The following is a 57,671-nucleotide window of genomic DNA, read 5'->3' on the forward strand; positions in this document are numbered from 1 at the left end:
GGCATAACGACCGCGTCGGCGGGCTGGTGTTCGGTGACAACGAGCACTACGAAATCAAACCCCGGCGCAGCAAGCAAAGCCTGCTGCAATTGCTCAACCGCCTGGTGCGGGTCAACCAGAGCCTCAACACCGAGAGCCGCCCCGAAGCCGACGCCCTGGGCATGGCCCTGCGCCGTGGGCGTGAAGTCCTGCGCCCGGGCAGCCTGGTGATCGTGATCTGTGATGAACGCGCCCTCACCGAAGGTGCAGAACAACAACTGAGCCTGCTGTCACGCCATTGCGACTTGCTGCTGATGCCGATCTCCGACCCGCTGGACCATGCCCTGCCCGCCGCCGGGCTGCTGCGTTTCGCGCAAAGAGGCGCACAGTTGGAACTGGACACATTGAATTTCGACTTGCGCCAAGCCTACAAGGCCCAGGCCGAAGCGCGCATCGCCCGCTGGGAATTGCTCGCGCAGAAACTGCGAATACTGTTGATGCCGTTGAGCACCCAGAGTGAAATGGTCGAGCAACTGCGCGAATACCTCAACCCGCAACGCCCGGTTAAAAAGCAATGAGCAGCCTCGACCAACTGCAACCTTTGATCGCCCCGCCGAGCATTGGCTTCTGGCCACCCGCGCCCGGCTGGTGGCTGTTGCTGCTGATCATCCCGCTGCTGGGCTGGGGCCTGTGGTCGTTGCGCCGCTTTGTGCCCGCGCGGCGCCCCTTGGCTCGCGCCGAACAACCGCTCGACCCGCTGCGCATCGCGGCCCTGGCGGAACTCGCACTGATGCCCAAACCCTATGACGGCGCCCCCGCCGGCGCCTGGCTGCAGCAGCTCAATGGCCTGCTCAAGCGCTTGTGCCGCAACGACTATCCCTACAGCCAGAGCCACACCCTCAACGGCCGCAAATGGCTGGCGTTCCTCGATAACCGCTGCCCCGCCGCCGGTCTCACGCGCTGGATGGTGCTGGTGGAAGGCGCCTATAAACCCGAATGCAAACTCGATGACAAAGCCATCGCGGGCCTGACCCAAGCCGTCGACACCTGGATTCGCAAACATGTTTGAGTTCGCCTGGCCGTGGATCTTCGCCCTGTTGCCATTGCCCTGGGTGATGCGGCTTATATTGCCGGCGGCCGACAGCGGCGAGCCGGCGTTGAAAGTCAGCTACCTCAACGACCTCGAAGGCCTCGCCCGCCGCCGCGCGCGGGTCAACCTGCCCGGCTGGCGCCAGCAGGCCCCGTTCGTGCTGCTGTGGCTGCTGCTGCTGACGGCCGCCGCCCGGCCCGAGTGGCTCGGCGAACCGCTGCCGATTGCCGCCAGTGGCCGCGATCTACTGGTGGCGGTGGACGTGTCCGGTTCCATGGACTTTCCCGACATGCACTGGCAGGACGAGGACGTCAGCCGCCTGAGCCTGGTCCAGCACCTGCTCGGCGACTTCCTAGAAGCGCGCGAAGGTGACCGCGTGGGCCTGATCCTGTTCGGCAGCCAAGCCTACCTGCAAGCGCCGCTGACCTTCGACCGCCGCACTGTACGCACCTGGCTGGATGAAGCGCGCATCGGCATCGCCGGCAAGAACACCGCCATCGGCGACGCCATCGGCCTGGCCCTGAAACGCCTGCGCCAGCGTCCAGCGCAAAGCCGCGTGCTGATCCTGGTCACCGACGGCGCCAACAATGCCGGGCAGATCGACCCGCTGACCGCCGCGCGCCTGGCGGCTGAGGAAGGCGTGAAGATCTACCCCATCGGCATCGGTGCCGACCCCGAACAAACCGGCTCCCTGGGGATCCTGGGCGTCAACCCGAGCCTGGACCTCGACGAACCGGCGCTCAAGGCAATCGCCGAGGCCACCGGCGGGCGCTACTTCCGCGCGCGCGACGGCGAGGAACTGCAAGCGATCAAGGACACCCTTGATCAACTCGAACCGGTCGAGCAACAACCCACCCAGGCCCGCCCCGCCCAGGCGCTCTACAGCGCCCCCCTGGCATTGGCGTTGATCCTAAGCCTGTTGCTGGTGATCCAGGAGCGCTGGCCCAACAACGCCTTGCAACGGCTGTTCAACAAACTCTCCACCAAGGGCCATTTCCTGCAACAACACCCTGAATGGCGCCAGCGCCTGAACCGCCTGCGTTTGCGGAGGCGTCGATGATCGACCTGTGGCCGCATTGGTTCCGTCCCTGGTGGCTGTTGCTGCTGCCGCTGCTCGGCTGGTTGCTGTGGCAACTGTGGCATCGGCAAAAACGCGCCGGGCGCTGGCAGATGATCCTGCCACCGGCCTTCCACGCCGTGCTGCTCAGCGGCGGCAACGGGCGCGAAAGCAAATCGCCCTGGGTGATCCTCGGCATCGCCTGGCTGCTCGCGCTTCTCGCCTTGCTCGGCCCGAGCTGGCAACGGGTGGAACAAACCAGTCAGAAACCGTCCGACCCGCTGGTGGTGCTGCTGGAACTGACCCCGGAGATGCTCGCCACCGACAGCCCGCCAAGCCGCCTGGAACAGGCTCGGCGCAAACTGTATGACTTGTTGCAGGCGCGCAGCGACGCGCAAACCGCCATCGTCGTGTATGCCGGCAGTGCGCACATACTGGTGCCGCTGTCGGACGACCTGGCCACCAGCCGCAACCTGCTCGAAGCCCTGCGCCCCTCGCTGATGCCCGAGCCCGGCCATCGCGCCGACCTGGCCGTGGACAAAGCCCTGGGCCTGCTCAAGCAAGGCGGTCTCGGCCAGGGGCGCCTGTTGCTGATTGGCTCCTCGCTGTCCAAACAGGAACGCCAGGGCATTCGCTTGCTGCTGCAAGGCAGCCAGGCGCCCAGCCTGTCGATCCTCGGCGTTGGCAGCCGCGAAGGCACGCCGGTGACCCAGGAAAGCGGCGAGTTCCTCAAGGACGAACAGGGCGCGATCCTGGTGCCGCGCCTCGACAGCCCGACGCTCAAGGCGTTCGCCAGCGAGATGGGCGGCCGTTACCGCGCCGCGCGCCTGGACGACAAGGACCTGCGCCAACTTGGCGTACTCGACACGCCCCAAGCCCTGCGCAACGACGGCCAACTGCTGCACCTCGACACCTGGGCCGACCAGGGCTACTGGCTGCTTCTGCCGCTGTTGCTGCTGGCCGCCTGCGCCGGGCGCCGGGGCTGGCTGTTCTGCCTGCCGTTGCTGCTGTTGGGCGCGCCGCAGCCCAGCTACGCGTTCGAATTCCAGGACCTCTGGCTGCGCCCTGACCAGCAAGGCCAGTACCTGCTGAAGAAAAAGCACCCCGCCGAAGCCGCCGAGCGTTTCGAAGACCCACAATGGCAAGGCGTGGCGCTATACGAGGCCGGTAACTACGCCGAGGCCATCAAGCGTTTCGCCGAGGGCAGCGACGCCTATTCCCACTACAATCGCGGCAATGCCCTGGCCAAGTCCGGCGAACTGGAAGCGGCTATCGACGCCTATGAACAGGCGCTGGAAGCCCAGCCCGACCTGCAACCGGCCCTGAAGAACAAAGCCCTGGTGGAGAGCCTGATCCAGCAACAGGCCCAGCCCGAGCCGACTCAGCCGGCAAAAAACGAGGATGACGAAACCACCCAACCCGGCCAAACTGCGCAACCGGGCGCCACTGGGCAAAGTGCCACAGGAGGCGAGGAGTCATCCCCAGCCCAGGGTGAAACCGGCACCCATGATACCCAGGCCGGCGCCACGCCGCAGGCCGGTGGCAATGACGTGCCGGGCAGCGAGCTGGGGGATGAGCAGACCACCACCCCGCCCTTGCGCCCCACGGACACCAGCCTTGACGGTGAACGCCGCCAGGCCCTGGAACAATGGCTGCAGGAGATCCCGGACAACCCCGGCGAACTGCTGCGGCGCAAATTCTGGTACGAACAGCAACAGCATCAGGACAAGACTCGATGAGCCGCCGCACCACCCTTCTGCTTCTGCTCGCGTTATCGGCAGGCCACGCCCAGGCGGCGAGCCTGGTCGCCAGCGTCGACCGCAGCCGCCTCAACTCCGGGGAAACGGTAGAACTGACGGTGGAATCCAGCGACGTCACCCAGTTCGGCAAGCCGGACCTGTCCCCCCTGGATGCGCAGTTCGAAGTCAGCGGCACCCGGCAGATCAACCAGCTCACCACCTTGGGTGGCGACAATCACGCCACCACGCGCTGGATCATTACCCTGCTGCCCAAGGAAAACGGCAACGTGGTGATTCCACCGTTGCAAGTGGGTGAATACAAGACCCAGCCCATTACCCTGCAAGTCGTGGAAACCAGCAGCCAGGACACCAATGCCGAACTCGCGCCGGTCTTTGTCGAAGCCAACCTCGACCAGTCCACCGTGTACGTCCAGGCCCAGGCCCTGTTAACACTGCGCGTCTACCACTCGGTGTCGCTGTACGACGACAGCAGCCTCACGCCGTTGCAGATCCCCGATGCGCGCATCGAGCAACTGGGCGAGTCACGCACCTACGAAAAGGTCATCAACAGCATTCGCCACGGTGTGATCGAAACCCGCTATGCCATCTACCCGCAGCACAGCGGCAACCTGGCGATACCCACGCAGACCTTCAGCGCCACGTTGGTGGAGTCGCGTCCGCAGAAAGAGAACAGCTTGCAAGGCACCAAGCCCGGCAAGCTGATTCACGTCAGCTCCGCGCCGCTGCAACTGACGGTCAAGCCGAAGCCAGAACTCTACCCGGCCGACGCCCCCTGGTTACCGGCACGCAGCCTGACCTTGAGCGAAAACTGGAACCCCGAGCCGACCCACGTGCAGGTCGGCGACTCCCTGACCCGCAGCCTCACGCTCAAGGCCGAAGGCTTGTCCAGCGCGCAGCTGCCGGCCCTGCCCAGCACCGACATCAACGGCCTGCGCCGCTACCCGGACCAACCGGTGCTCGCCAACCAGAACAACGACCGCGGCCTGATCGGCAGCCGCGAAGACCGCGAAGCGCTGGTGCCCACCCACGTCGGCGCCCTTGAGCTGCCACCGGTGGAAGTGGTGTGGTGGAACACCCACGAAGATCACCTGGAACGCACCAGCCTGCCGGCCCGCACCCTGCAAGTCGCGAACAACCCGAGCCTGGTGGTGGACACCCCCGCCACCCCCACCATCATCACCGCCCCCGACGATAGCCGCCTGTGGCTGTGGCAACTGAGCACCTTGATCCTGGCTTGCACCACCCTGCTCGGCTTCGGCCTGTGGTGGCGGGCACGCTGGCAGCCGGCCGTATTGCGCGCCGCCCAGACCGGCCCGAGCCCGCGCACCCTGCTCGACGACCTCAAGCGCGCCGCCCAGGCCAACGACCCCCAGGCCACCCGCCAGGCGCTGGATGCGTGGGCGCGGCAACAGCCGGAAACCCTGGCCGACATGGCGGCGCGGTTCGTGCCGCTGTCGGATGCGCTGGATGGGTTGAACGGCGCGCTCTACAGCGAGAGCGGCCACTATTGGGTCGGCGAAGACCTGTGGCGTGCGGTGAAAGCCATCCCGATGGCCGAGCGTGAGCAGGACCCCGCGACGGATACCACCAGCTTGCCGCCGCTATATCCCAAATAAGCCCCGCTGCATCCCTGACACTCCACAAATCAAAATATGGGAGGGGCCGTGCGACGATTCGACTTGCCCCTGATTGCGATGGGTTGGCTCGACGCTGAACGCCCGGCAGACAGGGCTGCTGTGGCGAGCAGGCTTGCCCTGCGTTGGGCTGCGAAGCGGCCCCAAAACCAGCCACTGAGGCGCGCCTGACACAGCGCAGGTGTCTTTGTCAGGGGCCGCTTCGCGGCCCAACGCAGGGCAAGCCTGCTCGCCACGGCTGCCCGCTTGTCACAACTGCCTGATTGCCAAAGGGGGTTATGCGTCGTCTGAAGCAGCGTGTTCGCAATACAGGTAAACTCCCCTCCTTTTCATCTTCTCCGCGGAGTTCGCCTTGCGTCTGTTCCACACCTCCGACTGGCACCTTGGGCAAAACCTGCACGGCCAGGAACGCGACTTCGAACATGCCTGTTTCCTTGAGTGGCTGCTGCGCCAGCTCCATGCCCACCAACCTGATGCGCTGTTGATCGCCGGCGACATCTTCGACACGGTCAACCCGCCGCTCAAGGCCCAGGAGCGTCTGTACGACTTCATCATCAGCGCCCACGAACAAAACCCCGACCTCACCATAGTAATGATCGCCGGCAACCACGACTCCGGCTCGCGGATCGAACTGCCCGCCCCTTTGATGCGGCGCTTGCACACCCATGCCCTGGGCCGCGTGCTATGGCTGGACGACGGCCAACTGGACGCCGAACGCCTGCTGATTCCCCTGCCGAATGCCAAGGGCAAGGTTGCCGCGTGGTGCCTGGCGCTGCCGTTCCTGCGCCCGGCGGAAGTCACCGGGGCGCACCTGGGCGACGACTACCTGCACGGCATCGGCCAGGTCCATGAATGGCTGATCGCCGCCGCCAACGCCAAACGCAAAAAAGGCCAGGCGCTGATTGCCATCAGCCATGCGCACATGGCCGGCGGCTCGGTGTCGGAAGACTCCGAGCGCAGCCTGATCATCGGCAATGCCGAGGCGCTACCGGCCAAACTGTTCGATAAAAGTGTCGGCTATGTCGCCCTCGGCCATTTGCACAAGCCGCAAAAGGTGAATGGCGAAGAGCGCATTCGCTACAGCGGCTCGCCGATTCCACTGTCGTTTTCCGAAATTGGCTACAAGCACCAGATTCTCGACGTGACGTTCCAGGGCGAACGACTGGTCAGCGTCGAGCCGCTCCTGATCCCGCGTTCGGTCAACCTGCAACGCCTGGAAGCGGCGCCCCTGGCCGACATCCTCAAGCAACTGGCCGAGCTGCCCGACATCGACCTGTTGGCCGAAACCCAGCGCCATCCCTGGCTGGAGGTGCGGGTACGCCTGGACGAGCCGCAACCCGACCTGCGCCAGCAAATCGAAACCGCCCTGCAAGGCAAGGCCGTGCGCCTGGTGCGCATCGCTGCCGAATACGCCGGCAAACGCGGCAGCGACGACACGGACGATCAACACCTGATCGAACTCGACCAGCTCACTCCCCAGGAGCTGTTCAGTCGCGCCTGGCAGGACAGCTACGGCAGTGAAGTGGATGAACAGACCTTGAAGGATTTCGCCGTGCTGCTCCAGGAAGTACAACAGGAGGGCGAACAGCCATGAAGATCCTCGCCATCCGCCTGAAAAACCTCGCCTCCCTGGCCGGCCCGTTCGAGATCGACTTTACCGCCGAGCCCCTGGCCAGCGCCGGGCTGTTCGCCATCACCGGGCCAACCGGCGCCGGTAAAAGTACCCTGCTCGATGCCCTGTGCCTGGCGCTGTTCGGCGCGGTGCCGCGCCTGGGCGATACCGGCCAGGCCAAGATGCCCGACGCTGATACCGATATCTCCATCGGTGACCCACGTACCCTGATCCGTCGCGGCACCGGCGGCGGTTATGCCGAGGTGGACTTCGTCGGCGTCAACGGCCGTCGCTACCGCGCGCGCTGGGAAGCCAACCGCGCACGTGACAAAGCCAGCGGCAAGCTGCAAAACAGCCGGCAAAGCCTGATCGACCTGGACAGCGACCAACTGCTGGCCAGCCAGAAAACCGAATACAAGACCCAGCTGGAACTGGCCCTGGGCCTGAATTTCGAGCAATTCACCCGCGCGGTGTTGCTGGCGCAAAGCGAGTTCAGTGCGTTCCTCAAGGCCAACGACAACGAGCGCAGCGAACTGCTGGAAAAACTCACCGACACCGCGCTCTACACCCAGTTGGGCCGTCGGGCCTTCGACAAGGCCAAGGACGCCAAGGACGCGCACAAGCAGCTGCAAGACCAGGCCACTGGCGTGGTGCCCCTGGCGCCTGAAGCCCGCGCCGAACTCGACCAGCAACTGGCCGACGCGCAGCAACAGCTCAAAACCCAACAAAACCAGCTCAAACAGCTGGAATTGCAACACACCTGGCTCAAGGAACTGCGCGAATGGCAGGAGCGCCAGCGCAGTGCCACCGAGCAGCTCCAGCGTGCGCAAGCGGAGTGGGACAACCAGGCCACGCAGCGCCAGGACCTGAGCCGCCTCGACCAACTGGCACCGCAACGCCATCAGTTTGCGCGCAGGGCAGAACTCCTCACCTTGCTGACGCCGCTGGCCGCGCAGATTCAGGCGCACATCGAGCAACAGGCCGAGTTGCATACCCGCCAGGCCCAGGCCCAACAACAGCAGGCATCGGCCCAGGCGGCACTGGCCGAAGCCCTCAAGGCCCAGGGCGACGCCGTGCCGTTGCTGCGCCAGGCCTTTGAAGCACAAAGCACCCTCGCCCACTTGACCAGAGACCTGGCCAAGCGCACCGAGGACAAACAGCAACACGAAACCGCCTGCACCGAAGGCCAGGCGCTGCTCAAGGGCTTGCAGGACAAGCACGCCCACGTTGCCGAGCGCTTGCAACGCCTGGCCGCCGAACTTGAACGCAGCAGCGCCCTCGCCCCGCTCAGCGAGGCCTGGGGCGCCTACCGCGACCGCCTGCAACAACTGATGCTGATCGGTAATCGCCTGAAGAAAGGCCAGTCCGAACTGCCGCAACTGGAACAGCGCGCCACGACCGCCGCGGAAAAGTTCGCCCAACAACGTGACGCGCTCGACCTGCTGTACCAAGAAGCCGGTGCCGAGCCGCACGCCGTGGCCGAGCAGATCCAATTGCTGGCCAGCCTGCTGCAAGACAATCGCAAGCAGCAACGCGCCTTCGAAGACCTGACTCGCCTGTGGGACAGCCAACAACAGCTGGACCAGCAAGCCGCAGCCCTGAGGCAAAAACTCGCAGACGCCCAGCAGCAGCGCGAACAACTGAACCAGACCGGCCTGCAAACCAAGGCCGAACTGGCCGTCGCCGAACAAACCCTGACGGTGACCAAGCAACTGCTGGAACGCCAGCGCCTGGCGCGCAGTGCCAGCGTCGAGGAATTGCGCGAGCAATTGCAGGACGGCCAGCCCTGCCCGGTGTGCGGCAGCCATGAGCATCCGTATCACCAGCCCGAGGCCCTGCTGCAAAGCCTGGGTCGCCATGATGAAAGCGAAGAGGCCACGGCGCAGAAAGCCGTCGACACCCTCAAGGAAAAACTCACCGAGCTACGTGGCGAAGTGGGCGGCCTGATCGCCCAGCAAAAAGAATTCCTGCAACAACAGGAACACCTGGCAACCCAACAGCACGCGCTCCAGCCCAGCCTGGACGCGCACCCACTGGCGGCCTCGCTGTTCAATCAGGACGAAGCCAAACGCAGCCATTGGTTGGCCCAGCAACTCAGCCAACTGACCCAAAGCATCACCCAGGACGAACAACGCCAGGGCGCCCTGCTCAACCTGCAGCAAAACGCCGGGCGCTTGCAGCAACAACTGCAAGCCGCCCAGGACGCGAGCCAGCAGGCGCGCCAATTGCTGGTCGACCAGCAGCGCGAGCTGTCCAACGACCGCGAGCGCCTCGACGAAGAACTCAACGCCTTCGCCAGCCTGCTGCCCGCCGACACCCTGGAAGGCTTGCGCAGCGACCCGGCCGCGACCTTCATGCAATTGGACCAGCAGGTCAGCCAGCGCCTTGAGCAGCTTGGCCATCAACATGACGAGCTGGCCGAGCAGCAGGAACGCCAGCAGGCCATCGAGAAAGAACACACGCACCAGCAGCATCGCCAACAGCAGCTCGACGTCTTGCATCAGCAGGTCACCGAGTTGAGCGAGCAACAGCAGGCCGCCCAGGCCACGCTCACCGCGCTGCTGGGCGAGCACACCAGCGCCGAACACTGGCAGCAGCAGTTGGAACAGGTGGTGGTGCAGTCACGCCAGAGCGAGGCCGACGCCAACCAGCAGTTGCAGGACATCCGCAACCAACTGATCCAACTGGCCGCCGACCTCAAGGCCCAGCAGGAGCGCCAGCAATCCTTCGAAGCCGAACAGCACACCCTCGATGCCCGCACCAACGAATGGCGCGCCCTGCACCCCGAACTGGATGACCACGGCCTCGCCCGCCTGCTGGCGTTCGACGACAAGCAGGTCAGCGAACTGCGCCAGCAGGTGCAACACAGCGAAAAAGCCGTCGAACAAGCCAAGGTTTTGCTGCAAGAGCGCGAGCAACGCCTGGCCGAACACCTGGCCTTGCACAACGGCAACCTGGAAGCCGAAGCGCTCGACAGCGCCCTGGCCGCCCTCAACCAGCAATTGGCCGAGGGCGAAAAACAGTGCGCCGAGTTGCGTGCGCGCCAAGCCGACGACCAACGTCGCCAGGACGCCAACCACGCCCTGGCCGAGCAAATCGCCAGAGCCTATGACGAGTGGCAACGCTGGGCGCGCCTGAATGCGCTGATCGGCTCGGCCACCGGTGACACGTTCCGCAAGATCGCCCAGGCCTATAACCTCGACTTGCTCGTGCACCATGCCAACGTGCAATTGCGCCAGCTGGTGCGCCGCTACCGCCTCAAGCGCGGTGGCAGCATGCTCGGGCTACTGGTGATGGACACCGAAATGGGCGACGAACTGCGCTCGGTGCATTCGCTGTCCGGCGGCGAGACATTTCTGGTGTCGCTGGCACTGGCATTGGGCCTGGCGTCGATGGCGTCGAGTACGTTGAAGATCGAATCGCTGTTTATCGACGAAGGCTTCGGCAGCCTCGACCCTGAGTCGCTGCAACTGGCGATGGACGCCCTGGACGGCTTGCAGGCCCAGGGCCGCAAGGTGGCGGTGATCTCCCACGTGCAGGAAATGCACGAACGCATCCCGGTGCAGATCCAGGTCAAGCGACAGGGCAACGGCCTGAGCACCCTGGAGGTCAAGTGAGCGAAGCGCTGCTGTATTCATTCCGGCGCTGCCCGTATGCGATGCGCGCGCGCCTGGCCTTGGGTTATTCCGGCGTGCCCGTACGCATCATCGAAGTCAGCCTGAAAGCCAAGCCCGCTGAAATGCTGGCACTGTCCCCAAAAGGCACGGTGCCAGTGTTGAGTGTGGACGCTCAGGTGATCGATGAAAGCCTGGCGATCATGCAATGGGCGTTGGCGCAGCACGACCCGGAGGACTGGTTGCTGCAGGGTGATCCGGCGGTGCTGGCACTGATTGCCGAGAACGATCAGGTATTCAAGCATCACTTGAATCGATACAAGTACGCCGAGCGCTACCCGGAGCAACCGATGGAAGCGCATCGGGCCGAGGGCGAAGTGTTCTTGCAGAAACTGGAGGGGTTGCTGGCGCATCGCGCCTATTTGCTCGCAGACCATCCGAGCCTGGCGGACATGGCCTTGCTGCCGTTTGTACGGCAATTTGCGCATGTCGATCGAGAATGGTTTGCCGGCACCCCCTACAGCGGGTTGCAGCGCTGGTTGGACACGCTCCTGCAATCGCCGCTGTTTATCGGGGTGATGGCGAAGGCTTAGCCTTCCACCAAGTTCAATAATCGCTCACGGGCGATCTCCGGCTCGTTGTCCACCAGCTGCACGGAGGACAGGATCGGGGCGGAATAGAGGAACAGGATTACTGCTGCCAGTCGGAGTGCCATGCTGTCGATTCCAGGAAGAAAGGAGTCAATATTTCAGCGTCAAATTTAAACACATGTCATTGTGCCATTACCTCTATTTTTTTCCTCCCGACGCACAAACGCCAAACCACTCGAACGCAAGTGGCTACGTTCCAGTGGTTTGGCGTCTGCTTGTGTGCAGGGTCAATCAACGCTCACTGCTGGGTTTTGTGATCCAGGGCGGCATAGAAGTTGGCGCTTTGTTGCAGGTATTTCTGGGTGTAGGCGCTGGTGCTGGATTTTTTGCCGGTCAGTTCCACACTGGCGGCCGCTGGCAGGGCCACGGTGGCGGAAACGGCGGAAGCGGCGATGATCGAGAAGAGATTGAAGTTCATGTCGGTAACCCTTGTGTTCGTTTGGTTGAGTGGCCGGGGAAGGCCTTGGAACCAAACTTACGCCCGAGGGCTAAGCCTTAGAAATGCTTTGAAACAGTAGCCGCTATTAATCGAATTAATACAAAGGGTCAGGCCCCGCGGTGCGGGGCCTGTGGCTTATTGACGCACCAGGAACTTGAGGTCGCTGGGGGCATCGATCGGCAATTTCTGCACGGTTTTACCCAGCAGGCCGGTCTTGGGGTCGCGTTCAACCACCACGATTTCATTGCTTTTCTGGTTGGCGATCAGCAGGAACCTGCCGCTCGGGTCCAGGCTGAACTCACGCGGGTGGTCGCCTTCCACGGAGCGGCGCTGCAATTCCTTGAGGTGCGCGGTGGTCGGGTCGATGCTGAACACCAGCACCTGATTGGCCGTCCCCCGGTTGCTCACGTACAGGAACTTGCCGTCGCTGGACGCGTGCAGCGCGGCACCCGCTTGGTCCGACACCGGTTGCCCGGCGGCGAAATCCACCAGTTGGGTCTGGGTGAGCTTACCGTCGTTGTAATCGAATACCGCGACCTGGGCGCTCATCTCGGTGGTCAGCCAGGCGTGCTTGCCGTCCGCGCTGAACAGCAAGTGTCGCGGGCCGCTGCCGGGTGGCAGTGGCACCGACGCAGGGGTCGCCGGGGTCAATGGCAGTTCGTGGTTGGCCTTGGGGTCATAGTGGTAGGCAAACACCTTGTCGGCGCCCAGGTCCTGGACAAACACATATTTGCCATCCGGCGATGACACCACCGAATGCACATGGTTGGAGGCCTGGCGCTCGGGGTTCACACGGCTGGCCGGGTGCCCGCTCAGTTGCACCGGTGCCGACAGCTTGCCGCCCGCGTCGACCGGCAGGATCGCCAGGCTGCCGCCCGGATCTTCGAGGACCGAATAGTTGGCGACGAACAGGTAGCGGCCATCCACGGCGACGCTGGAATGCGTTGGTTCGTTGCCCAGGCTCTGCACCTGGTTGATCAGGGTCAGCTGATGGCTCTGCGGGTCGATGCTGTAGCTGCTGACGCGGCCAACCGGGTCTTTCTGGCCAGGACCGTTCTCATTGACCACAAACAGGTGCTTCTGGTCTTTGGAGAGCGTCAGCCACGACGGGTTGGCGGCCTTCGCGGCCAGCACCGGCTTGCCATTGAACTGGCCAGTACGGCTATCGAATTGCAGGCGGTAGATCCCTTCGCTGCTGCCCGCCGTGTAGCTGCCCACCAGCAGTTCATAGGTGTCGGCGGGCGCGGCCTGCACCGACATCGCACCGACACTGCCCGCCATCAGCAGGGGCCAGAATTTACGCATCATCATCCGCTTCATCCTCATCGTTATTGTTGCCGGTGACCGCGCTCATGCAGACCAGGCGGTGCTCGCCGGAGTCACCGATCAGGGTCCAGCTTTGCAAGGTCTCATCGAAGGTGGCGGTCGCCACCTGTTGCCGGCTGAAGCTCCAGCGTTTTTCCGCACGCCCGTCCATGGCGATGATCTGCAATGTCTCATCATTGAGTGTGAAGTCGAAGGCGTGCAGCCCGTCGATTTCAAGCATGTCGCTGGTGGCTAGGACGTCGGGCAGTTTTTCGGCAGTCATGGCAGGTCAATCATCTACGGGAAAACGCCAATGATAGCCCAGGGGCCCCAGGACGGTGCCGGTTTCGCTACCGGGCGCGTTACAAATACGTCGAAACAGACGCCTCTGCCCCGCACCGCTCAAGGCGTGGGCCCGAGTTCCCGCGGCACCTGGAAACAGTTCATAACGCATTGCCGAAGCTGGGCGTGCAACGGGCGGGTATTTTTCCCAGCCTGTTTTTGTCTCCCCCAGCCAAGGAAGTGCCTGTATGCAATCGGTCAGAAACAACCCCCGCCTGTTCACGTTTTCGTTGCCGATCGAACCTGAGCCATCGGCCAGCCGTCAACCTGCTACACCGGCGCCCGAGCCCGCGACACCCACAAGAACCGCCCGCTTATTCTCCCCAGGGCGGGGTAAAGTGCCCCTGAGCCTGCAAGGCAAGCTCGCAGCCGCTCATCCAGCCCCCACACCGCCCGACACGCCCGCCAAGGTGGTGGCCAACCAGTTCGCCACGCGCCCCACCGTGCGTTCAGTGGTCGCCAAACTGCTCGACGACGCGCTGAAAATCGACAGCGCCAACACCGCCCTGGCCGGTTCCTCGCCAGACCGGCCGACACCCCTGCTGGACCTTGCCCTTGAGCATCTGGCCAACGGCGCCGAGCTGGACTTTTCCGGCCCGCGCCAGTGGGTCAAGTCCGACACCGGCAGCCCTGCCCCACTGGACAGCCATTCGCTCGAGCTGGCGATCCGCAGCCTGCGCCCCAACCTCAAGCCTGCCTATGCCGAAGCGTTGAGCCAGTACTGGGGCCAGCCGGCCTTTGGCGCCACCAGCCGCTGGCTGTGGCTCAGCGATACATTGAAAAACACCCTGCGCATCGCCGGCCTCCAGCAACCCGGCCTGGACCCGCAGCAACGCGAAACCCTCGACCAGATCACCCGCTACCCCGATGCGGGCGAACGCAACACCCTGTACGGCGCGGGCGCCGCCAAGGTATTCCGGGTGGACACGACCCTGACGCATCAAGGCACTGCATCTACGGTGAGCAGCCCGGACCTTTTGATTACACGCCAGGTGGGCGAACGCACCCTGGTGCTGCACGCGACGGCCCAGGGCGTCGTCACGCCTTATACCTCCCTGGAAGCCTTCGCCACAGCCTGGGAGCGCCAACTCAGCGCAAGGTTCACGTTCGATCACCTGACCTGGAAACGCACCGAGTCGGATGGCACCGTGTTCGATACCCAGGCCGCCATCATGCTCGATCAACAGTTGCAGAACCTGGACGCGATACAGCTGCCGGCCAAAACCAACGTGACCAACCTGGAGCAGGTCTTTACCCAGGCCAGCGACACCTCGCACTGGTTCAGTGACACGGCGTCGGCGGCGCGGCTTGAGCAGATGCAACGCAAGATGCCGCCATGGCTGACCCAGGCCAGCGACGCCGACCGTTTCACCTACCAACGCCAGACCCTGGCGCTGGCCAGCAGTGTGCAGCGCCACCAGGGGCGCTCCTTCCTCACCGACATCCCCGACCTGCGCACCTATGCCGAGCAACAGCTCAACGCACATTTGGCGCCCAAGGGCTATACCGCCAAAGACCTGGAGATCACGTTCAACGTGCCGGTCGGCGACCTCGGCAGCGGTTATATCGAACCGATCAAGATGAACCTGGTGGACATGGCCCTGGAAAATCTTGCTGGCCTGCCCAAGGGCGCCATGGAGATTCGCCTGCGCGGGCAACGGGTGAACGACGTGCAGATGCCGCAGAGGCTCAAGGACCTGATCAGCAGCGTCGATATCGGCCAACACTATCCGGCCCTGCTCAATCAGCAACTACTCAGTGATACCGAGCAGGCGCGGCAGCGTAGCGCCTTGTTTACCGAGCAGGTGCCTGTGCAACTGGCCCTGCAGGCCCTGGAACTCAAGCTCAAGGGCGAAGCCGGCGTAACCGACGGGGGTTACCGGCTGGTCGAAGCGGTGACGCGGCCCGGCAGCGGCCCGCGTACAGTCGACGGGCAGCCCGTCACCGTCCGGCCGCTGGCCTTCCTGCACAAACCCGGAGCGACGCCGGACGTGGTCGCCAATATGTTCCTGCTCGAGCCCAAGGACCCGACACGCGGCCCGCACTTGCTGTATCGCCCGCTGCTGGCACCGCCCTTGCTGGAGTTTGCCAGCCGTGACGCTCTGCTGGCTGCGGTCCAGGCACCTGGCCCGCTGCAACACAGCATCCTGGCCTGGCTGCCCGATGACAAGACCCGTGCGATCTACGCCAACGATGGTTTCAAGACCCCGCACATTACGCACTACAGCCTGTTCAACGAGTTCGATGCGCCCGACACGCCCGCGCCGACGGCGTTGGCCGTCGACGGCTACGCCGCGGCCGAGGCACTGGACAAGGCGTTGCTCGACGGCCAGCTGATGCAACACCTGTTCAGTACCAATGCGCGAAGCCTGGTCACGCTCGCCGAGGGCCAGTCCGTCTCCGACGCCCAGAGCCGCTGGGCGTCCCATAAAGAACTGGGCTGGTTGTTATTCAACACACTGCTCCCGGTGCTGCGCGGCCCAGGCGCCATGGCGGGCTGGTTGGTACAACTGGCCAGCGTTGAAAACGATATCAAGCAAGCCAGCGACCCCAGTCACCCCGACCCGGCACAAGCGCTGGTCGACCTGCTGGTAAATGTCAGCACCTTACTGAGCCACACACACACGGCGCCGGAGCGGCCGGTAGGTCACCTGCCATTTGCGCAGCGACCGGACGTGTCGATTGCCTTGCGCCGTACCGCCGGGGAACCCTCGTCGGCACCGGCAGTGGTCACGCAGGACACCACAATGACAGGCGATGGCCTTGCCGACAGTCACCACCCCTTCGACTTTGCTTTTTCCAGCCCGCGTCAACTGAGCCCCGCCCAACGCGCATTGATCGATTCGTTCAGCGTGCCCGGCCCAACCACGCCGGAGCCCCCCATCAGCAGCGGAGAGACCGAGGGCCTGTACCTCATTGACAACAAATTGCACGCACGTATTGAAAACCGCTGGTTCCGCGTGGCGAGGGACCTGGACGGCGTCTTCGTGATCGATGAACAGGACAAGGCCCGTACCGGCCCGCCGCTGACACGCGATGCCCAGCGGCTATGGCAGTTCGATATACGTCCCAAGCTCAAGGGCGGCATGCCCAAGTCCAGTGCGAGGATGAAAGCCACGCTGGAGCGCAACAACGCACTGAGCGAGGCGAAGCTCGCAACGTACGTGAACGAAGTGTTCCGCATGAAGCCTGCGGTGAGTGCCATGGAAACCGCAGGCAAGCGTGTCAAGGAAACCCAAGAGGCCCTACAAACGTCGGGCAAAACCCTCAAGACCCTATGGAGCCTGGCCAACCACGGTGAGCGCAAAGCTGACTTTACCGCGCGTTACCAGCAGGAACGCATGAAGAACCAGGGCCTGGACGCCTTGTTACGCCTTCGCCTGGAGGACTACCAAAAAAGCGTCGACACCCTGATCGCCCACCGCAAGCATGCGATCCAGGTGCTCACCGCCGAGACCCCGGCCCAGGACTTCAACGTCTTCAAGGAAAAGCGCGCCGAAGAATACCAGGCGATCGCTGAAACACTGCGCGCCAATACTACCGACTACCTGTACGTCGGCGATGAGCTCTCGCACGCCATCAGCGGCGAACCGTTGACCAGCCTGATCGAGCGCACCCGCAACAATGAACCGGGGGCCTACGCGGAGTTCATCGACAGCCTGGCCCACCGGGTTGAGCGCCTGACACGGTTGATCAAGGCCAACGAGGCGTATAACCAGGCACTCGATGAGTGGAAAAACGATTCGCCCGCGAGCAAGAAACAGGCCGAAGCCTTTATCAAGGCTACGCGCCAGCCACCGGCCGGCCAGCCATTCAACGCCAACCTGGAACGCCTCAGCGCGTTGCGCGAATTGAGCATCGACCGCAGCGTCGACACACAGTCTCCCGAGGTTGCCTTCTTCCTGGCGCGCTTCAACCGGGCAGACCTCAATAGCGTGGCGACCTCCCATATCGAACTGCAACAGCACGAAGGCTATACCACTGATGAACGTATCGCGGTCCTCAGCCACCTGATCGATCAATACCGGGCCGAATTGACCAACACCCAGGCACTCCAGGACGTCGACCCCGTCAGCGTGCGGCCGGTGTACGGCAAGTTGTTCGTCGACTACCTGCAAGGGGTGATCGACCAGGCCCAAGCCGAGTTGGCCGATCTGATCCGCGAAGAGCAACACCTGCCGCCCGTGGCGGGGGCGCGCCAGGAACGGCCGCGCAAGTCGAACAACAAAAGGGTATTCAAGACCCGTGACAAGCAGACCCTGGTCGGCACCTTGAGGGCTGCGCAAGCCGGGCAGGACATTCCGATCATCGATGTCCTCGACAGCCGCAACGGCCAGGCGTTGACCAGTTACAGCTGGCACCCGGCCGAGGGCGAGTGGGTGCAGATCGTGCGGGCCGAACCGATAAAACCGGCGCCCGTGCCCTCGCCTAAACCGTTATCAGCCTTGATCGGCAATGCTCGCAAGCTGATGGACGAGCAGGCCGGCATCGAGCGCTCGATCCAGTTCCAGAAAAAGAAACTCGATGACCCGACGCGCCGAGAGTCGGTCAACCCCAGCGACTGGAGCGACATGCTCGAAGCCCAGGCCCAACGCCTGGAACAAGTTGCGCAGGAAGCCCAGGCCGGCCATGGCGCCCGCAGCGAAACCGCGGCGTGGGTGCAGCAATGGCAGGACGCAGCCAAGGAGATGCGCCGGCGTGCCATTGCCCATCGCTGTGACGGCTACCTGCGCCAGGCCCCCCGCGCACAAAACGTCGAGTACCTGTGGACACATGGACGCGTCGATATCGGCCTGGTCAACCGTGGCAAAAAACTCAAGGGCGGTGACTTCCTTACCGAATATGCCGTGCGCGAGAAAAATGGGCCCAAGGTGCTCTGGTATGCGCACTTCCATTACCCCACCCCCACCACGCCACGCGCCGACCACAGCGCGGCGCACCTGAAGATCCCGGAACAGCGCTTCCTGACGCAACAAGACCTCATCAACCAGGCCGGCCAGGACAACAAACGCATCGAGAGCATCGTGCGCAGCCAGATAAAAGCCCCACTGGATGAAAAACTGTTCCTGAAGCTCTAACCCAACCGCGCCAAGGAGCCGGTTTGCCCTGATGCCAGTCAGTTAAACGAATATCGCCTTCTGTAGGAGCGAGGGGGACGCCTAGTTCTTGCTCGCGAAAAACGCACAGGCGCCGCGTTGATTCAGGAAACACGCGTTATCGTTGACGTTTTTCGCGAGCAAGAACTAGGCGTCCCCCTCGCTCCTACAAAGGCATTACGGCTTGCCCGCCAAAACACGTCGCCATCGCAGCCACTCCGGTTGCGCGCGCCACCGTCCCCCCCTTAGCAAGCCGCCTCCCCCCTAACGGGCTACCACCTCCCCCGAACACGGCACATTAACGTGCATGGGCGCGTCTTCATTCAACGGAAAAGGAACTCCCATGCCCGCCCCAAACACCCCACCTGCCGCACAGCCGATCCGACAAGCGGTTGAAGCCCAGTTCCGCACCTGCCCGACATTGCGCTCAGTCACCGCGCAACTGCTCGCCACCAACCTCAAGGAAAAATACCCGCCGCTGACCTACCCACTCGCAGACCTTCGATTAGCCGTGCCCCGTGAAGGTGGCGGTCGCACCCTGCTCCCCTTGCTGGAGGTCACGCTGGGCTACCTGGCTGATGGCAGCTTTCCCGATGTATCGACACGCCTGGGCCTGGACAGCTACTTGAGCGGAGTCACCGGCAACCGCCTGACCTATCCCATCAATGGGCGCAATCGCGACTATGACCTGGAGGTCATCGAAGGGGTCATCAACGAACTGCCCACGCTTCTGTTCATCGATTTTCAACAGGCATTGGCAACCTATTGGAGCCAGGACAGTGACGCCGGCGTTAGTCGCTGGAAATGGCTGGCCGATGTGTTGCAAGGCTCGCTGCTCGAATCCGCCACGCGCCAGGCCGGTGACGCAGCCCAACCACTGAACATCCTCAGCACCTTGAGCCGCTATCCCGACAGAGTCACCCGCGCCGCACGCCCCTGGCCCGAGAACGCGGTGCGCGCCTATACCCTGGAGACGGAGTTGGAACGGGCAGGCGCCCGACTCACGCTGCAAGCCAGCGAGATCCTGATCGTCAGCCGAACGCAGGTGTTGCTGTGCAGCCTCGACGGCAAGATCGACTCATACTCCGACCTGGATGCCTTCGGCCAAGCCTGGGGCGAGCGCATGCAACAACGTTTCCTGGCCGACAAGATCACCTGGCGGCAGTATGAACCCGACGGCAATATCTTCGAGATACAAGCCGCGCTGGTACTGAACCAGCAACTGGATGACCTGGCCACGATTGAACTTCCCGCCAGGTCTACGGTGACCGCCCTCGAGCAGTTGTTCGCCACCACCGTAAACCCCGGCCGATTATTCACCGCCGCCGCCACGCCCCTGGCAACCCTGTCGTCCCTCCAGTCCGCCCTTCCCGTCTGGCTGCAACGCGCCAGCGCCGCCGACCGCCTGGCCTATCGCCAATGCCTGATCGAACAAGCCGGGATCCGGCGCCTGACCTTGGGCGACGCCGACTTCGACGGCCTGGAAACACTGCGCAGCTACGCGACCCAGCACTTGAACCACCAACTGTGCCTGGACCGCGCCGAGGCCCTGGGCGGCGTGCGTACCTGCAGCCAGGAGACATTGTCTGCCGGGTACGCCGCCGATGACGTGGAGCTGACCTTTCATGTCCCGGTGGGCAGCCTGGAGGGCGGTTACATCGAGCCGGTCTCCATGACCCTGGTGGACCTGGCCCTGAAGAACCTCTCGGGAAGACCCAAAGGGCGCATGACCCTAAGCCACCGCCGGGGCCGGGGCCGGGAAGTGGAAGCCTGGCTGACCGCCGACTACATCCTCCAACTGATCCAGCGTGTCGACATTGGTAAGAATTACCCCAACTACCTGCGCCAGGCGCTGATGAGCGACACCGAGGCGGCGCAAAAACGCCAGCGGCTGTTCCAGCAGCAACGGCCCATCCACCTGAAAATCCGGGCGTTGGAGCACAAAATCAAAGGCGAAGCGGGCCTGACCTCCCGAGGCGTCCAATATGTGAACGCGGTGCTCGATCCCGACCCCATGGCGCGTCGCATCGACGGCAACGCCATCGTCATTCGCCCGCTGGCGTTTCTGCGCAGGCCTGGGGCGACGGCGGATGTCGTGCAAAACATGTTCATCATCGAGCCTCTCGACACCCAGTTGGGGCCGCACGTGCTTTATCGTCCAGCCTATCCCGACTCACTGCGCGAATTCGCCCGCCGCGAGCAATTGCTCGCAGCCATCGTGCAGCCCGGCCCCCTGCAGGACAGCGTCCTGGCCTGGTTGCCGGACGCTGCCAGGGCGATCTACAGCCATGGCGGTTTTACGCAACCCCACATCGTGCGTGTCGGCATGGGTTCGGAGTTCGACAGCCTGCCCAGGGTACCCACGCCCGCAGAACTGGCGGGGGCTGGCGACGAAAGCGGTGGCGAACTGCTTCAGTCACTCAACCACGGCAACCTCATGGAGTACCTGTTTGGCAGTGAAACCCGACAGCTGTTGGACCAGGCCGAGCGCGAGTCGACGTCCAACCGCGAAAGCCGCTGGGCGCTGATCCTGGAAGGTATGCAACTGGGGTTCAATACGCTGTTGATGGCCGTGCGCGGGCCTTTGGCGGCAGTCGGTTGGCTCCTGCAACTGGCGCAAGGCCTCACCCAAGACCTGCCGGCGCTGGAAAGTGACAACCCCACCGCGAGGGAGCTGGCGTGGGTCGACCTGTTGCTCAACATCAGCCTGTTGATGATCCATCACGGCACCCCGGCTCCCGTTGCCGACACCCCACCGTTCGATGCACAAGCCCTGACCCTCGAGCCCTTCAGGCACCCGCTGCCCGGCCCGGCAACAACGCGAACAGCAGTGGTTGCGCGCGGCATTGTCGGCCTGCCCGCGGAACCACCGGGGGGTGGCCGCACGCTGATGGATTTTGACCATTCCCTGGCCAGCGACAGCGCCTCGGCCAGGCTGTTGGACAAACTGCGATCCGTCAACATCGCCTGGCCCACGCCCGCACCAGAGCCGGTCAAGATCGGCCCCCACGCGGGGTTGTACAGCATTGACGGCCGATGGCATGCCTCCGTCGGCGGCTTGTTGTTCAGGGTCAGTATTGTTCCGGGCTTTGGCGAGGTGTTCATCATTCACCCTGAGCATCCAGACCACCCCGGTATCAAGCTCAAGACCGACGGGAGGGGCCGCTGGACCCTCGACCCTGGGCTGAAGCTGTTGGGCGGCGGCAGAAAGGACGAACTGCAAGCGCAAAACCGGCGCAAGAAAGAGCAGGTGCTCGCGCGCGTACAGGCACTCAGCCAAGAAATCCCGCAACTGCTGGAGCCATTCGATGCATCGCTTAAACCCACACAAAACGCATTGGATGCCCTGAAGCATCAACGCAAGATCGTCCAACTGACGGCAGAGCTGCTGAAAAAGGCGACTGATGCACAAAGGCCGGGGCTGGAAGCACGCCACCTGCAGGAAACCCTCAGGCACCAGACGCTGCGTAGCGAATTCGAGATTCTGCTGCAAAACCTGGAAGTCTTGTTTGCCCAGTCGCTCCCCCCGCGCCTGGAAATGGTCACGCTGGGCCAGGAACTGGAAAAAGTCGGTGGGGCGGGTGCGCACGTGCGCGACCGCGAGAAAATCCTCAACACCATCTGGGATCAACAGCTGTTCATTCACACCTTGCTATTGGGCCGGCTCAACGCCATGCGCTTCTCCCGCGCGGGGGAGCCGATGGCAGAGATGGCGCGCAGGATGTTTATCGACAATTTGCTGGGCGACCGCACCGTCTACAACGAATACATCAGCAACGCCATTGAGTCGGCCAACGTCCGCCAGCACATGGGCGAGGTCTCGGCAGCCATGGAGAACACCCTTCAACGGCTGGAACAGGACTCGCGGGCCGGGCGCGTGGTACGTCAAAAACTGCTGGATGAGATCGCCTTCCCACAGCATTTTTTTTCCGACAACCTGAAACTCAATGCGCTGAACTATCTCGCCGCTGCCAGCGTGGAAATGACCGATACCGTGCCGCCGCCCGAAGAAGACCTCTACATCAGGCGCCTTGAGCACATCGACCTGTTCGAGGTGCTGCTGTCTCACGTTGAAGTGCGCAGCAGCGCCGAATACCCGCTGGCCGAACAACGGGATGTCTACGAGACGGTCCTCAAGCAGTACAACCGCTATGAAGAGGCCATCCGCGCGCTCAAGGTCATCAACCCGCGTCGACTGCGCCCGGAGTCCGAGCGCCTGCTCAAAGGTCTCGAATATGCCAAGGCGCTTGCACAAAACGAGCTGGAAGCCGTGGTGCGCAAGCAGGAAGCGCTGGACGTGGAGCTGCCCCTGTCGAAAAACCTGCGCCCCAAACTGCCGACAAAACGTGTCTTCAAAACCCGTAGGAAGCAATACCTCATCGGCGAACTCAAGCCTGCCGGTGCACAAGGCGCCGAGGAACGTTTCACCATCACCGATACGCTGACCGGTGAAACCGTCAGCGCCTTCAGCCGACACGAAGACGGCTGGGCAGCCACCGAAGACGAACCTGCCGCCCCGATGCCAACCGAACCACAGAGCCGCTCACTCGCTACCCTCAAAAGCCTTGGCCAGGCGCTGATCGAACAGCGCAAAGGCATTGATCACACGATTGCGACCGACCAGCAAAAACTCGACTCGCCCCTCACCCGTCAGCAGGTCAATCCGGGCGACTGGGATGAACTGCTCACCGGCCATGCGAGAAAACTCACGGCACTGGCCGAGGAAATACAGCGCGATCACCTCGACAAGCTATCGGCCCAGGACCTGGTCGACGAATACCTCGCGCAGGCCCGGGATATGAACCGGCAGGCTCAACGCGTGTGCAGTGAAGCCTACAAGCGCCAATGGCCGACACCGGAGAGCCTCAACTACCTGTGGGAGCATCAAGAAATCGACATCAACCTGACGAGCCTGGCCGACCCGCAACGTCCGACCCTCAGCGGCGACTTCTTCACCGAATACGCGGTTTACGACAAGGCGAAAAAACCGCCGGCGGTGTTGTGGTACGCGCACTTCCACTACGCCACGGCCGACGCCCCGCCCGCCCGTTACACCCGGGCGCATTTGAAGCTGCCCGAACAGCGCAAATTCACCCAGAAGGATTTGCTCAAGGAACACGTCCAAACCTACTTGCGCAACCTCCGGGACCCCGGCAGCGAACCGGTCACCAACATTGTCTATGTACTGATCACGCCTCCCGTCGACCAGATTTTCCTGGCGATCGCGCCGCTACCGCGAGCGAACCCGTGATACCGGCCTGAAGGTCCACCTTGGGGTGAGGGCCAGACGCCCTCACCCCTCAGTGGGCAAACAGCGAATTGCCCTTCTGCCCCGCCAGTTTCTCGGGCTTGATCAGGAAGCGGGCCAGCGCCGGCAGCAGCCACAGCGCGCCAAACATGTTCCACAGCAGCATGAAGGTCAGCATCAGGCCCATGTCGGCCTGGAACTTGATCGCCGAGAAGATCCAGGTGCACACGCCGATCGCCAGGCACAGGCCAGTAAACAGCACGGCCTTGCCGGTGGACTTGAGCGTCTGGTAGTAGGCCTCTTGCAGTGGCAGGCCGGCGCGCAGGAAGCTTTCCAGGCGACTGTAGATGTAGATGCCGTAGTCCACGCCAATCCCCACGCCCAGGGCCACCACCGGCAAGGTCGCGACCTTGACGCCGATCCCCATGAACGCCATCAGCGCGTTGCCCAGTACCGAGGTCAGCACCAACGGCAGCACGATGCACAGGGTCGCCGCCCAGGAACGGAAGGTGATCATGCACATGGTGGCCACGCACAGGTACACCAGGATCAGGATGGTCAACTCCGACGCCTTGATCACTTCGTTGGTGGCCGCTTCGATCCCGGCGTTACCGGCGGCGAGGATGAATTCCAGGCCGTCCTTGTTGTTCTCCTTGGCGAACGCCTGCACCGCATGCACCGCGCGGTCGAGGGTTTCGGCCTTGTGGTCGTTGAGGAACACCAGCACCGGCGCCAGCGAGCAATTGTTGTTGTACAGGCCATCGGCGCGGGCGATGGAGTTGTTCAGGACATCCGGGTTACGCGACAGGGTTTCCCATTTCAGGTTGCCCTCGTTCATGCCCTTGATCATCTGCTTGGACACGGTCACCAGCGAGATCGCCGACTGCACGCCCTCGGTGTTCTGCATCTTCCACATCAACTGGTCGATCGGCGCCATGGCTTCATAGCGCGAGCAACCTTCGGCCTTGGTCTTGACCATCACCACCAGCACGTCGGAACTGGTCGAGTAGTTGCTGATGATGAAGTTGTTGTCCTTGTTGTAGCGCGAGTCCGGGCGCAGCTCCGGCGCGCCTTGGTCCAAGTCGCCGATCTTCAGGTTCTGGCTGTACCAGAGGCCGCCGCCGAAGGCGACCAGCGCGAGCAGGATCGAGACCGGCGCCACTTTGGCACTGGCAAATTTCGACAGCAGGCGCCAGAACGGGTGGTCGCGGTGTGCGTCCTTCTTGCTGCGGGCGATGGCGCGCTGGCTGATGCCGGCATAGGAAATCGCCACCGGCAGCAGGATCAGGTTGGTGAACACGATCACCGCCACACCGATGGATGCGCCGATGGCCAGTTCACGGATCACCCCGATATCGATGATCAACAGCGTGATAAAGCCCACGGCATCCGCGAGGATCGCGATCATCCCCGGCAGGAACAGTTGCCGGAAGGTACGCCGCGCGGCGGTCAGCGCGTTGTCGGCCTCACTGGATTGCAGGGCGATACCGTTGATCTTCTGCACGCCGTGGGAAATACCGATGGCGAAGATCAGGAACGGCACCAGCATCGAATACGGGTCCAGCCCGAAGCCGAAGAAGTGCATCAAGCCCAGTTGCCAGACCACCGCCACCAGCGTGGTACTCAATACCGCGACCGTGCTGCGCAGGCAGTTGGTGAACCACAGCAATAGAACCAGGGTGATGACGAACGCAACGCCGAAGAACAGCACCACCATCACCAGGCCGTCGATCAGGTCGCCGACCTTCTTGGCAAAGCCGACGATATGGATCTTGACGTTGGGGTTCTGCGCTTCGAACTTGTTGCGGATCTTATCTTCCAGTTCATGGGAGAACTTGCGGTAATCCAGGGCCAGTAGCTTGCCCTGGTCCTGCGGGTCCGGGTAGGACTCCAGCAGCGGGATATCGACAATGCTCGACTTGAAATCGTTGGACACCAGGCGCCCGACCTGGCCTGACTTGAGCACGTTGTTGCGCAGTTGGTCGAGGCTTTGCGGCGAGCCGTTGTAGCTCTGCGGGATCACTTCACCACCGGCAAAACCTTCTTCGGTCACTTCGGTCCAGCGCACGCTGGGGCTCCACAGCGACTTGAGGCCCGAGCGGTCGACGCCGGAGATGTAGAACACCTCGTCGTTGATCTGGCGCAGGGTCTCCATGTACTCCTTCGTGAAGATGTCACCGTCCTTGGCCTCCACCGAGATGCGCACCGTGTTGCCCAGGTTGGCCAGGTCGTTGCGGTGTTCCATCATCTTCTCGATGAAGGGGTGCTTGAGCGGGATCATTTTTTCAAAGCTGGTGGACGGGCGAATCAACGTCGCCTGCCAGAACAGGAACACACTCACCAGCAGGCAAATGACGATAACCGCCGGGCGGTTGTTGAAGATCAGGCGCTCAAGAAAGGTCGCTTTATCGTTGTGATGACTGCTCATTCTTTCCCCGCCTTCTTATTGTTTTGTCGGTTCGGCGCCGGTGGGCGTGGCGACGCGAACACCACCCTGCCCGACCAGAATCAAGTTGCCGTTGCCTGCCGCCGTGACGGCCGACAACGAAATGCGGTCCGGGCGGTTGAATACGCTGAAGGTCTGGCCGTCGTCATGGCTGACCACCACGCTGCCGCCGTTGCCGACCACCACCAATGAGCCGTCATCGAGCAAGGTCGCCCCCGACAAGCCGAACTCCAGGGCGCCGCGCGCGGCATTCAATTCGACCTGCTCCCAGGTGCTGCCGAAATCCGTGGAGCGGTACAGGTTGCCGCGCAAACCATAGGCCAGCAGGGTCTGCGGTTGAGCGGTGCTGATCACGCCAAACAGCGAGCCCTCGTAGGGGCCTTCGAGTTTTTCCCAGGTCTGGCCGTCGTCGCTGGAGCGGAACATGCTGCCCTGCTCGCCCACGATAAACAGGCCGGCGTCCTTGATAGAAGCAATGGCGTTGAGGTGAAACTGGTCTTCGTTATCGAGGCGGTCGCTGACGTCGTTCCAGGTCTTGCCGCCGTCGGTGGTTTCGATCAGCGCACCGTAGGCACCGACGGCCAGGCCGTGGCTGGCGTCTTTGAACCATACGTCGAGCAACGGCGCTTCGCGCTTGAGGTCCTGGTATTGCTGGCTCCAGGTGGCACCGCCGTCGGTGCTGGCGAGGACTTGCGCATCATGGCCGACCGCCCAGCCGTGCTGGTCATCGACGAAATACACCGCCGTCAGCAGTTGCCGGGTGGGAACTTTGGCTTGGGTCCAGGTAGTGCCCTGGTCATCGGAATAGAGGATATGCCCGCGATCACCGACCGCCACCAGGCGCTTGCCGGCATGGACCACGTCGATCATCAGGCCCTTGGCGGCCTTGGGGGATTCAATCGCAAACACCGCGGCGGCGGGGGTATCGCTGGCGGCCTGGACGGCGGTCGGCAACGCGACGGCTCCAAACAGCGAGAGCGCTGTGGCCAGCAACGCAACCCTGCGTGCGGCACGTGGGCGGCAAACAACCCAACCCATGACAGGCTCACTCATAGACCTTTCTCCCATTATTATTGTTAGGTCGTGCTGCCTTCCTGGGCTCTGAAACCTGCAATCTAGAGCGCCTGGAGGCAGCAGGGGCCATCCTATCGGGCTTTCGAATCGTCTGACAATCGGCGCTACGTTATCTTTTGTTAACTGACGGCGTTTGGCCACGTGCTGAATATAGCCACATCAGCCGGAATGATAGCGCGCGCCTAATGAATTAATTTTTCCATATCTTGAATTTTGGGAATTTTTATTCCATTAATAGTATTCCTGAAAACAATAATCCAAAGGACCACGGCGATGCGCGAACTCGGAATCGGCTTGATTGGCACAGGCTTCATGGGACGTGCCCATGCCCTGGCCTTCAACAACGCCCGCGCGGTATTTGAACTGCCCGTCACCCTGAAACTGGCCGCCCTGGCCGATGCCGACACCGAACGCGCCCAACGTTGCGCCAGCGCCTGGGGCTTTGCCCGGGCCCATGGCGATTGGCAAACGCTGGTCAACGACCCGTCGGTGGACGTCGTGGCCATCACCACCCCCAACCACCTGCACTACCCCATGGCCATGGCCGCGATTGCCGCAGGCAAGGCGGTGTACTGCGAAAAACCCCTGGCCGTCAGCCTGCAACAGGCCGATGCCATGCGCCGTGCGGCAAGCGCGGCCGGGGTGGTGACGCGGGTCGGCTACAACTATCAGCACAACCCGATGATCGGCCTGGCGCGGCAGTTGATCGCCAATGGCGACCTTGGCGAGATCATCAGTTTCCAGGGCGAGTTCAGCGAAGACTTCATGGCGGACCCGGCGTCACCCTGGTCATGGCGCTGCGAAGTGGAACACGCCGGTGGCGCCCTGGCGGACCTGGGTAGCCACTTGTTGTCGATGGCGCGCTATCTGGTCGGCGATGTGCTCAGCGTGTGCGCCGATACGCAGACGGTTCATACCCGGCGCCCCGCGATCAAAGGCAGTACCGAATTGAAAGCCATCGCAGTGGATGACCAGATTCACGCCCTGCTGCGTTTCGCCAACGGCGCACGCGGCACGGTGAGCAGCAGTTGGCTCAAGCATGGCTACAAGAACCACCTGAGTTTCGAGATCAGCGGCACGAAGGGCACCCTGGCGTTCGATCAGGAGCGCTTGAATGAACTGCGCCTGTGCCGTGCCGGCCAGGACGGTTTCCAGCGCTTGCTGGCAGGCCCTGCCCTGCCGGGTTATGCGGCGTTCAGCCCGGCTGCCGGGCATCAGTTGGGCTACAACGAACTGAAGACGCTGGAGGTACAGGAGTTGATGATGGCGCTGGCCGGCCAGGGGGCGGACGGCACTGACTTTGAGGCGGCGTGGGAAGTGGAGCGGTTGGCGACGGCGATTCGCGTGGCGGCCCAGGAAGAACGCTGGGTAACAGTGGGCACGGTTTGAGCAGGTGGGAGGGGCGGTGCGACGATTCGACATTGCCCCCCGATGGCGGTGCATCAGTTAAAACTGTACGGGCTGACACTCCGCCATCGGGGCATAAGTATCTACACAACTTTTTTCAGCGGTCTGTGGCGAGGGAGCTTGCTTCCGTGGCGGCCTTTGGGCCGACCATGTCGTTGGGTTTGACCGAGTACATATCCGTTGCTGCGGTAACGGCTGCTTAGGGTTCCGCTCTTACAGCGGGTCACTTTTGGAAAAGAGCCCCAAAAGTAACCAAAAGGGCTCTTGCCCCACCACTCGGTACCTCGCTTAGGCTCGGTATGCCCGAACGCAGGCTTGAATCCGTGGGCCGCCGTCATGGGCCATCCCTGGCCCAGGACGGCTAACCCGGCGTCCTGCCGGGTTACCCACGGATTCAAGCCTGCGTTCGGCCAGCGTGGTTAACGGGGCGCCTGAGATCAAGATCAAAAGCCAGAGCCAGAGCCAGAGCCAGAGCCAGAGCCAGAGCAGATCAAAAGATTGCTGACTTCGTCAGCGTTTAAGGAAATAGAAGCCACACCGCGTACGCTTCAATGATCAGGTCGGCTTTAAGGCCGCCTCGCTTTTGTTTTTGATCTGGGATCGCCCCGTCAAACACGCTGGCCGAACGCAGGCTTTGGAGCGTGGGTAACCCGGCAGGACGCCGGGTTAGCCGTCCTGGGCCAGGGATGGCCCATGACGGCGGCCCACGCTCCAAAGCCTGCGTTCGGGCACACCGAGCCTAGGCGAGGTGCCGAGTGTTGGGGCGAAGCGTTTTTGGTTACTTTTGGCGCTCTTCCAAAAGTGACCCGCCGTAAGGGCGGAACCCTAAGTGGCCGTTACCGCAGCAACGGATATGTACTCACCCAAACCCCAAAAAGCAGTCGGCCCGAAGGCCGCCACGGGACCAAGCTCCCTCGCCACAGACCACTGGAAATTGTGTAGATACCCATGGCCATCAGGGGCAAGCCCCCTCCCACATTTAGATCACCTGCATCCTGTTAGATCACCTACACATTTCTAGATCACGTACACACATTTGAATCAGCGTAACGCTCGGCGCAGTACTTTACCCACCGTGGTCTTGGGCAACTCGGTGCTGCGAAACTCCACATACCTGGGCACCTTGTAGCCCGTCAGGTATTCCCGGCAATGGGCCAGGAGCTGTTCCTGGGTCAGGTTCGGGTCCTTGCGTACCACGATGATCTTGACCCTCTCGCCGGTCACGCCGTCCTCCACGCCGATCGCCGCGACTTCGCCGACGCCGGGGTGCAACGCCACCACATCCTCGATTTCATTGGGGTACACGTTGAAGCCCGAGACCAGGATCATGTCTTTCTTGCGGTCCACCAGGCGGATATAGCCGCGCTCATCCATCACGCCGATATCACCGGTCGACAACCACCCCTCGGCGTCCAGCACTTCGGCGGTTTCGTTCGGCCGTTTCCAGTAGCCCTGCATCACCTGCGGACCGCGCACTTGCAGTTCGCCTTGTTCGCCGATATCGGCCAGTTCGCCGTCTTCCCGCATGAAGCGTACCCAGGTCGACGGCAGCGGCACGCCGATGCTGCCGGTGAACTCCATCTCGCGCATGCGTGAGATGTCGATGGGGCTGATGCTCACCACCGGCGAGCATTCGGTCAGGCCATAGCCTTCGATGATCGGCAGGCCGGTGACTTCCTTCCAGCGCTTGGCCACCGCCGTGTGCGTGGCCATGCCGCCCGCGATCACCATGCGCAGGTCGGAAAAGTCCCGCGCGCAGAACTCCTTATTCTCCAGCAGGCCGTTGAACAACGTATTGACCCCGGCGATGCCATTGAAACGCTCCTTGCGCAGGATCATCTGCACCCGCTTCACATCACGGGGGTTGGCAATGAGGATGTTGCGCCCGCCCAGGCACATGAACATCAGGCAGTTCACCGTCAGGGAAAAGATGTGGTACAGCGGCAGCAGGGTGACGTTGGTTTCCTGCTTGTCCTGGTCGAGTTGATCACCGACCCAGGCCTTGGCTTGCAGCAGGTTGGCGATGATATTGCGGTGGCTGAGCATCACGCCCTTGGCATCCCCCGTGGTGCCGCCGGTGTATTGCAGGAAGGCCAGGTCGTCGAGCGCCATGGCGACCGGGAAGTGGTTGAGCGCCCGCCCCTGTTTAAGTACCTGGTTGAAACGCACCGAGCCACGCAGGTTGAACGCCGGCACCTGCTTTTGCACGCGGCGCAGGATGAAGTTCATCGCCGCGCCCTTGAAGGTGCCGAGCAAGTCGCCGATGGCCGCCACCACCACGCGCTTGACGCTGCTGCCGGCGATGACTTTTTCCAGGGTGTGGGCGAAGTTTTCGAAGATCACCACGGTTTCGGCGCCGCTGTCCTTGAGCAAATGCTTGAGCTCATGGGCGGTGTACAACGGGTTGACGTTGACCACCACCGCGCCGGCCAGGAGGGTGCCCAGCAGGCAGATCGGGTACTGCAAGCAGTTGGGCATCATCAACGCCACGCGGTCGCCCTTCTTGACGCCCTGGCCTTGCAGCCAGGCGGCAAACGCAACGCCCTGCACGTGCCAGTCGGCGTAGGTCATTTCCGTGCCGATACTGACGTAGGCGACCCGCTCGCGGAATTTTTCCAGGTGCTCCAGGAACACCTCGCGCAACGATGGGTAGTCTTCGATACCGGCATCGATGTCCGCCGGGACGCCGGGCAGGTAAGCGTTCAACCAGACCCGTTCGGTCTGTTCCAGGCTGATAGCGTTCATGGCAGTCTCCTTGTTGTTGTTTTTGATAGAGCTACTTTTCGACGATGGCGGTAATGCCCAGCCCGCCCGCCGCGCAGATGGAAATCAGGCCGCGTCCACCCCCGCGTTCATGGATGGCCTTGGCCAAGGTCGCCAATTGCCGGCCTCCGGTGGCGGCAAACGGGTGGCCGCAGCCCAGGGAGCCACCGTTGACGTTCATTTTGGCGCGGTCGATGGTACCCATTGGCGCCTCCAAGCCTAGACGCTCGCGGCAATACTCGGCGTCCTCCCAGGCCTTGAGCGTACACAGCACCTGGGCGGCAAAGGCTTCGTGGATCTCGAAGAAATCGAAGTCGGCGAAGCTCAGGCCTTCGCGCTTGAGCATGCGTGGCACCGCATAGGCCGGCGCCATCAACAAGCCTTCGGTGCCGTCGACAAAATTCACCGCCGCCGTCTCGCCCGTGCGCAGGTAGGCCAACACCGGCCAGCCATTGGCCGCCGCCCATTCTTCGCTGGCCAACAGCACCACCGAGGCGCCATCCGTCAGTGGCGTGGAGTTGCCCGCCGTGAGAGTGCCGTTCTGGCGGTCGTAGGCCGGGGACAGCCCGGCGAGTTTCTCCAGGCTGGCGTCGGCGCGCAGGTTGTTGTCCCGCGCCAGGCCGCGATGGGGGCTGATCAGGTCGTCGAAGAAACCGCGTTTGTACGCGGCATCCAGGCGTTGGTGACTGGTGAGGGTCAGCTCATCCTGGGCCAGGCGCTTGATCTGCCAGCGCTTGGCCATTTCTTCGCAATGCTCGCCCATGGACAAGCCGGTGCGCGGCTCGCCATTGCGCGGCAGCAGCGGCTTGAAAAACATCGACGGGCGCACCTTCAGCAGCGCCTTCAGCTTGTCGCCCATGCCCTTGGCACGGTTGGCCGCGAGCAAGGTGTGGCGCAGGGACTCATTGATGCCGATGGGCGCGTCGGAAGTGGTATCGGCGCCGCCGGCAATGCCGACTTCGATCTGGCCGAGGGCGATTTTATTCGCCACCAGCAAGGCCGCTTCCAGACCGGTACCGCAGGCTTGTTGCACGTCGTAGGCCGGGGTCTGCGGGGACAAGGTGGTCGACAGCAGCGACTCACGCGCGAGGTTGAAATCCCGCGAATGCTTGATCACCGCGCCGGCAGCGAACTCGCCCAGGCGCTGGCCGTGGAGGTTGTAGCGGTCGACCAGGCCTTGCAGCGCAGCCACCAGCAGATCCTGGTTGCTGTCGTGGGCGTATACCGTGTTGGAACGGGCAAACGGGATGCGGTTGCCGCCGATGATCGCCACGCGGCGGGTCGGGGCCGGGTTGAAGCTGTAGTCACTCATGTAGGGTTCTCATTCCAGACAAATAGCCCGCGCATATGCGGTTTGTCGCCGGCGAAATTGCGCACTTCGAATTCGCGGCGCGGGCCGCTCACGGGGTGTTGCCATAGGGCGACCTGGCCGGGCAGAAAGATCGGCAGCTTGAAGTCGCAATGGGCCTGGGCCTGATCCAGACCACCGGGCGGTTGTTGAGCGGCCAATGCACGGCCGAGGGTCCACATGCCATGGGCGATGGCGCGACGAAAGCCGAAGAGCCTGGCGCCGATCAGTGAGGTGTGGATCGGGTTGAAGTCCCCCGAGACCCTGGCAAACCGCCGCCCCAGGTCGGCGGGCAGCATCCAGCGCTGGGTGCGCAGCAGGCCCTCTTCCTGCAACGGCAGGGCGTCACCCCACGGCTCGCCCACCGGGTCTTTGACCTCGCGGCGCAGGTACAGGCTGTCGCTTTCCCACGCCAGGGCGCCGTTGCTGTAGGCGCGGGTGGCGATGCTCAGCGCCTGGCCCTTGGCATGGGCCACCCAGCGTTCGCAAAAGACTTCCAGGCGCAGCGCCTGGCCTTCATGCAGGCGCTGGTGCTGCCGGATGCGGTTGGCCAGGTGCACCATGCCGCTGGCCGGGTACGGGAAACTCGGACGGGTCAACACCATTAGGTGCAGGGGGAACGCCAGCACATGGGGGTACGACAGCAGCACCCCCTGCTCGCGCCGGAACCCACAAGCACGCCCATAAGCGTCGATGTCGGCGCCAGACAATACCACCGCCGAACGCACCAGACGCTCGTTGGGCAACAGCGGCGCACCGTCGAGCTTGGGCTTGCGCAAGGCGCGTACGCCGTCGAGCAACAGCTGGGTGCGCGAGGGCGGTGGGTCAATGATCTGTGTGATGTAGTCCATGGACTCAGGCTCCCAGCAGGCTTTGGCCGCACACTCGGACGACCTGGCCATTGACCCCACCCGAGGCAGGATGGGCCAGCCAGGCGATGGTTTCGGCCACATCGACCGGCTGCCCACCCTGAGACAGGGAATTCATGCGCCGCCCGGCTTCGCGGATCATCAGCGGGATCTTCGCGGTCATCTGTGTTTCGATAAAACCGGGCGCCACCGCATTGACCGTGATCTGCTGCGCTGCCGCTCTCGGGGCCAGGCCCTGTACCAGGCCGATCACGCCGGCCTTGGAGGTGGCGTAATTGCTTTGCCCGAGATTGCCGGCAATGCCGGAGATCGACGACACACACACGATGCGCCCACCGGGGTTCAGCCCCTGGTTTTCCAACAAGGCGTTGCTCAGGTTCAGCGGCGCTTCCAGGTTGACCGCCAGCACGCTGCGCCAGGCCGCTTCGGTCATCTTGGCGATGGTCTTGTCGCGGGTGATCCCAGCGTTATGGACGACCACGTCGAAGGCGCCGAACTGACTGACATGGGCCTGCAACAACGCCCCTGCATCCGCACTGGTGATGTCCAACGGCAACGCCGAACCGCCGACGCTGGCGGCCGCTTGCTGCAACGACTCCTGTGCCTGGGGCACGTCCACGCAGACCACGTGGGCGCCGTCGCGGGCCAGTACCTGGGCAATCGCCAGGCCGATGCCACGGGAAGCCCCGGTAACCAGCGCGCGTCGGCCGGCAAAGGGTTTATCCCAGTTGACGCTGGGGTGGCCGTCCACCGGTTTTTCCAGGCGCACCACCTGCCCGGAGACGTAGGCCGAGCGGCGCGACAGGAAGAAACGCAGGCTGCTGTCCAGTGCGTCCTCCGCACCTGGCGCCACATAGAGCAATTGCACCGTGATCGCGCGGCGCAGCTCCTTGGCCAGCGACCGCACCAGCCCTTCGAGGGCACGCTGGGCGATGGCCTGGGGCAGGTTCGCGCAGTGTTCGGGCGCCGTGCCCAACACCACCACCCGACCGTGCTGGCCGAGGCGTTTGGCGTTGGCGTGGAAGAATTCGTACAGCTCATCCAACTGTTTCAGGTCGACCACAGCGCTGGCATCGAACACTGCGCCCTGCACCTTGACCGTGGACGGCGCCTTGAGCGTCGCCGGCGCGGCGGTGACCGTGTCGGTGGCGCTGAAAACCTGTTGCACTCGCGTGGAAAGCCGCCCTGCCCCGGCGACGATCACCGGGTTGGCCAGGCCTGGCTGGCCGCTGCGATGGCGCTGCAACGGCACGGGCTGAGGCAAGCCCACCGCCTGGGCCAGGCGCCGGCCCCAGGGGGAATTGACGAACGATAGGTAGCTGTCACTCATATCCGCATTCACTCACAACACATTCTGACCTTGTAAACCCGATCCAATGTGGGAGGGGGCAAGCCCTAATGCCAGTCATGTAGGAGCGAGCTTGCTCGCGAAGAACTCAGGACCACCACGTTTATCCAGAATGAACGCGTTGCTTAGACGTTCTTCGCGAGCAAGCTCGCTCCTACAAAAAACCTTAACTGACTGGCATTGGACCCAGCCCCCACCCACATTGACCGGGTTTGCCCTAATTGACCGAGGCGTTTTCGCTTTGGCTGCTGCGCCGCTTGGGCGCCGGCTCCAACGCCTGCCTGCGCTGCTGCAACGCCTCCAGCAAACCGAAGTCCTGGGGGAAGTCATCCACCTGGATCGCGTGGTCGGCATATTCCACATAGCGCGCCAGCAAGGCGTCTTCGTCAGCGCTGATCAGGTCCAGCGCCCGCGCCTTGACGCGCCAGGCGGTAAAGGCCGTGGCGGAAATCGGCATCGGTTCGAGCAGGCCTTGCTTGATCGCCGGCTTGAGTCGGGCGTCGATCAATTCCACCTGCGGCAACAGGCGGAAGCCGAGTTCGCCGTAGGCCAGCTTGTCGATTTCCGGACGTGGGATGTAGGAATTGGCCAACAAACGGTCGCGGGTCTCCCCAGGGGCCTGCACCACATCGGCAACCTGGGCCAGCAGGTGATCCGAGGGTTTGCGCAGCGGGATGCCGAAGGGGAACGTCAAGCCTCGCAGCACCGCCGCCGCCGCTGTGGAGGGGTAATTATCCAGCACTTCGGCCAGGGCTTCATGGGCGCGCAACAAGGCGTCCTGGGCCGACCAATGCACCAGCGGCAGGTCCGCCTGGGGCCGTCCATCGTCCTCAAAACGCTTGAGCACGCAGGACAGGATGTACAACTGCGACAGGATATCGCCCAGGCGCCCGGTGATACTTTCCTTGCGCTTGAGCGCCCCGCCCAGCACGCCCATGGAAATATCCGAAATCAATGCCAGCACCACCGACAGCCGATTAGCCTGGCGGTAATAGGACGCCAGCGCCGGGTCGGTCTTGGCTGGCACGGAAATCAGCCGGCCACCCGTCAGCGCATTCACCGCCGCGCGCACCGTGTTAGCCAGCACGAAACTCATATGGCCAAACATCGCGCGATCGAAGTCTTCCAACGCCTTGCGCCGATCCGGGTTGCGCGCCGCTTCCATCTCGCGGAACACGTAGGGATGGCAACGGATCAAGCCCTGGCCAAAGATGATCAGGCACCGCGTCATGATGTTCGCGCCCTCCACCGTGATGGCGATGGGGCTTTGCTGGTAGGCGCGCGCCAGGAAATTATTCGGGCCCATGCAAATGCCTTTGCCAGCGACGATATCCATGCCGTCGTTGACGATCATCCGCGCGCGCTCGGTGACGTGGTACTTGGCGATGGCCGAGATCACCGAGGGTTTCTCGCCCGCGTCCAGAGAGGCCACCGAGACCTTGCGCACCGCATCGCAGGCATACAAATGCCCGGCCATGCGCGCCAGCGGCGCCTGCACGCCTTCGAACTTGCCGATGGGCAGGCCGAACTGTTTACGCATCGCCGCATACGCGGTGGTACCGCGCACCGCGACCTTGCCCAGGCCGACGTTGGCCGATGGCAGCGAAATCGCCCGGCCGGCGGCCAGGCACTCCATCAACATGCGCCAGCCGTTGCCGACCTGTTCGCGGCCGCCGATGACCCACTCCAAAGGAATGAAAACATCCTTGCCGGTGGTAGGACCGTTCTGGAACACCGCATTCAACGGCCAGTGACGGCGCCCACTGTTGACGCCGGGATGGGAGGTCGGGATCAACGCGCAGGTGATGCCGAGTGAACCGGGCGCGCCGAGCAAACCGTCCGGGTCCTCGGCGCGAAACGCCAGGCCGAGCACAGTGGCGATGGGCCCCAGGGTGATGTAGCGCTTGTCCCAGGTCACGTTGAAACCCAGTACTTCTTCCCCCTCATGCAGGCCCTTGCAGACAATGCCCAGGTCCGGGATCGCCCCCGCGTCGGAACCGGCATAGGGGCTGGTGAGCGCGAAGCACGGGATATCTTCACCCCGGGCCAGGCGCGGCAGGTAGTAATTGCGTTGGGCATCGGTGCCGTAGTGCAGCAGCAACTCCGCCGGGCCCAGGGAGTTGGGCACCATCACCGAAATCGCCGCCGCCGAGCAGCGCGTCGACAGCTTCATCACCACTTGCGAGTGCGCATAGTGAGAGAAACCTTTGCCGCCGTACTGCTTGGGAATGATCATGCCGAGGAAGCCGGCGTCCTTGGTGTACTGCCAGCCTTCGGGGGACATGTCCTGCCAGACCTGGGTGGTTTCCCAGTCGTTGGCGATGTCGCAAAGGGTTTCGACTTCATTGTCGAGGAAGGCTTGCTCCTCGGCACTCAAGCTGGCTGGCGCGGCTTGCAACAGGCGCTGCCAGTTGGGCTTGCCGCTGAACAGCTCGGCGTCCCACCACACGGTGCCGGACTCGATCGCCGCGCGTTCAGTGTCGGACATCGCCGGCATGATCGTACGAAACAGGCCCAGGGCCTTGCTGGTCAACAGGGTACGGCGCAGGGGTTTGATCGTCATCAGGAATGCCGGCACCACCACCAGCACCGCCGCGACGGTGGTGCCGAAAGCGGCGACCACATTGAACAGGTAACCCGCCGCCAGCCAGACCAGGCCAGCGCCCAACCACAGGGTGGCGGCGGCTTGTCGATACGCCAGGGCAATCGCGGCTGCGAAACCCACCAATAACCAGATAACCATGGAGATACCTCGACTCGATTCAGGGCGTGGCAAACGTGGGTGCAGATCGAAATGAGCTGCGGCGTAACGCCACACTACAAACTCGGAAAGATAAATTCAAATTTTGTTTTGAAATTTTTATTTAATGTACGGGCAAAAAAAATGGCGGATGAATGGATCAGCCTCTCAGGTTTGTTCATCAGGAAATCGCAACGGGTCGCATGGGCGACCCGTCGATAAGTGACAACATGAAGAGGCAGCCGGATGCGCCAACTACCTCATGACGCCGTCACACCGTTTAGGTCAGAACCGATAGGTCGCTGACACACTGACCACTTCGCCCTTGCCCTCGGATTTTCCATCAAGTCGCGAGCCACCCAGGCGGTCTTGATTGTGTGTCTTCAGGTTGACCTCCTGTACAAACTGCCGCGAGTAGGCCGCGTCAACACTTAAACCAGGAATGGCTCTTACGTTGTAGCCGAACCCAAGCGAAGCGAAGATCCGGTCACCGTCGGGGATACGCGGATCACGTGTTGAGTTGCGTGTGGGGGTCTGGTCAAACGACACACCGCTGCGCAAGGTCAGGTCGTCAGTGAGCTTGTAATCGCCGCCGAAAGAGTACTGCCAGGCATCGCGATACTTGTAGGGAATCGATACGATCAGGTTACCGTCCGATGTCAGCGTAAGAGCCTTGAAGGATGACCATTGGGTCCAGGTCGCACTGACGCCCAGGGTCAACCGTTCATTGACTTCATGCACCCAGTCAAAGGAAGCATTCGCCGGGATATCCAGCCGAGTCTCGGCGTTGGCGCCGTCCGGTTGCAATCTCAAGCCGGGGTACAAGACCCCCACCAGTGTCGTGCCATCGGGCAACGCAGGATCAGTCATCAGGCTTTTCAACGCAGCATCAGCCCGAATGTTGTATTTGCCCTCCATCTTGTTCTTGATTTTCGCGTGGTAGTTCAAACCCAGAGTGTCACGTTCGGTGGGTTTCCAGACGACGCCTGTGAACCAGCCCACGGACGTGTTATCGACCTTGACTCGCATCAATGCGTTGCCCACGCCTGACGGGAAAGGAATGCCCGCTGGCGAGGCGGCCGCCGCCCCCAGCAGGTCAATGTTCTGGCTGACGAAGCCTTTAGTGTGCTGGACGATTGCCCCTGCACCAATAGAGAACCGATCGGTGACCTTGAACGATAGAGAGCCCGTGAGCCCTACCGTTTCGATCTTGGTGTCGACGGCAAAATCACGCCCCTTCCAGTCCTCGTCCCAGGTACTGCGCATACCCTGAGGCACCACTTGGCTCAGGCCGAAAGCAAAGCGATCATTGATCGGTATAACCATGAAACCGGTAGGCAGCCAGGCGGTAAAACCACCCTCACCGCCGTCACCTTGGGAATAAGGCGTACCAAAAGACCCGTCCGGGTTCAAAGGTGTTTTTTCCAGAGGGTTACCATTGAGGTCGTAGGCCTGACCTTTGTATTTGATATTGATGCGAGCGTAGTCAATGGTGAACTGCGCAACGCTTTGATCGATAAACGCCATTGCCGCAGGGTTGTTGTAAGCCGCACTTGGATCACCCTTGAACAGCGATCCCCCACCGAACCCACGCCCCCAACCAGCGGCACCTACAGTCGGAGTAGCAAAACCACCGGCCTGAACCGGCACCGTTACCGCTATTCCACCCAACAACGCCAGCCCCAGTGCGACCTGCACTTGTAGTTTCTTATTGTTCATGCGGCACTCCTTATTATTATCAACGGCCGACTCTGCGGAAGCGTCTTAAAAAACCCAAGCACTCGCGGAAGCACCTGCGCGTCATATCGCTGATACGTTTTTAAGATGCTACGGGTGTCGCCTTATTTACTTCAAACAGGTGCCCCTTTCGAGGCACCTGCCTACAGCGGGTGATCAGCCCCTGGTTCTAACCCAACGAGTTATTGAACGGTCAGGCCTGGTGCGTTAACAGTCAGCGATTGAATAGTGCAGTTGCCGGTTCCCTGACCAAGCAGGGTTTGATTGGTTGCGCCAAGAACGTGGGTGGATTGATTCCAGGTCACAGCAATGCTGGTAGGGCCGCAGTCCGACCGAGGAATCAGCGGAGGAGCACCATTGATCACGTAGCCCACATTGGACAGGGTACCGGCGCTGAGGCTAGTAGCGGTCAACACCCAACCTGGGGTAGGGAGACTTTTCAGTTGCGCCAGTGGACACAGAATGCCGCCAGTGAAACTAGCGCTTGAAATAGTCGCCACACCACCTGCAACAGTGCCGCTCGCAGTAAGGGTGCAAGTAACAGGGGCGGACGAAGAAGGCGAAAGTACGGTAATGGTGCCGGTCAAGTTGGTGAACGGTCCATTCGGAACGATCGATGCCGCACTGGCCATCGATGCTGCACCGAAACTGAGAGCAAAAGACGTTACACAAACGAGGGTTTTCAAGCTTTTCATTGTTTTTCCTCACATGTTATGGCGAATTCATTTCGCCCGGGGTAATGGCCATGAACGAGAGGTCACGGTGAAACTGCAGAACTTCCCTTTCCAGCCAAATCTCAATTCAATTACCGCTACAACATCCAACCACTACTCAACCACTTTGAAGTTCGGTGGCATCTTGATCGACACCGTCTTGATCTTGCAGTCTTCGCCAATCGGAACATTGGCTGCTTCCAACTTTCCGGTGGCGTTATCCCAGGTGCCGTCGGCCGTGGAAGGGCCGCACTTGCCGCCCAGGCCGAAGGCGTGCACATCTACGCTGATCTTCGACATCGAGCCACTTTTTGTGTCCTTGGCAATTAATACCCACGGCAAGTTGATGGCTTCGACCCGGCTGCACTTGAGGCCGCCATCGAATTCAACTTTATCGACATTCACCGACGTCCCATCGGCGGCAACCTTACCGGCGACTTTGATGGTGCAGTCGGCGCTGATCAGCGCGCCCTTGGAAAAGCTGATGGGGCCCTGGGCAGTAAAGGCACTGCCGGCCGGTTCGATACGTGCGGCCTGGGCCTGTTGATAGACAATCAAACCCAACGCAGCCAATACGATATGCGTGGTGAACTTGGCAGGTGCTTGCATGGTGTACGTCCTTCCCTTGAAATTATTTTTGTTCGGGTCAAACAACTTGCTTGCCATAAAATCGGTAACACCAGGGCGACAGCAACCTGCGCAATACACAGATCACGAACGCCGCAAATAACGTACTACTTCAGATCAAAATGGCTGGATCGTGCCGCTGTACTTTTCCAAGTACTTCAAACGCTGTGAAGGTTGAAGATTGGTCAGCGTGATATCACCGCCATAATGATTCAGCACACGATGATCCATCCGTCGTCGCCATAAGTAAGGCACATAGGCCCAGACAATCATGCTCGCGTAACCGTAGGGTAGTTGCGGAGATTCATCGAAGTGACGCAACGACTGATAACTACGCGTGGGGTTGGCATGGTGATCGGAATGCCGTTGCAACTGGAACAAAAAGATATTGGTGACAATTCGATTACTGTTCCAGGAATGCCGTGGCGAGCAACGCTCATAACGACCGTTGGGCAACTTCTGGCGTTTAAGGCCGTAGTGTTCGACATAGTTCACCACTTCCAGCAACGAGAAGCCGTAGATGCCCTGGATGATCAGGAATGGCACCACTGCCCAACCCAACCAGGCGATCATCGCACCCCACAGCACCACGCTGTACATCCAGGCACTGAGCACACCATTTTTCCAATGCCAGGCCGGCAGGCCGAGTTTGCGCAGGCGCTCGCGCTCCAGGTTCCACGCCGAGCGGGCGCTGAACCACACCGAGCGCGGCAGAAAGGCCCAGAAGCTCTCACCCAGGCGGGAGCTGGCGGGGTCTTCCGGGGTAGCGACACGTACGTGATGGCCGCGGTTGTGTTCGGTGTAGAAGTGCCCATAGAACGTAGGGGCCAGCGTGACCTTGGCCAGGAACACTTCCAACGGCTTGGGCTTGTGCCCCAGTTCATGCGCGGTGTTGATCGCAATGCCGGTGGCAGCCCCCGTGGACATGGCCATGCCCAGGTAAGTGAATACGCTGATCTGACCGTGAAGCTGGGTGCGCTCGGTGACATACGCAGCGGCCTGTGCCATCCAGCTCGAAGGGTCCAGCGTGGCGGTGGCGTGCAGCAGGCCGCCGTTGATGATCCAGTCGATACCGCCAGCGGCCAGCCAGCCGGTGATGACCACCGAAGCGATGACAAACAGCACACCGGTGTAGACGATCCAGCGGTAGTAGCCTTGGGATTCAAGGTGGCTGACGGCGGACTCGGGCGGGTTGCTGACGTCTTCACCGAGCAGGCCGTCGATCAACGGGATCAGGCCAAAAATCACCAGTACGCCGACCCACCACAATTGTTGTACGCCGGTGGTGATGGCGAGAGCGCCGGAGAGCAAGGGGGTTGCCAGCGGCATGATGCCGAGCCACCACAGGTGGCGCTTGCCGTCGGTCCAGACGCTTGGAGCTGCCAGGGCCTGGTTCATGGCAGCCTCCGAATGCAGTCGGTGGGCAGGCAAACGAATGGGGCGACAAACAGGTTCACGGAGCGCTGACTGCCCCGAGAAACCAACCATGCGATAAAAGACGTTTTTTTCATTATTTTATTCGCTCTTAGGCATTTCAAAAATTATTTCAAATTAGACATTGAAATAATTTTTTTAAATAAATAGCGCGGAATCGTTAGGTCGTCAACTAGTTTCTCGAGCGCTTTTTTCCGTGACCGATCAGTCTCTTTTTCAGCTGTTTAGTCAGGTGTCTAGGCCAGGCAATTGACGCCGTTGAACCGCAAGTCGGGTAACCCATTATTTACTCGCCAGGGCAAATGGCGGATGCAACAGCGTGGCGTTTTGCGCCGGTCGCACGCGCTTGGCAACCTGCTCCACCAGCACGGCCACACGCTCGGTGGCCGTGATTGGCAACATGTGTCCGCGCCCCTCCACCACTTGCAGCTTAAGCCCCGGCACCTTGCTGGCCAGGGCCTGGCCGTGTTTTTGAAAGTCCAGCACCTTGTCCTGTGCGCCGTAGATCAGGCCGATGGGCAGGGTCAGTTGCGGGTAGCGCTTGACCATGTCCGGCAAGTGCTGGTTGACCAGGTTGATCTCGGTGGAGGCGGCATAGAAGTTGTCAGGGCGCATGCCGAGCAAGCCGCCACCGCGCGTGGCGAAATCGTCTGGAGCGGCATCAGGGGCGAACACGCCTTTGACCACCGAGCCTTTGGTCAGCAGGCCGACGGGCATGGTCAGGGTATGCGCCATCCAGCGTCGCAACCACGCCGGGCGCACCGCCAATGACAGGAACACCAGTGGCAACAAACGTTGGGGATGGGTCAGCGGTGCCACCAGAATCAACCCCGATACCGCATGGGGGTGGTCAAGGGCCAGCGCCAGGGCAATCGCACCGCCGAGGGAATGCCCCAGCACCAGCGGTTTGTGCAGGCCCAGCGTATTGATAAAGGCGGCGATTTGCCGGGCCTGGGCCGGCAGGTCGGCGGGCGTACCGGTGTGACGGGTGGAATAACCCGACCCCGGGCGGTCGAGGGTGATCACCCTGAAGTGCTCACGCAATCGGCCGGACAAGGCATAGGTCAGGTTGCGACTGCTGCCCATCAGCCCGTGAATCATGACCAGCGGTGGGCCTTCGCCCTCCTCGTAATAGTGAAAGCGCTCGCCCTCGACATCGACGAAACGCCCATTGCCTGGAACAGCTGCTTCGATGCGCCGTGTCATCCAGGTACTGAACCCCCATAACACCGCGCTCGCACCGACCAGCACACCCGCAGCGATAACCCATTCAACAGCCATAGCTCGGTCCTCTGCTTCCCTGCTGCCGACCGCCCGACCGGTATTGATCAAGGCCTCAGCCATCGTCCACACCCGGGACCTAAACTTCGTGCATACCCTCGCGTCCGTCGGACAGGTCGCACATAAGGAGCCAGGGACTAGCGTAGGCGATATTTTCAGGTAGATTATTTAAAATCTTTTTTAAAATAAATAATTCAATTTTCCTTTGCAATGGTGTTCTATCTAAAAGACAAAACAAAAAACAGGAGCACATTCGATGCCCATGAAGGACTGCCTATGAATGCCCACAGCGAATCCATCGACATCGCCATCATCGGTTCAGGCTTCGCCGGCCTGTGCATGGCCATCCAGCTCAAGGAGGCCGGCCTGACCGACTTCTTTATCGCCGAGCAGGCCGAGACGCTCGGCGGCACGTGGCGCGACAACCACTACCCAGGGTGCGCCTGCGATGTGCAGTCCCATGTCTATTCGTTTTCGTTTGCGCCCAACCCTGACTGGACGCGCCAATTCGCGCCGCAAACGGAAATCCGCGCTTACCTGGAGCAATGCGCCCGGCGATTCGAGCTGATGCCGTACCTGCGCTTCAACATGGGCCTGCAACGCGCCGTGTTCGATGAGCAGCAGCAACGCTGGCAACTGCGTTTCAGTGACGGGCGCCAGGTCAGCGCGCGGGTGCTGATATCGGGCATGGGGGCGCTGTCGCGCCCGGCGCTGCCGGATATTCCGGGGCTGGAGAGTTTCAAGGGCAAGCGCTTCCACTCCCAGCAGTGGGACCACGACTACCTCTTGAAGGGCAAGCGCGTGGCGGTGATCGGCACGGGCGCCAGTGCCATTCAGTTCGTGCCGCAGATCGCGCCACAGGTGGCCCATCTGGACCTGTTCCAACGCACCCCGCCGTGGATCATGCCCAAGCCCGACCGACCGATTTCTCGCGCCGAACGCTGGGCCTTCAAGCACCTGCCTTTCACCCAGCGCCTGGTACGCGGTGCTTTTTACTGGGCGCTGGAAGGTCGCGTGGTGGGCTTTGCCCTGCACCCACGGCTGATGAAGATGGTGCAGAAAATCGCCCTGCGCCACCTGCACAAACAAGTGGCCCGCCCTTCCCTGCGCAAGGCCCTCACCCCGGACTACACCATCGGCTGCAAGCGCGTGCTGATCTCCAACGACTATTACCCGGCGCTGTCACGCAGCAATGTCGAGGTGGTGACCGAGAGTGTGCTGCGCATCGAAGCCGATGGCGTGATCACCGCCGACGGTAAAAAACACCACGCCGATTGCCTGATCTTCGGCACTGGCTTCCAGGCCACCGACCCGCTGCCCCGCGATTGCATCATCGGCCGCGACGGCGTCGACCTGATGGATGCCTGGCGCGATGGCGCACATGCCTATAAAGGCACCACGGTGCCGGGCTATCCGAACCTGTTCCTGATCATCGGGCCCAACACCGGGCTGGGGCATAACTCGATGATTCTGATGATCGAGGCCCAGGTCGCCTACATCCTCGATGCGCTCAAGCACATGCAGCGACACCGCATCGCCACGGTCGACGTCAAACCCGCCGTGGAGCACACCTACAACCAGCAACTGCAGGCCAGGCTCAAGCGCACCATCTGGAATACCGGCGGTTGCCGCAGCTGGTATCTCGATCCCCGTACCGGCAAGAACACCACGCTGTGGCCCGGTTCGACCTGGCGCTTCAAGCAGGTCACCCGGCACTTTGCGCTCAAGGACTATGTCGTCGGCCTGGCGCCGGTCAACGCACCACCGCGCGCGATAGCCGCACCCAATGCCGGTGTCGAAAGGAGCCTGTCATGAAGTCATTCAACGGCCGCGTAGCGGCGATTACCGGCGCGGCGTCGGGCATGGGCCGCGCATTGGCCCTGGCCCTGGCCAGGGAAGGCTGTCACCTGGCGCTGGCGGACAAGAATAGCCAGGGACTGGAGCAGACCCTGGCCTTGATCAAGACCTCGACCCTGTCGCCGGTGACCGTCACCACCCAGGTGCTGGATGTGTCCGACCGCCAGGCCATGGAAGACTGGGCCGCGCGCTGTGCGGCCAACCATGACCAGGTCAACCTGATCTTCAATAATGCCGGCGTGGCGCTGTCGAGCACCGTCGAAGGCGTGGACTATGCCGACCTGGAATGGATCGTCGGCATCAACTTCTGGGGCGTGGTGCATGGCACCAAGGCATTTTTGCCCTACCTCAAGGCCAGCGGCGACGGCCATGTGATCAACACCTCCAGCGTCTTCGGCCTGTTTGCCCAGCCCGGCATGAGCGGCTACAACGCGACCAAATTCGCCGTGCGCGGCTTTACCGAAGCCCTGCGCCAGGAGCTCGATTTGCAACGGTGCGGCGTCTCGGCCACCTGTGTACACCCAGGCGGCATTCGCACCGATATCTGCCGCAGCAGCCGTATCGACGCGAACATGACCGGCTTTTTGATCCACAGCGAACAGCAGGCCCGTGCCGACTTCGAGAAGCTGTTCATTACCGACGCCGATCAGGCCGCCAAGGTGATCCTGCAAGGTGTGCGCAAGAACAAGCGCCGCGTGCTGATCGGCCGCGACGCGTATTGCCTCGACCTGCTCGCGCGCTGCCTGCCGGCGGCCTATCAGGCCTTGGTAGTGCTCGCCAGCAGACGCATGGCGCCCAAACCACGCAGGCCGATGCTTGAAACCAACGACGAATCCCGTCTCTGAACAGGAGGACGCACCATGCTGCCTATCCGTCGCGATATCCGCTTTGCCTTACCGGCTGAACGCATCAAGAACTGGCATGAGCAAGGCCCGTTCATCACGCACTTCTTCAATGCCCTGTCGCTGCTGTTTCCCCAAGGAGAGCTGTTTTTCATGGACAGCGTGCGCCACTACCGCGCGCACATCCATGACCCGCAGTTGAAGAAAGAGATCCAGGGTTTTATCGGCCAGGAAGCCATGCACAGCCGCGAACACGTGGCCTATAACGATTTGCTGCAAGCGGCGGGGCTGCCGGCGCACACCCTGGACCGACGTCTGAAATTCATCCTCGACCTGCAGAAAAAACACCTGCCGCCGTCTTTCAACCTGGCGGTAACCATCGCCCTGGAGCACTACACCGCGATGCTCGCGGAAATACTGCTCAGCGACCCGTCGCGCTTTGGCGACTCACACAAGGGCTACCAGCAGATGTGGTACTGGCACGCCCTGGAAGAAACCGAGCACAAGGCCGTGGCGTTCGATGTGTGGAACACCGTGGTCAAGCCCGGGCCACTGCGCTATCTGTTGCGCACCGGGACCATGCTCACCACCACCCTGCTCTTCTGGCTGGTGGTGTTTGATTTCCACGTACGCTTGCTGATTGCCGACCGCAAGGCCGGAGGGCATTTAAAGGGGTTCTGGCGCATGCTCAAGTTTCTCTACGGTCCCAAGGGGGTGTTCCCAAGGATGCTGCGACCGTGGCTGCATTACTTCAAACCCGGCTTTCACCCCTGGGACCACGACAACCGCGCACGCCTGGCGGGCATAGACGGGTTGCTCGAAGAGATCGCCCGGACCGGTGGTGGCTACGAGTCGGCCTAGGCCTCGGCCAGGCTGGCGCGATTGCGCACAAAGCCTTGCAATTGATCGCCTGGCAGCGCCTTGCTGAAATACCAGCCCTGGATAATCAGCTCATTGCCTGAGTTCAGGAAGGCCAACTGCTCGGCGGTCTCCACGCCTTCGACCACCACTCCGAGGTTCAACGCCTCGCAAAAGCGCAACAGGCCGGTCAGCACCTGGGCGCCCTTGGGCTCGTGCTGGGCGACCACAAAACTGCGGTCGATCTTGATGAAGTCCACCGGAAACTGGTGCAGGTAACTCAAGGCGGAATACCCGGTGCCAAAGTCATCGATATAGATCTTGGCGCCGATGGCTTGCAGTTTCTGGAGGGTCTGGCGCGTGACCTGGATATCACTGACCAACGCGTCTTCGGTGATTTCCACCGACACCTGCCCGTGGGCCTGGGCCAGGATTTCCACCAGGCGTTCGCCATAGGCAGCATCCGTCAGGGTGGCGCTGGAAATATTGATCGTCATCGGCAAGGCAAAACCGATTTTCTGCCACTTCTGGTACTCACGCACGGCCTGGGACGCCACCCACACATCCACATCCGGCATCAGTCGCGCCTGGGCCAGCCATTGCAGAAATTCCCAGGGCGAATGCACGGTACCCTGGGCATCCCGGGCGCGCATCAAGGCTTCACAGCCGGTACACAGGCCGGTGCGGGTCGAGACCTGGGGCTGGAACTCGAGGTAGAACTCATAATCGCTGATCTGCTGGATGCGGCTCAGTTCGTTGGCCTGGCGCGCCAGCAGCTTGTGGGACGCGAGCACCGGGTCCAACTCCAGCAGGCGGCCTTTTTCTTCGAGGCCGCGAAAGGTCATGTCCAACGACTTGAGGTACACCGTACCGCCTTCGGTGGGCTGACGATGGATCGCGCGCACATAGGGCGCGTAGATCAGGGTGCCGATCACCAGCAGGGCGACTTGCAGCACCACCGCGGCCAGATCGCCGTGGGTGCTGAGGTAGGCATTGAACAACACCGGCGCGGTAAATGGCACGCTGACCACGGCGGGCGACACCCAGCCGAGCTGCACCACGGTCAGCGCCACCATCGCATTGAAAGCCGGCACCAGCAGGAACGGAATGAACAAGCGCGGGTTGAGGATAATCGGCAAACCAAACAGCAGCACTTCGCTGACGTTGAACAACGACAACGGCAAGCTGGCTATCGCCAACAGGCGCATGGACTGGCTCCGGGAAAACAGCAGGATCGCCACCAACAGGCACAGCGCCCCGCCCGAGCCACCGATAAAGGCGAAACTGCCCAGCAGGCCACTGTTGAGCAGGTACTTGATCGGCTCTCCGGCGGCCAAGGCGGCATGGTTCAGCACCACCGCCTGGTCCAGCACATCGAACAACGGCTGCATCGCGTACACACCGTGAATGCCGAAAAACCACAACAGCGAATTCATCAGGGTCACGAACAAACCGCTGCCGTAGGGTGATTCCAGCGCATCGATCACCTGCGGCCCCTGAAGCTCTGCCACATAGGGAATCTGCAACAGCATCGACAGCACCACCACCAAGGCCAGTGAGGTGATTGCGCCCGGCATCACCATATTGATGGTGCCCCTGAGGTTGTGGGTCACCAGGTCCTCGTTGACCAGGCGGGTCCAGCGATAGCGATGCAGCCAGGCGATCGCGGGCACATTGAGCAGCGGCGAAGCAATCGCGATAAACAGTACGAAGGTGGCCGAGGTGCGCGGGTAATCACGCAGGATAAAGGTCGCCACCACCACGTGGGCCAGGCACAGGAAGGCGACGGGCAACTGTGGCAGCCGATATTGAATGGCAAGCATGTAACCGATGGAGGCCGCCACCAATAGCGGGATCACCGAGCTGATCTGGTTATGCAGCCCCGCCAGGAAGGTCACCAACGACGGGGCGAACCCCAGCACGCGAGCGCATTCGGACAGGATCAGAAAGGCGGCCGACACCAGCAGGCACGGCAGGATCCACAACAGCCCCTCGCGGATCGCACGCAATGACTCGGTACTGGCCAGGGCGGCCAGACGCTGGGTAAAGAACAGTTTGAACAGCGTTTGCGCCATGACCCATCCCTCTGTCCGTCGCTTACCGTCCCTGGGAGGCAGGGCCGAAAACACCGGCTAACGCTACACGTCCTGATAGCGGGAGCGAAAGGCTTTTGCAGCGCCACCCGGTTTTTTTCGGCATTCATTTCGGGGCGTTATGCTTGTCGAACTTCCTGGGTTGGCCCATCCTTGGCCCTCGACGCGCAGATCGACGATCCGCCCGTTCTGCCAGCCGGCACCCGCCATCCGTTAACGTGGCGCCGGACACTGGACGCGACTGCACCTCGACCCTGCCCCCTTTATCAACCTGGAGCACAGCCTTGTCACAACCCGGCGATAACCACCAGCTCGCCCTGGACCGATTCCTGGCAGAACATCCCGACATCGTCACGCAGTTGGATACCCTGAACCCGCTGGCGGCCCAGGCCAAAGGCGAAACCCTGGCGCAATACCGCGCCGAGCACCTGCACGAAGCCTTCGAGGCTGAAGCCGAGCGCCAGGGGCTGTTTGCCTGGGAGCTGACACTCAAGCTGACAGCGGAGTCAGCCCAGGCGTTCGAAGCCCAACGCCTCGAAGTCCACAAGGAAGTGGCGCAGATGGCCGGCATGAGCTGGGCTGACTACTGCCGGTTGCACGACGTGAACAGCTGACACCGCGCTACACAAACCAACGGCGCCACGGGCAGCCCATCATCTCACGCAACTCAGCGACGCTGATGGTGCGACGCTCGGGGTCCAGGGCCAGCGCCGTGCGTAACGCCGGCCAATAATGCCGAGGCCATTGCCGTGGCCGCGGCAGTGACTCAGCGGATGAGCGCTCCCCCGGCCGCCGTCCTTGCGCCATCTCGTAAAGCACGCACGCCACGCCGTACAGGTCGGCGGCCATTGACAGCGCATCGCCGGCCAGCAGCTCCGGCGCGGCATAAGCGGGTGTCCAGGCACCGATATGGCCGCGGCTCAGGCCCGGCAACCCGGTCGTGAGCAGCGACTGCCCCAGGCCGAAATCGAACAACCGCAGGCCCTCCTCGCTGACCATGACGTTGCCCGGCTTCAGATCGCCGTGCAGCACACCCAGGCGATGGGTATACGCCACGGCGTCGAGCAACTGCACCGCCATCGGTTGCAGTTCTCGCCAAGGCATGCCACCGGGGTATTCGAGCAGCAGTCGGTCCAGGGTCATGCCGTGCATCAACTCCATGGTAAAGAACGCGATATGCCGGTTGATATCGACGTCGAATCCATACATGCGCACCACCCGCTCATGTCGCAGGCCGCGGGCCAGGGCAAACTCGCTGTACAACAGCACATGGGCGTCCGGGCACTCGGCAAAGGTTTCGCCGAGGACCTTCAAGGCCACACTGGAACACGGTTCGCCGAATTGTTCGTGCAGCAAGTCACGGGCGCGGTAGACCACACCCATGCCTCCGCTGCCGAGTATCCGCTCCAGCTGATAACGCCCGGCGAGCAGGCTGGGTGGGGCCACGGTCGCGCTCATGACTGCACCACCACAGCAGTCAGGTCGTCCCGCGCCGTGCCGCGCATGACGGCGGCGAACAACCGGTCCACCATCTGTTGCGGCGTGCCCATGCTCAAGGCACGTCCCAGCTCGCCATGACTGAGTGACTGGTACAGACCGTCGCTGCACAACAGGAACACATCGCCTGGCCGAGTGCTGAGCTCCAGCACTTCCAGGTTCAAGGGCTCACGGGCGCCGATGGCCCGCGTCAAGGCCCGCGCATCCGGGTGGGCTCGGGCCTGCTCCAGGCTCAACTGTTGTTCATCCATCAATTGTCGAAGCAGGGAGTGGTCGCGGGACAGTTGATACAGGTTCTGCCCGCGCCACAGGTAGCAACGGCTGTCTCCCGCCCACACACAGGCAGCACGACTGCCCTCCAACAGTAGCGTGACGACGGTGCTGCCCATGGTGCCGTCGAGATCACCTGCGGGGCGTCTCAGCCCATGGCCCAGTTGCCAATTGAGCGATTGCAGGCATCGGCGAACGGCTTCCACGCGCTGATCGAGGCTACCCTGCCCCGACAAGGACGCCAGGCTGCTGGCCACCCATTGGCTGGCCACATCCCCGGCCCGGTGCCCGCCCATGCCGTCCGCCACCGCCCAACAGCCGCGTTGAGGGCAATCGAGGAACGCGTCCTCGTTACGCGCCCTGACCTTGCCGCGCTGCGTACGCCCCGCACTGCGCCAAGGGATGCCATGGCGGCTCACAGTCGCTCCGGCAAGCGGAACGTGCGCCAGGCCGCGATTTGAAATGGGTTGGGCATGCGCTGGCTGGTCAACAGGTAATTGGCGCGCAAACCCGAGAGGTCAGACTTGAGTATCTGCGCGTTCCGGCCATTGGCGGGCTCGCTCTGCATCAAATCGAAGAAGCGGAACAATGACCAATCTCCGCTGTTTTTCTCGATCCCCAGGGGTCGATGCGCGCCCCGCTCCAGGACCAGGCTGCTGCGACCGTTGTCGGCCTCGGTGGGCCAATGAAACGCCATGGGCACGATGGGGCCGTGGCGATATTCCAGTTGTTGATCGCCAATACGCAGGATGGCGCGACTGACCGCCTGGTCCAGGCTGTAGGGGGCCAGGGTAAAGCGCACGGACAAGCCTCCTTGCTCCTCGGAAAAAAAACCGCGCCGGATCACTTGCGCCTTCGCCAGTTGGTCCAGGAAAGCACGTGATGTCGGAAAGCTGCGCCCGTCCAGGCCGCGCAAGCGGTAGCGGCTGCCCTCGGTGCTGACAAACGGGCGCAGGTAACTGTCATAGAACCGCGCCATCACACCTCGAGGCTTGAAAAAATCGGTGAAATCACTGAGCGCCACATCGCTGGTACCGTGGGCATTGAACGGGTACCGCTGGCGAATGGCCTTGGCATACACACCGTATACCTCGCTTTGATAGCGCTGGTTCACATACACATAGGCCTCATCCAACCAGTGGCGCCAGACATCATCGGCAATGGCCTCGAACCAGGCAGACAGCGGCAGTGGCAGACGCGCAGCAGCATCACGCAAATTGCCCAGCACATCCTGCTGGCCCTCCATGCGCCGTATAGCCTTTTGGAAGGCCGCCTGCTCCGGCGCACTCTCACGGTTCAGGGCCGTCAGTTGCAGGTGCAACTCGTCGGCCAGACGCAGGGCCTGGCTTAACTCGGCACCGGGGTTTTGCCGCTCGTCCAGCATCTGGTGCAACGGTTCGAAGCGGCGCTGCAACGCACGCCGGGCCGAGTCCGGCGGCAACTGCTCCATTAGCGCGTCGCTTGCCAACTGCGCCACCGCGCCCACCTCACCGATCTGGCGCGTCACCTCATCCAGTCGCTCGCTGACAGGGAGCAAGCGGGTATTTTCCCTGACCAACTGCAACAGCTGGATCAGGGGCGACTGGGCGGACGTCAAGCTGGCAAGTTGCTCGGCACCTTGCCTGAGGCCGTCAGTCGCCTGCAGGCTGACCTGGCCCAATGCATCACTCCAGGCGTCGGCGTACTCGCTGAAGTAACGCTGCTCGAGCTCAAGCATCAGCCGGCGTAAATCCATGGCACTCAAGTCCGTCCCTTCACCCAGCACCCAATTGTCCTGGGCAATGGCATTCACCAATCGCGGCCCCTGCGTCTCGAAATACTGCAAATACCGTTTTGTGTAGAACCCGGGGATCGGATGATCGATGGCGGCAAATACCTTGCCCTCGGCAAAGCGCAAGGGTTCCAGGTTACGCGACTGCTCGCGCAGCACCCGGTAGATCACATCGGCCAACGACTCACCGCGCAATGCCTGGCGCGCCAGGGCAACCAGTTGATCATCTACCGGTGCCACGAACGATTGCCCAAGCAACTGCGCCAGATGCACATTCAGGCGGTGCTGTGTCGACGTATCGCCCGCATAACGTGCCGACCAATGGCCAGCCACTCGCTGCGCCAGCCAAGCCGTATCACGGCGCTCGCGCAAGGTGAGCATCAGGTAGGCACGCAGGTTGTCCAACAGCCGCTCGCGATCATCCAGGCTGGAACGCACCTGCTCTTCGAGCAACTCGGTCACCCGTGGCAATAACTGCTGTTGCAGGGCCTGCTCATAAGCGCTGTCCAGCACCGGCTGACTCGCTTCTCCCTGATACAAGCCTGCACGTTCCACCAGTGGCACGTCCTGCACTGCGGGGAAAACCTGGATCGCCGCCCGCCGTGCATCCAGCAGCGGCAACACGGCCAGCGTCGCGTCCGTACCAAGTGGCAAGGCAACTGGCGTCGCCAGGTTGGCCAGTTGCTGCAAGCGATGATGGTTGACCGAATAACTGTGCATCCACAGCCAACCCGCCGCACCGATGATCAGGGTTGCGGCCACGGCCACGCCGATTTGCCGGCGACGTATGCGCTGCTGTTCCTGGCCCTGCAGACCGGCGAGGCCGGCCTCGGCAAATATCACCCGGTTGAACAAGCCCTGGATGAAGTGCGAGCCGCGCTCACCGGCGCAGGTCAAATAGAACCCGCGCAGTCCGTTGATACGTTGATAACGATGCGCGGAAAAAGCCAGCTCGATAAATGCGCACAGGCGTTCGCCGACTCGCGCCATCTGTTGCGGAAAGTCGAGTGTCAGCCCGCGCTGCTCGACACTGCGCTGCGCGTGCAAGCGCTGAATCAACTCCCCCCCCAGGCGTTGCAGCAGCGTCTCGAACGCCTGGCGCACCTGGGTGACTTCAGTGCCGGCCTTGCCGGTGATCAGCTGTTGACCCAGTACGCCTTCGGCGGCGTCGGCCTGGGGTGAGTCGAAGTATTCGGCAAACCCCGTCAACCGATCGGCCTGGGTCAGGACCAGGTAGATCGGCACATCGACATGCAACGTCTGCTGGATTTCCTGCAAGCGCGTGTGAATGTGACGGGCGTGATGGTCCAGATCCAGCGGGTGGCTGCCAACCAGCGTTTCCATCGACAAGGTCACCACGACACCATTGAGCGGGCGGACCTGGCGTCGCGCCCTGAGCAGCCTGAGCAAGGTCAACCAGCCCGCGGCATCCACGGCACCGTCCGGTTGCGTCAGGTAGCGTCCGGCGGTATCGACCAGCACCGCGTCGTCGGCAAAGTACCAATCACAGTAGCGGGTCTGGCCCGTCGAACTCGGCTCGACACGGTCCAGCGGAAACGGCAACCCACTGGCCGCCAGCAAGCGCGTCTTGCCACTGCCCGCCTCGCCGATCAACAGGTACCAGGGCAGCTCATCACGCCAACGCTCGCTGCGTTCAGCATACCGGCCAGAGGTTTTCAGGGTATGCAGCGCCTCCCTGAAGCGGCCACGCACTTGTTTCTGCTCGTCCTCAATGCGCCCCTGTTGCTCATGATGCGCCTGGTGTCCGGGCTTTTTCAGCCGCACGGCGCGGCGCCCGCCGGCCAGGACCATCGCCAGCCCCCACAACAGAAACACCACGCAGACGGTCAACAGGCGCGATGTCGGTGCGGCCCAGAACCGATACCCGTCCACCGCGAGCAAGGGTCCGAAAAACCATACCAACAGCGCGACTGAAAGCACCAGCAACAAGCTCCAGACCCAAATCGTAGCCAGCACGGTGCCCGCGCCCTTGAAGAATGCGTTCATTCATTGCTCCCAGCGTTACAGGGGCGTCCGAGTCAGATCCGGCGCCGAAATTTGAAAAGGTTGCAGCACCTGTGTGCGCTCTTTGCCCAATACCCAGGCAAACCCCGAATAGATCGCCAGCATGCAGCCCAGGCAAAGGATTCCAACCCAAAGGGTCGGCAGCTTGCGCGGGGCTTTATGGCGTACGGGCTCCACCCGTGGCGGTAATACAGAGACAGGCAGCGGCGTGCCCCGGACATGCCTGACCTGGCGATACAAGGCATCGCGCACCGCTTCAAGTTGCAGCACGCCACGCTCCATGACCCGATATTTACCCTCAAACCCCATCGCCAGGCACAGGTACATCAATTCCAGCAGCGCAATGTGCTTGACCGGGTCTCGGGACAGTCGCTCCAGCAGCTGGAAAAACTTTTCGCCGCCGAACGTTTCGTTATGGAAGCGGCTCAGCAGGCTGACCTTCGACCAGTCGCTGCGACTGCCCCAGGCGGTGGTCACCACCGCTTCGTCGATCACGCTGCACAACACATAACGCGCCGACATGACCTGGCCGTTTTCGCTCCCCTCATGTAAGGCACGGGTCTCGAATTGGGTGACCCCTTCCGACAGCCGATCATTCAGTGTTTGCAAGCTTTCCCGACCGCAATGGCTCCTGAGCCGGGCCACCTCCGCCAGTAATTCCCAAGCGACCGCAACCAGCGGGTTAAGCCCCATATTGAAGGTCTGCGCGCCCTGCAAGCGGGCCGCGTAGATCATTCGGTCTTCCAATTGCTCGAAGCGCGGTGGCGTGGGGAAATCGGTGATCGCGCCCTGCGCCGGCCCCCGTCCTTCACGATCAAGCAGGACAGTTTTTTCGTCCTGTGGGTATTCACGGTCCGTGGTCATAGTGTTCAGTTCCTAATGGCCCAGAAGGTGAGTTCAAGCTCGGCAAACTCGCCGCCGACATGGAAGGCAAACCCACCCGAATGCTCCAGTTGCGTGATGTCCCGGGCGCTGAGTTCGAGCATGAAATAGGTTTTGCCGGCATGGAACGGCAACTGGCGCGGCGCCACCGGCAGCGGCTTGACCTTGATGCCCGCCAGATGCAGGTTGACCAGTTCGCGTATACGCTCCACCGGGCCGATCTTCAGATGCGCCGGCAAACGGTGACGAAGCTCATCCGAATCACACTGCGCGCTGGCCGTCAGGATGAAGGTCGCGCTGCCGAGCAGCTTGAGGTCGCTCACCGGGCATACCAGCACGCCGTATTGACGCTGTTGCAGCGCGAGCTCCATGGCATGCTGCTCCAGCACCATCGACAGCATGGAGCGAATGCCCTCCATCAGCCCACGAAAGCTGGCGCCCTGGTCGTTATGCCGATACCGCACGTCCAACTGGGCACGCTTGCTGTCATGGGCGAACGTCGATAACTCACCGAGCATCGACAGGCACTCGCGGAACACCGTTTCCGGACGAACCTGAACCTGGCCCAGATAGTGACGCAGGACCCACTCGCAACGATTGACCAGTTGCAGCATCAGAAAGTCGCCGATCTGCGAACCGGCGGCGGCACCGTTGCCCTGGATACGCTCTGCAATGGCGTCGCCTCGGCAGGCCAGCAGGCTGATCACCTCCTTGAGGCACGACGATACATAAGCCGATCCCTGGACATACATGAAGGTCGGGCTGAACTCCGGGTCCAGGCTCACGCCCTCTTCATCCGTGCAATCCACAACCTGGGCGACCTTGAGCATCACACACGCCTGGTCACTGTGATGCTCCCCCAGCAGCAGGCGCAGGTCCGGACGGCCGCAGTGAATCTGACAACGTAAATCGACACCGGCATTGGAGTCGCCAACGTCCATCGGCCAGGTGATATAGCGTGCCCAGACATCGGCCTGGTCCTGCTTGCGCGCCTCGATCTGGTTGTGGGTCGTCAACGGCAACGCAAGATGGATCCCTTGCCTGCCCGCGTTGGCAGGTACCTGCAGGACCAGCGGCTCCATGGCGGCACTCAACTCGAAGAGGCTGCCGTCGGGTAATACACCACTGGCTTGGTTGACGACGATCTTGCCCAGGCGCAGGTACTGCAGGTCGATTTCAAGGGTGATGAAACCCCAGGTGTCGCAGCCCAGCAGGCGGGTGCGGTTGAGTTGCTGGTTGTAGTAACGATCGTTGTGTTGCAGGTGCTGGGGCCGCAACAACATGCCTTCCTGCCAAATGACTTTATGAACGAGCATATCAATCCTGCCTCGCACCAGAAATCGGGTTGGCGACCCGGATGCCAGCCTTGTCAAGCACCAGGCTGGCCCGGGTCAGTTTCTGCGGGTTAAGCGACACCACCATTCGCCACTGCACATGGGGCAGGTCTCGATAGGCGGCCAGCACCCCCACATAACGGCTCTGCGGTTCAACCTTGAGCTTGAGCTCCAGCCGTTCGCCGGGGCGCATTTCCAGCTCCTCGCTGCTTACCCAGTCCTTGGGCATGGCTTGCTCGGCACGCCCGTAAAGGCTGAAAAAATCGGCGTTCTCGAAGGCCACGGGATGGCGCAGCTCGAGCAAGTGCACCACGATCGGCGAGGGACGCCCGTGCAGGTCGGGGTTGACCTGATCACTGGCGACCAGCTTCAGGTCCAGCTTGGTCACGGTAGAAAAAGGCGACAGGGTGCTGCACCCGGTCAACAGGCTGAATACCACCAGCATGGATGCAACGGCGGCTCGATACATGATCATCATCCCGGGTAGTCCACATGAAGGGTGGAGATCAGGCGGACCTGCTCGTCATAGGCTCTGGCGAAGTCCTTGCCCAACAGGTGTCCCGTGAGCGGTTCAGCCTCGACCAGGCGCTGGTAGTGACGTTGATAGGCGCGCCATTGGGCACCGTCGG

Annotated in this window: 39 protein-coding genes (2 of these 39 running past the window's edge); 15 read left to right on the forward strand and 24 right to left on the reverse strand. The window is 62.2% G+C overall.

Going from position 1 to position 57,671, the window contains the following annotated elements; translation table 11 throughout:
• From AB7933_RS19760 to AB7933_RS19795, 8 genes are all read left to right on the forward strand, one after another.
• On the forward strand, positions 1-557 hold the 3' portion of the coding sequence (locus AB7933_RS19760; RefSeq protein ID WP_024075909.1) for a DUF58 domain-containing protein. The gene continues 376 nt to the left of window position 1, outside the view; 557 of the gene's 933 nt are visible here — the last part of the coding sequence; its start codon lies off the left edge, out of view; it ends in the stop codon at positions 555-557.
• Complete coding sequence (locus AB7933_RS19765; protein WP_024075910.1) at positions 554-1,048, forward strand: DUF4381 domain-containing protein; 495 nt, start codon at positions 554-556, stop codon at positions 1,046-1,048. Before AB7933_RS19760 ends, AB7933_RS19765 begins: the two co-directional genes overlap by 4 nt.
• Positions 1,041-2,129, forward strand: a complete 1,089-nt coding sequence (locus tag AB7933_RS19770) for a vWA domain-containing protein (RefSeq protein ID WP_024075911.1) — start codon at positions 1,041-1,043, stop codon at positions 2,127-2,129. Before AB7933_RS19765 ends, AB7933_RS19770 begins: the two co-directional genes overlap by 8 nt.
• Complete coding sequence (locus tag AB7933_RS19775) at positions 2,126-3,865, forward strand: tetratricopeptide repeat protein (protein ID WP_024075912.1); 1,740 nt, start codon at positions 2,126-2,128, stop codon at positions 3,863-3,865. Before AB7933_RS19770 ends, AB7933_RS19775 begins: the two co-directional genes overlap by 4 nt.
• On the forward strand, positions 3,862-5,502 hold the full coding sequence (locus AB7933_RS19780; protein WP_305452078.1) for a BatD family protein: 1,641 nt from the start codon (positions 3,862-3,864) through the stop codon (positions 5,500-5,502). The genes AB7933_RS19775 and AB7933_RS19780 overlap by 4 nt, the downstream gene beginning before the upstream one ends.
• 370 nt (positions 5,503-5,872) lie before the next feature.
• Complete coding sequence (locus AB7933_RS19785; protein ID WP_024075914.1) at positions 5,873-7,114, forward strand: exonuclease SbcCD subunit D C-terminal domain-containing protein; 1,242 nt, start codon at positions 5,873-5,875, stop codon at positions 7,112-7,114.
• Positions 7,111-10,749, forward strand: a complete 3,639-nt coding sequence (locus tag AB7933_RS19790) for an AAA family ATPase (protein ID WP_024075915.1) — start codon at positions 7,111-7,113, stop codon at positions 10,747-10,749. Before AB7933_RS19785 ends, AB7933_RS19790 begins: the two co-directional genes overlap by 4 nt.
• Positions 10,746-11,339: a glutathione S-transferase gene (locus AB7933_RS19795; RefSeq protein ID WP_024075916.1), complete on the forward strand. Its 594-nt coding sequence runs from the start codon at positions 10,746-10,748 to the stop codon at positions 11,337-11,339. Before AB7933_RS19790 ends, AB7933_RS19795 begins: the two co-directional genes overlap by 4 nt.
• Here AB7933_RS19795 and AB7933_RS19800 read toward each other — a convergent pair.
• From AB7933_RS19800 to AB7933_RS19815, 4 genes are all read right to left on the reverse strand, one after another.
• On the reverse strand, positions 11,336-11,461 hold the full coding sequence (locus AB7933_RS19800; RefSeq protein ID WP_024075917.1) for a hypothetical protein: 126 nt from the start codon (positions 11,459-11,461) through the stop codon (positions 11,336-11,338). The genes AB7933_RS19795 and AB7933_RS19800 overlap by 4 nt on opposite strands.
• 173 nt (positions 11,462-11,634) lie before the next feature.
• Entirely contained in the window at positions 11,635-11,814 is a 180-nt protein-coding gene (locus tag AB7933_RS19805; protein ID WP_024075918.1) for a hypothetical protein, read from the reverse strand.
• A 156-nt stretch (positions 11,815-11,970) separates the two neighbouring features.
• Positions 11,971-13,146 (reverse strand): lactonase family protein, encoded by a 1,176-nt coding sequence (locus AB7933_RS19810; RefSeq protein WP_024075919.1) that lies wholly within the window; start codon positions 13,144-13,146, stop codon positions 11,971-11,973.
• A complete protein-coding gene (locus tag AB7933_RS19815; RefSeq protein ID WP_024075920.1) occupies positions 13,133-13,423 on the reverse strand; it encodes a DUF5629 family protein in 291 nt (96 codons plus the stop codon). Before AB7933_RS19815 ends, AB7933_RS19810 begins: the two co-directional genes overlap by 14 nt.
• Positions 13,424-13,670: 247 nt before the next feature.
• On the opposite strand from AB7933_RS19815, the gene AB7933_RS19820 reads away from it, so the two are divergent.
• Positions 13,671-18,560: a hypothetical protein gene (locus tag AB7933_RS19820; protein ID WP_024075921.1), complete on the forward strand. Its 4,890-nt coding sequence runs from the start codon at positions 13,671-13,673 to the stop codon at positions 18,558-18,560.
• A 361-nt stretch (positions 18,561-18,921) separates the two neighbouring features.
• Positions 18,922-23,829, forward strand: a complete 4,908-nt coding sequence (locus AB7933_RS19825; protein WP_024075922.1) for a dermonecrotic toxin domain-containing protein — start codon at positions 18,922-18,924, stop codon at positions 23,827-23,829.
• Between the two features lie 49 nt (positions 23,830-23,878).
• Here AB7933_RS19825 and AB7933_RS19830 read toward each other — a convergent pair whose 3' ends face one another.
• Entirely contained in the window at positions 23,879-26,254 is a 2,376-nt protein-coding gene (locus tag AB7933_RS19830; protein WP_024075923.1) for an efflux RND transporter permease subunit, read from the reverse strand.
• Between the two features lie 15 nt (positions 26,255-26,269).
• Positions 26,270-27,310, reverse strand: coding sequence for a WD40/YVTN/BNR-like repeat-containing protein (locus AB7933_RS19835; RefSeq protein ID WP_069081340.1), 1,041 nt, complete (start codon positions 27,308-27,310; stop codon positions 26,270-26,272).
• Positions 27,311-27,619: 309 nt separating this feature from the next.
• Between AB7933_RS19835 and AB7933_RS19840 the strand changes: the two genes are divergently transcribed.
• Positions 27,620-28,735 (forward strand): Gfo/Idh/MocA family protein, encoded by a 1,116-nt coding sequence (locus AB7933_RS19840; RefSeq protein WP_024075925.1) that lies wholly within the window; start codon positions 27,620-27,622, stop codon positions 28,733-28,735.
• Positions 28,736-29,794: 1,059 nt separating this feature from the next.
• On the opposite strand, the gene AB7933_RS19845 is transcribed toward AB7933_RS19840, so the two are convergent.
• From AB7933_RS19845 to AB7933_RS19890, 10 genes are all read right to left on the reverse strand, one after another.
• Positions 29,795-31,498 carry an AMP-binding protein gene (locus AB7933_RS19845; protein WP_024075926.1) on the reverse strand — a complete coding sequence of 568 codons (1,704 nt, stop codon included), beginning with the start codon at positions 31,496-31,498 and terminating at the stop codon, positions 29,795-29,797.
• A gap of 31 nt (positions 31,499-31,529) precedes the next feature.
• Positions 31,530-32,828, reverse strand: coding sequence for an acetyl-CoA C-acetyltransferase (locus AB7933_RS19850; RefSeq protein WP_024075927.1), 1,299 nt, complete (start codon positions 32,826-32,828; stop codon positions 31,530-31,532).
• Positions 32,825-33,715, reverse strand: coding sequence for a MaoC/PaaZ C-terminal domain-containing protein (locus tag AB7933_RS19855; RefSeq protein ID WP_024075928.1), 891 nt, complete (start codon positions 33,713-33,715; stop codon positions 32,825-32,827). Before AB7933_RS19855 ends, AB7933_RS19850 begins: the two co-directional genes overlap by 4 nt.
• A gap of 4 nt (positions 33,716-33,719) precedes the next feature.
• Entirely contained in the window at positions 33,720-35,063 is a 1,344-nt protein-coding gene (locus AB7933_RS19860; protein ID WP_024075929.1) for a 3-oxoacyl-ACP reductase, read from the reverse strand.
• A 235-nt stretch (positions 35,064-35,298) separates the two neighbouring features.
• Complete coding sequence (locus AB7933_RS19865; RefSeq protein ID WP_024075930.1) at positions 35,299-37,824, reverse strand: acyl-CoA dehydrogenase; 2,526 nt, start codon at positions 37,822-37,824, stop codon at positions 35,299-35,301.
• A 282-nt stretch (positions 37,825-38,106) separates the two neighbouring features.
• Entirely contained in the window at positions 38,107-39,540 is a 1,434-nt protein-coding gene (locus tag AB7933_RS19870) for an outer membrane protein transport protein (RefSeq protein WP_024075931.1), read from the reverse strand.
• 200 nt (positions 39,541-39,740) lie between these two features.
• The gene (praB, locus tag AB7933_RS19875) at positions 39,741-40,253 is read right to left on the reverse strand and encodes an alkane oxidation protein activator PraB (RefSeq protein WP_024075932.1); all 513 of its coding nucleotides are present in this window, start codon (positions 40,251-40,253) and stop codon (positions 39,741-39,743) included.
• 132 nt (positions 40,254-40,385) lie between these two features.
• Entirely contained in the window at positions 40,386-40,880 is a 495-nt protein-coding gene (praA, locus tag AB7933_RS19880; protein WP_024075933.1) for an alkane oxidation protein activator PraA, read from the reverse strand.
• A gap of 135 nt (positions 40,881-41,015) precedes the next feature.
• Positions 41,016-42,296 (reverse strand): alkane 1-monooxygenase, encoded by a 1,281-nt coding sequence (locus tag AB7933_RS19885; protein WP_024075934.1) that lies wholly within the window; start codon positions 42,294-42,296, stop codon positions 41,016-41,018.
• Between the two features lie 318 nt (positions 42,297-42,614).
• A complete protein-coding gene (locus AB7933_RS19890; RefSeq protein ID WP_024075935.1) occupies positions 42,615-43,613 on the reverse strand; it encodes an alpha/beta fold hydrolase in 999 nt (332 codons plus the stop codon).
• Between the two features lie 276 nt (positions 43,614-43,889).
• Between AB7933_RS19890 and AB7933_RS19895 the strand changes: the two genes are divergently transcribed.
• Genes AB7933_RS19895 through AB7933_RS19905 form a run of 3 tightly spaced genes read left to right on the forward strand, consistent with a single transcriptional unit; the run spans position 43,890 to position 47,173 of the window.
• Positions 43,890-45,428, forward strand: coding sequence for a flavin-containing monooxygenase (locus tag AB7933_RS19895; protein ID WP_024075936.1), 1,539 nt, complete (start codon positions 43,890-43,892; stop codon positions 45,426-45,428).
• On the forward strand, positions 45,425-46,315 hold the full coding sequence (locus tag AB7933_RS19900) for an SDR family NAD(P)-dependent oxidoreductase (protein WP_024075937.1): 891 nt from the start codon (positions 45,425-45,427) through the stop codon (positions 46,313-46,315). The genes AB7933_RS19895 and AB7933_RS19900 overlap by 4 nt, the downstream gene beginning before the upstream one ends.
• Positions 46,316-46,330: 15 nt before the next feature.
• A complete protein-coding gene (locus tag AB7933_RS19905; RefSeq protein ID WP_024075938.1) occupies positions 46,331-47,173 on the forward strand; it encodes a metal-dependent hydrolase in 843 nt (280 codons plus the stop codon).
• On the opposite strand, the gene AB7933_RS19910 is transcribed toward AB7933_RS19905, so the two are convergent.
• Positions 47,170-49,245: a PTS sugar transporter subunit IIC/EAL domain-containing protein gene (locus tag AB7933_RS19910; RefSeq protein ID WP_024075939.1), complete on the reverse strand. Its 2,076-nt coding sequence runs from the start codon at positions 49,243-49,245 to the stop codon at positions 47,170-47,172. The two genes, AB7933_RS19905 and AB7933_RS19910, sit on opposite strands and share 4 nt — an antisense overlap.
• A 302-nt stretch (positions 49,246-49,547) precedes the next feature.
• On the opposite strand from AB7933_RS19910, the gene AB7933_RS19915 reads away from it, so the two are divergent.
• Positions 49,548-49,877, forward strand: a complete 330-nt coding sequence (locus AB7933_RS19915) for a DUF6388 family protein (RefSeq protein ID WP_024075940.1) — start codon at positions 49,548-49,550, stop codon at positions 49,875-49,877.
• Positions 49,878-49,884: 7 nt separating this feature from the next.
• Here AB7933_RS19915 and AB7933_RS19920 read toward each other — a convergent pair whose 3' ends face one another.
• The 7 genes in view from AB7933_RS19920 to tagH are tightly spaced (at most 15 nt apart) and all read right to left on the reverse strand, a layout consistent with a single transcriptional unit that may run on beyond the window.
• On the reverse strand, positions 49,885-50,721 hold the full coding sequence (locus AB7933_RS19920; RefSeq protein WP_024075941.1) for a serine/threonine-protein kinase: 837 nt from the start codon (positions 50,719-50,721) through the stop codon (positions 49,885-49,887).
• A complete protein-coding gene (locus AB7933_RS19925; protein WP_024075942.1) occupies positions 50,718-51,449 on the reverse strand; it encodes a PP2C family protein-serine/threonine phosphatase in 732 nt (243 codons plus the stop codon). The genes AB7933_RS19920 and AB7933_RS19925 overlap by 4 nt, the downstream gene beginning before the upstream one ends.
• A complete protein-coding gene (tssM, locus tag AB7933_RS19930; protein ID WP_024075943.1) occupies positions 51,446-54,808 on the reverse strand; it encodes a type VI secretion system membrane subunit TssM in 3,363 nt (1,120 codons plus the stop codon). Before tssM ends, AB7933_RS19925 begins: the two co-directional genes overlap by 4 nt.
• A 15-nt stretch (positions 54,809-54,823) precedes the next feature.
• Positions 54,824-55,690: a type IVB secretion system protein IcmH/DotU gene (gene icmH, locus AB7933_RS19935; RefSeq protein ID WP_024075944.1), complete on the reverse strand. Its 867-nt coding sequence runs from the start codon at positions 55,688-55,690 to the stop codon at positions 54,824-54,826.
• A gap of 5 nt (positions 55,691-55,695) precedes the next feature.
• Positions 55,696-57,024 (reverse strand): type VI secretion system baseplate subunit TssK, encoded by a 1,329-nt coding sequence (gene tssK / locus AB7933_RS19940; RefSeq protein ID WP_024075945.1) that lies wholly within the window; start codon positions 57,022-57,024, stop codon positions 55,696-55,698.
• Position 57,025: 1 nt separating this feature from the next.
• Positions 57,026-57,511, reverse strand: coding sequence for a type VI secretion system lipoprotein TssJ (gene tssJ, locus AB7933_RS19945; protein ID WP_041161236.1), 486 nt, complete (start codon positions 57,509-57,511; stop codon positions 57,026-57,028).
• A gap of 5 nt (positions 57,512-57,516) precedes the next feature.
• On the reverse strand, positions 57,517-57,671 hold the 3' end of the coding sequence (gene tagH / locus AB7933_RS19950; protein ID WP_024075947.1) for a type VI secretion system-associated FHA domain protein TagH. It continues 1,036 nt past the right edge of the window; the window shows 155 of its 1,191 coding nt (coding positions 1,037-1,191); its start codon lies off the right edge, out of view — the gene reads right to left on this strand; its stop codon occupies positions 57,517-57,519.

Source organism: Pseudomonas gorinensis, assembly GCF_042015035.1.
Lineage (GTDB): Bacteria > Pseudomonadota > Gammaproteobacteria > Pseudomonadales > Pseudomonadaceae > Aquipseudomonas > Aquipseudomonas gorinensis.

Coding starts and splice junctions, on each gene's coding strand:
- AB7933_RS19765 (WP_024075910.1), top strand. CDS start 554: ATGAGCAGCCTCGACCAACTGCAACCTTTGATCGCCCCGCCGAGCATT.
- AB7933_RS19770 (WP_024075911.1), top strand. CDS start 1,041: ATGTTTGAGTTCGCCTGGCCGTGGATCTTCGCCCTGTTGCCATTGCCC.
- AB7933_RS19775 (WP_024075912.1), top strand. CDS start 2,126: ATGATCGACCTGTGGCCGCATTGGTTCCGTCCCTGGTGGCTGTTGCTG.
- AB7933_RS19780 (WP_305452078.1), top strand. CDS start 3,862: ATGAGCCGCCGCACCACCCTTCTGCTTCTGCTCGCGTTATCGGCAGGC.
- AB7933_RS19790 (WP_024075915.1), top strand. CDS start 7,111: ATGAAGATCCTCGCCATCCGCCTGAAAAACCTCGCCTCCCTGGCCGGC.
- AB7933_RS19800 (WP_024075917.1), bottom strand. CDS start 11,461: ATGGCACTCCGACTGGCAGCAGTAATCCTGTTCCTCTATTCCGCCCCG.
- AB7933_RS19805 (WP_024075918.1), bottom strand. CDS start 11,814: ATGAACTTCAATCTCTTCTCGATCATCGCCGCTTCCGCCGTTTCCGCC.
- AB7933_RS19810 (WP_024075919.1), bottom strand. CDS start 13,146: ATGATGATGCGTAAATTCTGGCCCCTGCTGATGGCGGGCAGTGTCGGT.
- AB7933_RS19815 (WP_024075920.1), bottom strand. CDS start 13,423: ATGACTGCCGAAAAACTGCCCGACGTCCTAGCCACCAGCGACATGCTT.
- AB7933_RS19820 (WP_024075921.1), top strand. CDS start 13,671: ATGCAATCGGTCAGAAACAACCCCCGCCTGTTCACGTTTTCGTTGCCG.
- AB7933_RS19825 (WP_024075922.1), top strand. CDS start 18,922: ATGCCCGCCCCAAACACCCCACCTGCCGCACAGCCGATCCGACAAGCG.
- AB7933_RS19830 (WP_024075923.1), bottom strand. CDS start 26,254: ATGAGCAGTCATCACAACGATAAAGCGACCTTTCTTGAGCGCCTGATC.
- AB7933_RS19835 (WP_069081340.1), bottom strand. CDS start 27,310: ATGGGTTGGGTTGTTTGCCGCCCACGTGCCGCACGCAGGGTTGCGTTG.
- AB7933_RS19840 (WP_024075925.1), top strand. CDS start 27,620: ATGCGCGAACTCGGAATCGGCTTGATTGGCACAGGCTTCATGGGACGT.
- AB7933_RS19845 (WP_024075926.1), bottom strand. CDS start 31,498: ATGAACGCTATCAGCCTGGAACAGACCGAACGGGTCTGGTTGAACGCT.
- AB7933_RS19850 (WP_024075927.1), bottom strand. CDS start 32,828: ATGAGTGACTACAGCTTCAACCCGGCCCCGACCCGCCGCGTGGCGATC.
- AB7933_RS19855 (WP_024075928.1), bottom strand. CDS start 33,715: ATGGACTACATCACACAGATCATTGACCCACCGCCCTCGCGCACCCAG.
- AB7933_RS19860 (WP_024075929.1), bottom strand. CDS start 35,063: ATGAGTGACAGCTACCTATCGTTCGTCAATTCCCCCTGGGGCCGGCGC.
- AB7933_RS19865 (WP_024075930.1), bottom strand. CDS start 37,824: ATGGTTATCTGGTTATTGGTGGGTTTCGCAGCCGCGATTGCCCTGGCG.
- AB7933_RS19870 (WP_024075931.1), bottom strand. CDS start 39,540: ATGAACAATAAGAAACTACAAGTGCAGGTCGCACTGGGGCTGGCGTTG.
- praB (WP_024075932.1), bottom strand. CDS start 40,253: ATGAAAAGCTTGAAAACCCTCGTTTGTGTAACGTCTTTTGCTCTCAGT.
- praA (WP_024075933.1), bottom strand. CDS start 40,880: ATGCAAGCACCTGCCAAGTTCACCACGCATATCGTATTGGCTGCGTTG.
- AB7933_RS19885 (WP_024075934.1), bottom strand. CDS start 42,296: ATGAACCAGGCCCTGGCAGCTCCAAGCGTCTGGACCGACGGCAAGCGC.
- AB7933_RS19890 (WP_024075935.1), bottom strand. CDS start 43,613: ATGGCTGTTGAATGGGTTATCGCTGCGGGTGTGCTGGTCGGTGCGAGC.
- AB7933_RS19895 (WP_024075936.1), top strand. CDS start 43,890: ATGAATGCCCACAGCGAATCCATCGACATCGCCATCATCGGTTCAGGC.
- AB7933_RS19900 (WP_024075937.1), top strand. CDS start 45,425: ATGAAGTCATTCAACGGCCGCGTAGCGGCGATTACCGGCGCGGCGTCG.
- AB7933_RS19905 (WP_024075938.1), top strand. CDS start 46,331: ATGCTGCCTATCCGTCGCGATATCCGCTTTGCCTTACCGGCTGAACGC.
- AB7933_RS19910 (WP_024075939.1), bottom strand. CDS start 49,245: ATGGCGCAAACGCTGTTCAAACTGTTCTTTACCCAGCGTCTGGCCGCC.
- AB7933_RS19920 (WP_024075941.1), bottom strand. CDS start 50,721: ATGAGCGCGACCGTGGCCCCACCCAGCCTGCTCGCCGGGCGTTATCAG.
- tssM (WP_024075943.1), bottom strand. CDS start 54,808: ATGAACGCATTCTTCAAGGGCGCGGGCACCGTGCTGGCTACGATTTGG.
- icmH (WP_024075944.1), bottom strand. CDS start 55,690: ATGACCACGGACCGTGAATACCCACAGGACGAAAAAACTGTCCTGCTT.
- tssK (WP_024075945.1), bottom strand. CDS start 57,024: ATGCTCGTTCATAAAGTCATTTGGCAGGAAGGCATGTTGTTGCGGCCC.
- tssJ (WP_041161236.1), bottom strand. CDS start 57,511: ATGTATCGAGCCGCCGTTGCATCCATGCTGGTGGTATTCAGCCTGTTG.